Genomic DNA, 53,101 nt, shown 5'->3' with positions numbered 1-53,101 from the left:
CCGCCAAGGTCGCCATCGTCGCCACCGGCCGACGCCTCGTCGTCCTCGCCAACGCCCTGGTCAAGGACGACAAAACCTTCGCCGAAAGCGACCTCATGGCTTGACCGACAATACAGTCGCCGGTTGATCACGTCGTGATGCGGACATGGGCTTCGTTCAGGCGCCGCGCGGGCTCGACATGGGCTTCGCTCAAGCGCCGCGCGGGCTCGATGATACGGTTCCCACTCGATTCGAGCGGACACCGAATCAAAGATCCGCGATGGATCGAGGCGCGGGCCCAGCTTCGGCCATCGCCACGTCGTGGTTGGCAGAGGGTCGGCGAGACGCGGCCTTCGGGCATGTCTCCGATTCCTGGAGTCGAACCGGCGGGGCGGCAGCCCGCCCGCGGTCGGACCGGGCCGGTCGACCCGGCGTCGTCTTTCCCGCCTACGGCATGGTCTTTCCCGCCTACGGCATGCGCTGGAACAGGCGCACCGCCTCGACGTCCATGCGGGAGAACGCCCTGAGGGCGACGGGCTGGAACGCATCCCAGCGGGCCGCGGCCACCCGCTGCGGGACCAGGCGGGGCCGGCAGGCGTCGTCCCACAGGCAGGCGTTCTGGCGGGCGATCTCGCAGCCGGTGGTGCAGGCCAGGGCCGGTGCCGCCGAGACGGCTCCCAGCAGCACGAGGGACAAGGTCACGGCCGTCGATCTGAAGGACACCATCTGATTGCTTCCTGACTGCGGAACGGACCCGGATGTCGGGTGACACGACGGAGTCGTGGTCCGTCTCGGATTGGAGGGCATCGCCGTTACCGGCGGGTCACCGCCGCACGAAATCAATGCCCGGCTCGCAAAATGGTTCATATCGTCTTGCGAGAGCGCGGGCGGGACGGGCGATCATTCGATTCGCCGTGGCCGGCCCCTGCCGAGACCTTGCATCGACCGAGATGTCCTATCGACAAGGCGGCTATTCGGCGGCGCCCGTCCGGCACCACGCCGTCCAGAGTTCGTAGCCGCTCGCCATCGGGTCCGACGGCGCGCACCAGGCGGAGGCGTCGGTCCCGGTCTCGATCGAGCGGGTGGCGACCCTGGTCTGTTCGAGGCCGTTGAACACCGCCTGGCAGCCGGAGCTCAGGCTGGCCTTCTTCTGCCGCAGGCAGGTGGTGATGCGCTCGACGTTGGGGATGTCGCCGCTGCAGAACTTGAACACGTCCGGGGTACAGGCCGCGCGCTGCAGGGTGGTGCCCTGCGCCAACCCCGCCGACGTGCCGATGCCGAAGATCAATCCCGCACAGGCCATCACCACTGTCTTCATTCCGACCTCCCGACGTTTCGACACGCCATTCCCGCTCCCGACGGGGCGCGGACAAGATGACCGGACGACCGCGGGTCGGCCTGTTCATGGGACCGACGTTATCGTGCAAGAGTTGCCGGTCAACCGTGAATCGTCGATCCGGTCTCGCCAGTCGACGGCCCCGTGCGGGACAGCACGCAGGCGCGGATGTTCTGTCCTCGCGGGGTTTTTTACGCCGGACGCACGGGTGTCGGGCTCTTCAATCGGCCGCTCGTGCGGCCTCGACGCGGATCGGCCGGATCGCCGCGCCCTCGCGCAGGAAGGCGCCGGCGCGGGCGACCACGACGTCGTTCCGCTCGAGGCCGCCGCGCACCTCGACGTCCCCACCCGCCGACAGTCCGATCGTGACGAGGCGCGGCTCGATCCGGCCGTCCTCGACCCGGTAGACGAAGCGGCCCTCCTCGCCGATCATCACGGCCGAGGCCGGTATTGCCGTGCCGCAGCGTTCCTCCACCGTCACCACCGCGCGCGCGAAGGTGCCCTGGCGCGGCTCGCCGGCCTCCGCCATCTGGATGCGCACGCGCCCTGACTGCGAGGCGCCCTCGGCCGAGGCCGACACGGTCCGGACCCGGCCGCGGCTCTCGGGCAGGCCGAGCGGCGTGACGGTGGCGGGCTGGCCCGCCGCGATCCGGCCGAGGTCGGACAACGGCACCTCCGCGGCGAGTTCGAATTCGCCCTGCGCCACGATCTGGAACGGCGCCGGGCCGGCGGCGGTGACGGGCGCCCCCGGCGTCGCCGAAACCCGCCCGACCACCCCCGAGGCCGGCGCCCTCAAGGTCACCGGCGGCTGCTCCGGCCCGTGCAGGCGCCCGAGGGTGGCCAGCACCTGGCCGGCGGCGACCCTGGCCAGGGGCTCCACCGCTACGGTGAGGACGCGCAGGCCCTCGCCCTCGGGCCGGACCTCGATCTCGCGGCGCGGCACCACCACGCCCCCGAGCCGGACCTCGTCCTTGAAGCAGAGGTGTCGCGCCGCGATGACGCTCACGGGCAGCGCTTCGGTGACGACGGGATCGCCCGGCGGATCGGCGGGATCGTCCCGCCACGGGAGGGGACCGGCCCGGAGGGCGAGCGCCAGGGCCGCCGGCACGGCCAGCGCCGGGACCAGGAGCCAGCGGCGGGCCGGCGCGCTCCGCCGCAAGCGGTCGCGCACCGACCCCGCGGCGGCGGCCTCCTGCGGCCACACCACCCGGTAGGCATGGACGGGGCGCGGGATGTTCTTGAGGCGCTGCGGGCCGATATCGCGGAACTGCACCGGCACCTTGTTGCTCACCGCCTCGTGCACGGAGGCGGACAGGCAGATGCCGCCGGGCTCGGCGATGCCCTCGAGGCGCGCGGCGACGTTGACGCCGTCGCCGAGGAGGTCGCCCTCCACCGCCACCACGTCGCCGATGGTCAGCCCCATGCGGAATGCCAGCCGCCGCTCGGGGGGAAGCGCGTCGTTGCGGCGGCCGAGCTCCCGCTGGATCGCGATGGCGGCGCGCAGGGCCTCCACGGCGCTGGGGAACTCGGCGAGGATGGCGTCGCCCGCGGTGTTGAAGACCCGGCCGCCGAATTCGGACACCTGCCCCCGGTAGAGGGCGGTGTGGTCGGCCAGGCGCCGGAGGGTGTCCTCCTCGTCCTGCGCGATCAGCCGGGAATACCCCGCGACGTCGGCGGCCAGGATCGCCGCGATGGTGCGCTTCATCGCTCCGGCCCCGCGCCCCGCAGCCCCGCGCCCCGCAGCCCCACACCTCGCAGCCCCGCACCCCGCATGCTCCCGGCCTTTCGCTGCGCAACGGGGTCCGAGGCCGAGACCGGGATGGCCCATGCGTCTGGCGCCACGCACGCTTTCGGGCGGCCCGTGTCAAGGCCCCGGCTCAAGTGAAGAGCGAGGTTTGCGCAGGTTTGGGGCCGGTCCGGCGCCCGGTTTTGCCGCCGGGGATTCGCGAGGATTGCTCAGTTCGCCGGGACGGCGTGTGGACGGACTGCGACGCTATTGCGAAATCCCCGTTTCGATGCGTATCAGGACGGGCAGGCTTTTGAGCAGAGCACCGCATGTTTGGACGTCTACTCGTTGCGGCGACACGCGTTCTGGCGACCGGACTGATCGTGGTGCCGGGATTGGTGCCGGGATTCTTGGCATCGGTGTCGCTGACCTCGACTCCGGCCACGGCCGGCGGCGTGTCCCGCCAGCGCCAGGCCCTGCTCGTCGCCAACGCCGTCTATCCGGACAGCGACGCGGCCCTTGCGACGCCGCCGGGCGACCTGCGCCTCCTCGCCGAGGAGCTCAAGCGCAAGGGGTTCGCCGTCGAGACGGGCGAGAACCTCGACAAGGCCGCCCTCCAGGCCGCCATCGACCGGTTCGTGCGCAAGGTCGAGACCGGCGCGGTGGCCCTGGTCTACTTCGCCGGCTACGGCATCCAGGCGGGGCGCAGGAACTACCTCGTTCCCGTAGACGCGCGGATCTGGAGCGAGCCCGACGTGCAGCGCGACGGCATCGCCCTCGACACGGTCCTGGCCGACCTCGACAGGCGCGGGGCCGGCGCCCGGATCCTGATCCTCGACGCCGCCCGCCGCAACCCGTTCGAGCGGCGCTTCCGCAGCTTCTCGGCCGGGCTGGCCGAGCCGAAGCCGGGCCCGCGCACCCTCGAACTGCAGTCGGCGGCCCCCGGCAGCGTCCTCGTGGAGACGCGCGCGGCCACGAGCCCGTTCGCCACCGAACTGGTGCGCCAGATCGCCGTGCCGGAGGCGAGCGCCGAACAGGCGCTGGCGGCCACGGCCGAGGCGGTGGCCCGCGCGAGCCGCAACCAGCAGAAGCCCGCCCTGATCGCGGGAACGACCGAGCCGTTCGGGTTCGATCCGGCCTGGGTGAGGCCGGCCGCCCCCATGGCCAAGCTCGAGGACAGGCCCGCACCGGCGGCCCGTCCTCCCGAGGTGCAACCCAAGGAGGGAGCCGCCAAAGAGGGGTCGTCCAAGGAATCCCCGGCGAAGGACAAGGCCGCCAAGCCGACCGCGACCCTGCAGGACAAGGACATCGACGCCATGGTGGCGGCGGAGGAGGAGACCGCGCGCGAGTTCAATGCCGCCATGGCCAAGGGCACCAAGGGCGCGCTGGAAGGTTTCCTCAAGCGCCATCCCTCGGGGCCCCTCGCCAAGACCGCACGGGCGGAACTGGCCAGGGTCGAAGGCACCGCCCGCCCGCCGCGCGAGGCCGAGAAGCCGGTCGCCGTCGCGCCGCCCCCGCCACCTGCTCCTGCGCCCGCGGCCGAGCCCGCACCGTCGGTGCCATCACCGCCGGTACCCTGGCGCTCGCCCCCCAAGACCTATTCGATGGCCGAACTGCAGCGGAAGGCCTCCCTCGACGCGCGCATCACCCGCAACCCGCGCGATGCCACCGCCTTCTACGAGCGCGGCCAGTTCCACGCTCAGCGCGACGACTATCCCGCGGCCATCGCGGATTTCGACCAGGCCATCCGCCTGGAGCCCTCGAGTCCCGAGGCCCTCAACAACCGCTGCTGGGTGCGGGCCATCAACAACGACCTGCGCAAGGCCTTGTCCGACTGCAACGACGCCCTCAAGCTCAAGCCCGGCTTCGTCGACGCCCTCGACAGCCGCGGCTTCGTCAACCTCAAGGCCGATGCCCTCCAGGCGGCGATCCAGGACTACGACGCGGCCCTGCGGCTGGCGCCGACCCACAGTTCGTCCCTCTACGGACGCGGCATCGCCCGCTCCCGCCTCGGCCAGTCTGCCCAGGCCAACGACGACCTGACCCGGGCGCTGGCGCTCAACCCGATGATCGACAAGGACTTCGCGCAATACGGGCTGCGCTGAACGTCCCTCGCGAAACGCCCGCTGCGCCGTCGCGGCCGGCCCCGGCCGTCGCCGGTCGACCGCGATGGCCGTGCGGCCCAGCATGGTATCCTCACGAAATCTGCTTTGGCGATCGCGAAACCTGATTCGCGCGGTCGGCTCGTCCGGCGACCCGAATCACCAAGGCCCGATCCGCAGCAGATCGGCCGGCCGCCGGGGGCGGGAATGATGAGGACCGGCGATGCGCCGGCGCACATGACTCGCGATGACATGGCCTGCGGGGCGTCTCCTCTGTGCAAGCCTGCACATTTCCCTCGCCGAGGGCGCGGAAGGTCTGAGAAAACCGGGCGAATGCTGTTGATCGCTGCCTGGGGGCGTGGGAAGAACACGGTGTTGCACGTCCATCGACAGCGCGACTTCGGAGGCTGAGATGACCACTTTCTCGAAACTCTCCCATGGTGTGATCGGGTTGATGGCCGTCGCCTTCCTGGCCTCGGTGGCGCCCGTCCAGGCGCAGCAGGTCACGGAGGACGAGATCCTCAAGGCCCTGTCGCCGCCCAAGACCCGCAGCCTGTCCATCGGCGCCCCGACCCGGGTCGCGCCGAGCGGCGACGAGGTCTTCGTCGATACCCTGCGCAACAAGAGCAGCCGCGACCTGAGCGCGAGCGCGCGGGAGAAGCTCAAGACCGTGGCCGCCGACAAGCCGGCCATCGACCTCGTGATGGAGTTCGACTTCCGGTCCGACGCGCTGCGCGGCGAGGCCCTCCGGAACGCCGACGCCCTCGGCAAGGCACTCTCGAAGCCGGAACTCGCCAACCAGACCTTCGTGATCGCCGGCCACACCGACGCCAAGGGCTCTGACGCGGCCAACCAGATGCTCTCCGAGCGCCGGGCCGAGGCGGTCAAGCGCTACCTCGTGGCGACCTACAAGCTGCCGGCCGAGAACCTGATCGCGGTCGGCTACGGCAAGACCAAGCTCAAGAACCAGGCCGCGCCCTTCGCCATGGAGAACCGGCGCGTCCAGGCCGTGAACCTGCTCCAGGTGAAGACCGCGGCCCGCTAGGACACCCGCGTCCCGACCCCGCGGGCAGGCGCCCGCGGAGTCGGCGGGCGCCCTCACCCCAGTCGTCGCACAAGGCCGGACCCAACCGTGCAATCCTCCAGCGTCGCGTGTCGTCCCGGGCGGGGCGGGAGTGTCCCGGGCCCTGGCGGAGGGGTCGCGCGAATCGCGCTCGGGCTCTGCCTGTTCGCCCTGGCGACGTCGGCCGCCCGGGCCGAGAGCACGCCCGAGGGCACCACCGTCATCGGCATCCGTGCCGGCCAGGCCTGCATTCAGGAGCAGATCCGGATCACCGGGTTCGCGCTGGCCCGCGAGGAGAGCGGCACCAGCCTCGCGCTGGACGGCTACCGCATCACCCAGGTCCTCGTCGCCGAGGGCGACAGGGTGACGAGCGGTCAGGAGGTTCTGCGCGCCTCCCTCCTCGGCGCGGAGGAGGGCGGTGCGTCGCAGGGACGCCCGGCCGGCGTCAGCGCCCGCGCGCCCATCGCCGGCACCGTCACCCGCGTCACCGCCCGCGTCGGCATGGCCACGAGCGCGGCGATGCCCACCGGCCCCGGCGGCGTGCCCGAGCCGCAGGTGCGCATCACCGGCGAGGGCGGCATCGACCTGCTCGTGGACGTGCCGAGCCCCTATGCCACCAAGATCCGCACCGGCACGGTGGCCCGCATCGTCTACGGCCCCGGCCTGGAGGCCAAGGGCACCGTCCGCGTGCCGGTGAGCGAGGTCGACCCCGCCTCGCAGCTCGGCCGCGCCCGCCTCACGATCGAGCCGGCCTCGGCCCTGCGCCCGGGCCAGTTCGCCAGCGCCGTCCTCGAGACCGCGCGCGACTGCGGCCTGTCGGTGCCGCGCTCGGCGGTGGTCTACCAGAACGGCGTCACCAGCGTGCAGATCCTCAACGGCACCAAGGTCGAGCGCCGCCGGGTCCGCACCGGCCTGTCCGACGAGACCACCATCCAGATCCGCGACGGCCTCGCCGAGGGGGAGCTCGTGGTGGTCGATGCCGGCACCGCCGTGCGGCCGGGCGACCGCGTCACGCCGGTCGTGAGCCGGGACGACGGCAAGAACGCGGGCAGTCACACCGGCAAGAACGACGGCAAGAACGACGGTAGGAACCGCTGAATGTCGCTCAACGTCTCCTCGCTGGCGATCAAGCGGCCGCTGCCGTCCATCGTGTTCTCGATCATCCTGCTGGCGCTGGGCTGGGCGAGTTTCGTCCGGCTGCCGATCACGCGCCTGCCGAGCGCCGACATCCCGCTGATCTCGGTGGTGGTGACGCAGTTCGGCGCGGCCCCCGCCGAGATCGAGACGCAGGTCACCAAGGTGGTGGAGAACGGCGTCTCCGGCGTCGAGGGCGTGCGCCACATCGCCTCCTCGATCACCGACGGCCTCTCGGTCACCACCATCGCCTTCCGGCTCGAGACCAACACCGACCGGGCCCTCAACGACGTCAAGGACGCGATCACCCGCATCCGCTCCGACCTGCCCCAGAGCGTGCAGGAGCCTCTGATCCAGCGGGTCGACGTGGTCGGCCTGCCGATCGTCACCTATGCGGCGCGTGCGCCGGGCAAGAGCCCGGAGCAGATCTCCTGGTTCATGGAGAACACCGTCAAGTCCTCGCTCCAGGACGTGAAGGGGGTGGCGCAGGTCGAGATCATCGGCGGCGTCTCGCGCGAGGTGCTGGTCTCCCTCGATCCCGACCGGCTCCAGGCCTTCGGCCTCTCGGCGGTGGACGTGAGCCGGCGCCTGCGCGGCACCAACGTCACCGTCACCGGCGGCCGGGCCGAGATCGGCGGCCGCGACCAGGCGATCCGCACGCTGGCGGCGGCCAAGACCATCGACGAGCTCTCGGGCGTGATGATCGCCCTGCCCACCGGCGGCGAGGTCCGGCTCATCGATCTCGGCATCGTCACCGACACCATCGCCGACCGGCGCACCTTCGCCCGCCTCAACGGCGAGCCGGTGGTGGCGGTGGGCATCAAGCGGGCCAAGGGCGCCAGCGACGTGGTGGTGGCGAAAGCCGTGCAGACCCGCGTCGACACCCTGCGGGCCGAGAACCCGGAGTTCGACCTCACGCTCATCGATTCCTCGGTGGAGTTCACCCTCGGCAACTACGACGCGGCGATCCACACCCTGTTCGAAGGGGCGATCCTGGCCGTCATCATCGTGTTCCTGTTCCTGCGGGACCTGCGCGCCACGGTGATCGTCGCGGTCTCGCTGCCGCTGTCGATCTTCCCCGCCTTCTGGGCGATGGACATGCTCGGGTTCTCGCTCAACCTCGTGAGCTTCCTCGCCATCACTCTCTCCACCGGCATCCTCGTCGACGATTCCATCGTCGAGATCGAGAACATCGTGCGCCACATGCGCATGGGCAAACCCGCCCTGCAGGCGGCCTCCGAGGCCGCCGACGAGATCGGGCTCGCGGTCATCGCCATCAGCCTCACCATCATCGCGATCTTCGCGCCGGCGAGCTTCATGTCCGGCATCGCCGGGCAGTTCTTCAAGCAGTTCGGCATCACGGTGGCGGTGCAGGTGCTGTTCTCGCTGCTGGCGGCGCGATTCGTGACGCCGATGCTGGCGGCCTACCTCATGAAGCCGCACACCAAGCCCGAGAAGCCGCCGGGCCCGATCCTGCGCGCCTACACCCGCCTCGTCACCCTCTCGGTGCGCTGGTCGCTGGTGACGGTGCTCATCGGCTTTTGCTTCTTTGCCGCCTCCATCGCCAGCCTCGGCCTGCTCTCCCAGGGCTTCCTGCCGGCGCAGGACACCTCGCGCTCGGTGATGGCGCTCGAACTGCCGCCGGGCTCGCAGCTCACCGACACGGAGGCGACCACGGAGGAGATCGTCACCGCCATCCGCGCCCTGCCGCAGGTGCGCAGCGTGTTCGTGGACGGCGGCCGCGTGCCCAGGGAGCCCACCGAGTTCCGGCGCGCCTCGCTCATCGTCAACTACACGCCCAAGGCCGACCGCTCGATCACCCAGCGCGAGCTGGAGCAGGAGATCGGCAAGCGCCTGCGCCAGGTGCCCGACATCCGCTACTACTTCGTGGACGAGAACGGCCTGCGCGCCATCGCGCTGGTGGTGCGCGGGTTCGATCCGCGCATCGTCGCCAACGTCGCCAACGAGCTCGCCGGCCAGATGCGCCGCATCCCCGGCGTCGCCAACGTGATCTCGGGCACCACCCTCGACCGGCCCGAGCTGCAGATCAGGCCCCGCCTCGATCTGGCCGCCCGCCTCGGGGTGACCCCCGAGCTCCTGGCCGAGACCATCCGCGTGGCCACCATCGGCGACGTCGGGCCGGCGCTGGCCAAGTTCGACGCCGGCGACCGGCTCATCCCGATCCGGGTCCAGCTCGACGACCGCGCCCGGCTCAACCGCAACGTCCTCGAACAGCTGCGGGTGCCGATGGGGCGGGGCGGCAGCATCCCCCTCTCGGCGGTGGCCGACCTCGACTTCCAGCAGGGGCCCACCAACATCAGCCGCTACGACCGCCAGCGCCAGGCCAGCGTCGAGGCCGACCTCCTCGGCTCGGCGGCGCTGGGCGACACCCTCAAGAGCATCGACGCGCTACCGGTGATGAAGTCCCTGCCCAAGGGGGTGACCATCAGCCAGTCGGGCGACGCAGAGAGCCTCAACGAGCTCTCGGAAGGGTTCGCCCAGGCGATCAGCGGTGGCCTGATGATGGTCTACGCGGTGCTGGTGCTGCTGTTCGGGTCGTTCCTGCAGCCGCTGACCATCCTGTTCTCGCTGCCCCTGTCGCTGGGCGGGGCCGTCATCGCCCTGATGATCAGCGGCAAGCAGCTCACGACCCCGGTGTGGATCGGCATCCTGATGCTGATGGGCATCGTGACGAAGAACGCGATCATGCTCATCGACTTCGCCGTGGAATCGATCCGCCACGGCATGCCGCGGGACGAGGCGATCATCGATGCCGGCCGCAAGCGGGCGCGGCCGATCGTCATGACCACCATCGCCATGGTCGCTGGCATGCTGCCCTCGGCCCTGGCCTTCGGCATCGGCGGCGAGTTCCGCTCGCCCATGGCCATCGCCATCATCGGCGGCCTGATCTTCTCGACGCTGCTGTCGCTGATCTTCGTGCCGGCGATGTTCGTCGTGGTCGCCCGGGTCGGCGACCTCTTCACCCGCCTCGGCCGGAGGATCGCGGGGCTGGCCGACCGGCCGCACAAGACCGCCGCCGGGACCGAGGCGCATGCCCCGGCGCCCGGCGGGCCGGGGGCGGGCGGTGCCTGAGGCTCAGCGCGGCCCGGAACCGCCGGCCGGCTCGCGCCGCAGGATCGGGTTGACCCTGTCGCCGTCGCGCAGGAAGGCGCCGGCCCGCACCACCACCGTGTCCGATTCGGTGAGCCCCGTCAGGATCTCGACGTCGGTGCCCGACAGCAGGCCGGTGGTCACCTGGCGGGTCACCACCCGGTCGTCCTCGACGGTGTGGACGATGGTGCCGTCGGCTTCGTACTGGATCGCGGAATAGGGCACGCCGATGCCGCAGCGCTCGGCCAGCACGATCACCCCGCGGGCGAAGGTGCCGACCCGCAGGGCGGCGTCGGTGGCGGCCAGGGCGATGCGGGCCCGCCCGAGCTGGCTCGCCGGATCGATGCCGCGGTCGACCCGGCGGACCCGGCCGGCGACGTCGGCAAGGCCCAGGGGCGCGATCGTCACCGCCTGCCCGGCCGCGAGCTTGGGCAGGTCGGCCAGGGCCACGTCCGCCTGCAGGTCGACCTCGCCGCCGGCCATGATGCGGAACAGGGGCTCCTGGCGCGGCGACACCGGCGATCCGACGCGGGCCTCGCTGCGCAGGACGGTGCCGGCGACCCCCGAGCGCACCGTCGTCCCGGTGCCGGGCACCCCTTCCATCGGGCCGAGGTTGGCCAGGGACTGGCCGGCGGCGACCTTCTCGAGGGGCTCGACCAGCACCTGCGTCACCTTCAGGCCCTCGCGCTCGGGGCCGACGTCGACCTCCTGGCGCGCCACCAGCACGCCGGTGACCTCGACCCGGTCGGAAAAGCAGACGCCGCGGGCGGCGCGCACGCTCACCGACAGGCCCGAGGGCGCCTTGGTCTCTTGAGCGCCTGTCTCCTGCACAATGCCGGCGGGGAGGCCGAGCAGGAGGCCCGCGACGGCGGCGAGGCGGGTGCGACCCGGGGACCGGGGATGAGGCATCGTCATGATCCTGGAGATCTCGATCGTGAAGGTTTCAGCGTCGCCGCGGGACGGGGGCGTCCGGGCGCGACCTTGGGAGGATGGCGTCGAGGAAGCCGCCGAGTTCGCCGCCGATGGCGCCTTGGCCGCCGCCGGTGGCACTTTTGCCTCCGGTGGCACTTGGGCCGCCCAACAGCCCGGTTCCGAGGTCCTGCAGCGCCTCCATCGCGCCGGCCGGATCGTCGAGCAGCCCCGCCATGTCGGCGGAGACCGCGGGGTCCCGCCAGGGGCCCGCCACCCGCACCGGGACGGAGAGCGAACGGCCGGGCCGGCGTCCGCGCTGGGGCGTGACCCTGGGCTGGAAGGTGAGGTCCAGGGTCTGGCCCACGAGATCGAGGCTGCCGCTGCCGCCGGCTTCGATCAGCGGCGAGCGCAGGGACAGCCCCTCGGTGACGCCGGTTCCCTGCGCGATGCGCAGGCGCCCGCCGAGATAGCTGAAGCGGGTGGCCGCGCTCCCCCGCTCCTGCCCGAGGGAGGCGAGGACGGCGAGGAGCTCCGAGCCCTCCAGGGTGCCGTCGGTGACGCTCATGTCCGCCGAGCCGGTGGCCGCGCGCGGGACGTCCTCGGGGCGGGCGGCCACGGCCTCGATGTCGAGGCTCGCCGTGAGGCGCCCGTCGATGGCGGCGATCCCGAGGAGGTCGCCGAGCAGGGGGCGGACCTGCCCCTGCGTCAGCGCGAGGCCGAGGCGGTGACGGCCCGCGGTTCCGGCCGGTGCCAGGGCGTAGCGGACCTTCAGCGTCCCCTCGTAGGCCCGGGCCGCCGCGAGCCCGGCCTCGAGGACGCCCGCGCCCACCTTGGCGGTGACGGCGACGCCCTCGATCCGGGCCGGCCCGAGGACGAGGCGCCCGAGCGCGATGCGGCCCTCCCCCTCCACGGCCGCGAACCAGCGGGGATCGGGCAGGATGCCGACCGGGACGGGCACGGTGAGGCCGGCGGGCGCCCGGGTGGAGGATCCTTCCGGCGCCAGGGCGAGGGCGTCGAGGCGCAGGTCCGCCGCGATCCGCGGTTTGGCGGAGGCGCCCGCCGGCAGGTCGCAGAGCAGGTCGCCCGAGAGAGCCGCACCGTCGAGGGTCCCCGTGAGGCGGTCGAGGGCGACCCGGCGGCCCTCGAGGCGCAGGCTGCCCGCGATCGTGCCACGGCGGCCGGAGGGGCCGCCCGGTTCGAGGGTGAGGCGCAGCGGACGGCCCGATCCGGCGGGGGGATCGAGGGCCAGTGCCAGGCGATGGCCGCCGGCGTCGAGATCGAGCCGGTAGGTCGCCCCCGCCGGCACCGGGCCTGAATCGAGATCGAGGGTGAGGTCGGCGGCCGGTACCGTCACCGACAGGCTGCGCCCGTCCGCGGACAGGTCGAAGGCCTCGATCCTGGCGCCGCCGGCGAGGGCCGAGAGCCCCGGCTGCCCCTCGCCGCCCGCCCGGGGCGTGGCCGGCTCCCCGTCGAGGGGCAGCCGCAGGCGGGCTTCCTCGACGCGCACCCGCAGCGCCCCGGCCCCGCCCATGACGAGGGCGAACGGCCCGGAGAGATGCACCTTGCGGACGTCGAGCCCGAGGCCGGCGCCCGCCCGCCCGGCGCCGACGTCGGACAGCACGAGGCTCGGGCCCGCTCCGAGCGCGACGGACCCGATCCGCCAGTCCAGCCCCGTCTCACGGGCCAGCCGGTCCCGGACATGCCCCGCCAGGACGCCCGTCAGGAGCGGCCACGCCGCGGCCGCGGCTACGGCCACGGCGAGGCCGGAGGCGGCGATCCAGGCGGGGCGGATCGTCATCGGACTACGACCACGGGTCTTCGACCATGCGTCTTCCCCAACCTCGTCGATGCGGAGCGCATGCGAATCACGCGACAGATTCCACCACCGCCGCGCTTTCGCCAAGCCGATCTTATGATGTGTTGGGCGGCGCCGTTGCAACGATCGCCCCGATTTGGCGGCCGATCCTCCGTGGCAATTCAATGTTCGGGTACCTCGGTGCCGGCGCGGGCCGCGGAAATCTCTTGGCGGTGCGCCCGGTCACTTGATCGGCGTGCGACCCGGCGTGTACTGATGAGGCCCATGAAGAAGGTGCTGCCAGCGCTGTTCGTCCTCCTGCTCACGATGTGGGCATCGGCGGCGGTTGCGCAGACCCAGACCGGCAAGCGCGTCGCCCTGATCATCGGCAATGCCGCCTACGCCAGCTTCGGCAAGCTCGACAACCCGAGCAACGACGCCGAAGACATCGCCGCCGTCCTCCGGCAGATCGGCTTCACGGTCATCGAGGGCCGCGACCTCAGCAAGCGCGACATGGACCGGCGGCTGGCGCAGTTCTCCCGCGCGGCGAGCGACGCCGAGACGGCGGTGGTCTACTACGCCGGCCACGGCCTGCAGTACCAGAACCAGAACTTCCTGGTGCCGACGGACGCGCAGCTGAAGGACGGGTTCGACATCCCGTTCGAGACGATCTCCGTCGACAGCGTCATCGGCGCCCTCGACAACTCCCGCGGCGCGCGGATCATGATCCTCGACGCCTGCCGCAACCTGCCGCTCACCGAGGGCGTCAAGCGCGGCAGCGGCACCGGGCTCGCCCGGGTGGTGGGCCGCGACGGCCTGATCATCGCCTACGCCACGCAGTCCAACCAGGTCGCCTTCGACGGCCAGGGCCGCAACAGCCCCTACGCCGAGGCGCTGGCCAAGTCCCTGGCCGAATCCGGCCTCGAGGTCGGGCAGGTGTTCCAGCGGGTGGCGGTGGCGGTGAAGAAGGCGACGCAGGGCAAGCAACTGCCCGAGTTCTCGCGCTCCTACGCCGACGAGGTGTTCCTCAACCGGGCCGAGACCGACTCCCAGGCCTGGAGCCGCCTGCGCAACAGCAACGTGGTGGCCGACCTCTCCGCCTTCATCGAGAAGTTCCCGGCGAGCTTCCTCGCCGATGCGGCGCGCATCCGCATCCAGCTCCTGGAGAACCAGGCCCGCTACGCCGAGCAGGAGGCCGAGAACCGCCGCCAGGAGGAGCGGCGCGCCCAGGAGCGGCAGCTCTGGGCCCGCCGCGAGGAGGAGCAGAACCACCGCGAGCAGGCCCGCCTCAGCATGGAGAAGTCGCGCCGCGAGGAGGAGCAGAATCAGGCCGAGCTCGCCCGCCTGATGGCCCAGCGGCAGGACGAGGAGGCCCGCCGCGAGGCGATCCGGCGCGAGGAGCGCGCCCGGCAGGAGCAGGCCCGCCTGGACGCCGAGAAGGCCGCCCGCCTCGCCGCCGCCGAGATCCTGCGCCGGGAAGAGGCCGCGCGCCTCGCCCGCCAGGAACAGGCCAAAGCGGAGGCGGAGAAAGCGGCGCGTCTGGCCGCCGCCGAGCAGAAGCGCCGGGACGAAGCCGCGCGCGTCGAACAGGCCAGGATCGAGGCCGAGAAGGCCGCCCAATTCGCCGCCGCCGAGCAGGCGCGCCGCGACGAGGCTGCCCGCGTGGAGCTGGCGCGGCAGGAACAGGCCCGGATCGAGCAGGCCCGCGCGGATGCCGAGAAGGCCGCACGCCTGGCTGCCCTGGAGCAGAAGCGCCGCGACGAGGCCGCGCGCATCGAACAGGTCAAGATCGAACAGGCCCGTGTCGAGGCCGAGAAGGCCGCCCGCCTCGCCGCCCTCGAGCAGGCGCGTCGCGACGAGATCGCCCGGCAGGAGCAGGTCAAGGCCGAGAAGGCCGCACAGGTCGCCGCTGCACAGGTCGCGGCCGCCGAGCGCCAGCGCCGCGAGGACGCGGCCCGCCTGGATCAGGCGAAGGCCGAAGCCGCGCGCGTGGCCGCCGCCGAACAGCAGCGCCGCGACGAGGCCGCCCGGCAGGAACAGGCGAGAGCCGAGCAGGCCAGGATCGAGCAATCCAAGGCCGAACAGGCCAGAATCGAACAGGCCAGGGCGGACGCCGAGAGGGCCACCCGGCTGGCGGCGATCGAACAGACGCGTCGCGAGGAGGCCGCACGGGTCGCCGCCGCCGAGCAGTCGCGCCGGGAAGAGACCGCCCGCGCCGATCAACTGCGCATCGCCTCCGAGGCGGCGGCTCAGGTCGCCGCGGTTCGGCAAGAACAGGTCCGGCAAGAGCAGGCTCGTCTGGCGGCGGACGCCGAGGCGGTCCGCATGGCGGCCGTGGTGGATTCCAGGATCGCGGCGGTCGAGCCGGTCGCCGCCGCCGGGGGCTTTGCCCTGTCCATGGACGCGGCCAAGGCCGTGGTCGCCCCCTCCGACCGGGCGCCCGCCGACCGGGCGCCCGCCTCCCAGGCCGACACCGCCAAGTTGCCCCACACCGCCTATGCCAGCCTCGACCTCAAGGAGATCGGCGACGTCAAGGCGACGGTTCCGGGCAACCCGGGCGAGGTCCAGCGCGCGGTCCAGCGCCGCCTGACCGAACTCGGCTGCTACACCGAGCCGCCGGAGGCCTCGTGGGGCCGGCACTCGATGGCGGCCCTCGACCGGTTCTACGCCGCCGCCAAGCGCGCCGATCGGGCCAAGACGGATCAGGCCAAGACGGACCAAGCCAAGACGGATCAGGCCAAGGCCGAGCTGACCGGCAACGGCCCCAACCGCTCCATCCGCATCGCCTCGACCCTGCCCGACCAGCTCACCCTGGACGATCTCAACAGCTACAGCGGCCGGATCTGCCCGATGATCTGCCCCACCGGCAGCGAGCAGCAGGGCGAGGTCTGCGTGAAGGTGACCTGCCCGAACGGCACCGTGCTCAGCGACAGCGTCTGCCTGCCGCGCAAGGCGGCCCCGGTGGCGGTCGACCCGGCCCCGCGCATCCGCAAGGCGGCGCGCCCGGCGGAGATCGAAGAGGATGTCCGGCCGGCTCGCAAGGTCGTCGCGCCGCCGGTGGAGCGGGAGGTTCGCCGCCCCGCTCCGCGCGAGGTCGTGCGCCCGGCTCCGCGCGAGGCCGCCCGTCCGGCTCCCAGGCCCACCTACAAGATCGTGGCGCCGGTGCGCGCCGCCCCGAAGGTGCCGGCCCTGTCCACCTACACCCGCTCGGCCCCGGTGCGCGCCACCGCCTCCTCGGCCCCGAGCGTCACGCCCGCCGAGATCGGCGCGGTGCGCGCCATGAGCCGGATGCCCTGATACGGCCAGCGCTCGATGACCGCGGTGGCCGGATCGGCACGCCCGCGCGGCGCCCGGACGAAGCCCATTTCCGTATCACCGAGCCCGCGCAGCGCCTGAGCGAAGCCCATTTCCGCATCACGAAGTGATCACCCGGAAATGGTACGAGTGATCCATCGGAAATGGCACGACGCACCGGAGACGGTCGGCCGGCGTTCGCGCCGGAATTGCCCGCGTCCCCGAATCGCCGATTGCGAATCATGCCGCGGCCCTCAGGGTCTCGGCACCGCACGGCTGGCGTCGGCGTGGTGTTCGCCGGTCTTCGCGCGCAACCCTCCGCCGAAACGACTGCGTTGGAATTTCCGGGGCCGGCTCAAGTTCTGTCTTCGCCCGGCGGGACAGCGTTTGTGGCCCCATGGCAACATGCCTTCGAAATTCAAGGTGGTTTAGAATCGTTAAGGCGTTTCGTCACCCAAATCCGGATACCTGGCTGTACAGTCTTGGCGAGGTCAAAGGGCACCAGACGATGCATTCTCACGCCATTACCGCACCGGGCGGACGCGCCGACCGATCGGCCTCGCGTCGGAGCGCCTTGCGGGCCAGCCTTCTCGCAGGCGTATCCCTGGCGGTCCTGCCCTTGGCGATGGCGCTGGTGACGGCATCCGAGGCCACCGCGCAGGGCATCGCGCCGGGCTTCGACCAGACCCAGGTCCCGCGCGGGGACGACAATTCCAGCGGTCCGGTGACGCTGCCCTTCACGGCCAACTTCTTCGGCGGCAACTACACGCAGATCTACGTCAACAACAACGGCAACGTGACCTTCGGCCGGCCGCTCAGCGATTACACGCCCACCGGACTCGACGCCGATTATCGCGGCGCCCCCATCATCGCGCCGTTCTTCGCCGACATCGACACCACCAATGCCGCCAGCGGCGTCACCGCCTACGGCACCGGCACCTATGCCGGCCGCACCGCCTTCGGTGCGACCTGGCCGGCCGTGGGCTATTTCGCGTCGAAGGCCGACAAGCTCAACACCTTCCAGGTGGTGCTGACGGAGCGCTCCGACACGGGCGCCGGCAATTTCGACATCACCTACAACTACCGCAGCATCCAGTTCGAGACCGGCGACGCCTCGGGCGGCACCAACGGCCTGGGCGGCACCTCCGCGGCCGTGGGCTATTCGGCCGGCACCGGCGTCGACGGCACCTACTACCAGCTGCCGGGCGCGCTGGTGCCGGGCTACTACCTCGACGGCAGCCCCTTCGCCCTCGCCACCGCGTCGAACGGCGGCGCCCCGGGCCAGTTCCTGTTCCCCGTCCGCAACGGCGGCGTCCTGTTCGCCCGGCTCTGCTCGGCCGGCGACAACGCCTCGACCACGACGCTGGCCAACTGCGGTCCGCGCGGGGTCTACGGCGGCGGCATCTTCTACACGCCGACCGGGGCGCTCACCCTCAACGTCCTGCAGAACACCACCATCACCGCCGCGGCCGGGCAGGACGCGCTGCTGGTGATGGCGGCGACGGCCGGCGGTTCGCAGGGCGGCAACGTCGCCGTCACCGTCGATTCGAGCGCCCGCATCGTATCGGCGGCGGGCAGCGGCATCCGGGTCGAGACCCAGGGCGGCGCCGGCTCGGCCACCGTCGCCAACGCGGGCACCATCGAGGCCGGCACCGCCGCCATCGTGGCGCGGGCCGGGACCGGCTCGGTCGAGGTCGCCAACGCCGGCACCCTCACGGCGCCCATCGGCATCGCCGCCGGCTCCACCCGCGGCAACGCGGTGGCGACGAACGACGGGGTGATCCAGGGTGCGACGGTGGGCATCGCCGCCGGTTCCCGCGCGGGCGTCGGGGTGGCCAACTCCGGGCAGGTGACCTTCGGCAAGCTCGGTCTCGCCGCCGGCGGGCTGTTCGGCCCCGTCACGATCACGAACCGCGGCACCCTCACCCAGGACGCGACCCTGCCGACGCAGGTCAACACGGCGCAGTTGGCGACGCTGCCGAGCGACTTCGCGCGCTTCGTGCCCGCAGGCACGGCCGGCATCTACGCCCGCACCGTCGGCGGTGCCGTCACGGTCGTGAACGCGGGCACCGTCACCGCGTCGGTCGGCATCGACGCGGCCGTCCTCGACGCCACCGCCCAGGGGCTGGTCCCCCCGGCGGTCGGTGCCCTGACCGTCTACAACTCCGGCCTCGTCGACGCCGCCCTGGCGATCGACACCACGGCCAGCCGCGGCGCGACGCAGGTCGTCAACGCCGGCACGATCGCCGGCCGCGTCGCCCTCTCGGCCGGGTCGAGCTTCGGCAACGACACCTCGGGGATCTTCAACCCGCTCGGCACCAGCACCTTCGGCGGCGGCAGCCTCACCAACGCCGGCATCGTCAACCTCGGTCCGGACGTGACCCTGGCCGGCCTGTCGAGCTTCACCAACGCCTCGGGCGTGGTACGGGCGAGCGGCGCCTCCGCCGTTTCGGCGGCGACCTTCACCAACGCGGGCACGATCGACCTGCAGAACGGCCGGGCCGGCGACAGCCTCACCATCAACGGCAACTACGTCGGCCAGAACGGCCGGGTGAACCTCGACGTCTCGACCCAGACCAGTTCCTCGGACCGCCTGGTGATCACCGGAAGCGCCGGCGGCACCACCGGCCTCAACCTCCTCAACCTCACGCCGGGGCAGGCCTTCACCACCTCGCCGGTGCTCGTGCAGGTCAACGGGGCGGTGAGCCCCGGCGCCTTCGGCATCGCCAACGTCCAGAGCTTCGGCGCCCTCGACGTGGCGCTGCTCACCGGCGCCCTCGGCACAGAAGGCGGCAGCACCGTCTCCCTCGTCACGGTGCCCAGCGCGGTGGGCCAATCCGGCACCACGGCGGTCCTGGCCGCCCAGAGCATCGCCTTCCAGGGCGGCACCGCCATCCTCGACCGCGTCACCCAGATCCGCGGCGACGCCCAGCGCGCCGCCGCCGGCTCGGCCCCGGCCCTGCCGCAGATGACGCAATACGCGCCGCTCGGCCAATACGCGGCCCTGGTGAGCAAGGACCCGATCGCCCCCAGGATCGTGGCGCCGGCCCCGCCCAGCAACATCAAGCCCGCCGTCTGGGCGCGTGCCTTCGGCGACATGGAGCGCCGCACCGGCTTCAGCACCCTCACCTTCGGGGGCGCCAACTTCGGGCGCGACCTCGGCTACAGCCAGGCCACCGGCGGCCTGCTGGCGGGCGCCGACGTGGTCATCAGCGGCGTCACCGCGCCGGACGACGGCCTGATCCTCGGCGTCATGGGCGGCTACACCACCGCCAACGTCCGCCTCAACCAGCAGGCGGGCCGCCAGGATTACGACGGCGGCACGGTGGGCGCCTACGCCACCTACCTGAAGGGCGGCTTCTTCGCCGACACGCTGTTCAAGACCGACCTGCTCGGCCTCGACATCACCGCGCCGGGCGTGCGCCAGTCGACCGGCCTGCAGAACTACAACGTGCTGGGCAACATCGGCTACCGGTTCGACCTGCCCAACGCCCTCTACATCGAGCCGACGGCGGGCCTCGAATACGTGTCGACGGTGTTCGACCGCACGCCGGTGCTCGCCGCCAACGCGGTGCCGCTGCAGGACGGCGACGCCTTCCGCGGCCGCATCGGCGCCCGGCTCGGAACCGAGTTCGTGCAGGACAACATCCGGGTCGAGCCGAGCATCACCGGCCTCGTCTACAACGTCTTCACCGAGTCCGGCACCACCGCCACCTTCGGCGGCGGCACCCGCCTCACGGGCCTCACCAACGTCAACAAGGCGCGGGGCGAGATCCAGGCCTCGATCAATTTCCTCAACCTCACCACCGGCCTGTCCGGCTTCCTGAGGGCCGACTACCGCATCGGCGAGGACCTGCTCGGCGGCGGCGGCCGGGCCGGCATCCGCTACCAGTGGTAGGCCATGGCTGATCCCTCCCGGGGGATCGCGCGACCGGGGCGGCCGGATCGGTATCGGTCCTGCCGCCCTTCGTCCTCTCCCCGCCGGGCAGGATCGTCAGGGGGCGTCGACCTCGACGACGCGCGGGCCCCCCTCGTCGGGGCCGTCGAACAGGACCAGGAGCCGCAGCCGGCCGTCGGCCTCGCCGAGGGGCAGGAGCGCCTCCGGCTTCACCTTGGGGCCGAGGGAGGGAACGGCGCCGAGGCTCTTGGTACGTCCCGCCCCGTCCCACCACGTGACCGCGTAATCCCCGTCGGCGACGCTGCCGTCGGCCGGGTCCTGCACCGGGCCGGCGAGGACGAGGAAGCCGTCGCCGAAGGTGACGAGGTCGCGCACGCCGCGTGCGCCACCGAGGTCGACGGTCGTCACCTCGGCCTTGCCGATTTCGCCCTCGAACAGGACGCCGAGGGGCACGGACAGGATCGCCGCCCTGCCGCCGACGAGGGGGCCACGGAACCCGGCATAGAGCCGGCCGCCCTTCACCGCCGCGCCTTCGATGTTGAGGCCGTCCTTCTTGAGGGGCTGGTCGAACAGGAGCGCCCGCTCCGCGGCCAGGAGGCCGGGCAGGGCGGTGGAGGCCGTGACCGCCACCGGTCCCGTCAACCGTCCCCTGGCGTCGACCGCGGCCGGGTCGATCCGCAGGCGGAACAGCTTTCGCGACGCCGCCGCCCTGGCGTTGCTGCTCGGGTCGTCGGGGCCGCCGTCGGTGTGCCGCGGCCGGCCGTGCGAGCCGACGACGTAGAACAGGCCGTCGGCGTAGGCGACGGCCTCCGCATCGAGGTCGAGGGCCCTGTCGCCATGGGTCTCGTCGGTCAGGCGGATGAAGTCGCCGGCCAGGAGCCGGCCGTCCTCGAGGATGACGATCTGCACGCCCTGGGCCTGGTCGTCGGCGATCAGGCAGGTGCGCGGAAAGCCGGCCGTGGTGGCGCAGGCGAGGCCGCTCACGTCGGTGGACTTCTTGACGTCGTCCTTGTCGACCCGGCCCGGCTTGGCCCTGTCCTTCTTCGGCTCCCCGAACAGCTTGCCCTCGACCGCCCATGTCGCGCTGCCGGCCGCGGCCGGCAGCACCCAGGTCGCGCCGCCGGCCGCGGCCGGCAGCACCCGGGAGGGGATGGCGATGCAGGCGATCGCCGCCAGGGCGAGGGTCGCATCACGTCGCAGGATCATCGCCGGTCTCCGTCGTCGCCGCTCGCGAAGGCCCGGGCCGGGCCTCGACGCGCGCGGCGGGCCCCGACCCTATGGCCGCCTGCGCGAGGGCTGGAAAGCGGCACCGGCGGGCCAGGCCCTCACGTCACCGTGGCCTCCAGGCGCTCGGCGATGTCGCGGCCGAGCGCGTGGCCGGTGCGGTCGCGCTTGACCGTGAGGTAGGTGAGGTTCTGCGCGGTGACGCGGCCGAGGCTGCGCTGCGAGCCGACCACGTCGAGCCCGGCCGCGGCCAGGGCCGCGATCTTGGCGGGGTTGTTGCTCACCACCTGCACCCGGTTCACCCCGAGGCCGCGCAGCATCGCGGCGGCGAAATCGTAGCGGCGCTGGTCGACCCCGTAGCCGAGCGCCTCGTCGGCCTCGTAGGTGTCGAAGCCGCAGGCCTGGAGGTCGTAGGCGCGGATCTTGTTGGCGAGCCCGTTCCCGCGGCCCTCCTGGTCGAGATAGAGCAGGATGCCGCCGCCGGTCTCGGACATGCGGTGGATGGTGCCGCGCAGCTGGTCGCCGCAATCGCACTTGAGCGAGCCGAACAGGTCTCCGGTGAGGCAGGCCGAATGCAGCCGCACCGCCACCGGCGCGGACAGGTCGGGCCGCCCGACCACGATCGCCACCTGGTCGCGCAGGCCGTCGCCGCCGCGAAACACCACGAACTCGCTGTCGAGGGCGCCCTCCAGGGGCACCGGGGCGCGGCTGACGATGCGCACGCCGACACCGCGGTAGGCGGCGATCGCCGCCTCGTCGAGGGTGAGGAGATGGGCCGGCACGGCCGCCGCATCCGCGAGCGGCACCACCACCACGGCGGGCAGCATCAGGGCGGCGCGGGCGAGGTCGAGGGCGCTCTCGTCGAAGGGGGTGGCCGGGGCCACGGGGGCGTCGATGCGGGCATCCACCCGCAACGCCAGCCGGGCGATCCGCTCGGGCTCGACGGCGGTGAGGTGGACGATGCCGGCGCCGGCACGCTCGGGCAGCCCGAGCCGGCGCAGGCGCGGGGCCGGCAGCACCAGGTGCACCGGCGCATCCAGCCCGGAGAGGAAGGCGGCCAGGGCCGCGTCCACCGTTTCGGCGCAGGCGACGAGGGCGGGCCTCGCCCCGAGGACGGCGACCGGACGGCCGGCGCGCAATTCCGCGATCGCGCGCTCGACGGCCACCTGTTCGGAAGCGTCCCTGCGATCTACATCCTGGCACGTCGTGGGCATCGATGACCTCTGGTTCCACGGCCCGACGACGAACGACGACGGGACACGAGTGATGGCGAGCGTGACGAGTCCGGACGGTGTTTGCGATCCGTCCCGTCCGCCCTCGGCTGCGCCTGATGTATTGCGCGCCGACGCCGATGACATGGGTGCGGCGTCATGGACCCTCTTCGCGCCGTTCGCGGCGGGAACATCGCAGCGTCCTTTCGTCTTAGCGCAACTCGGCCAATCGCTGGACGGGCGCATCGCGACGCCCTCGGGCGATTCGAAGTACATCAACCTGTGCCCGGCCCTCGACCATCTCCACCGGGTCCGCGCACGGGTCGACGCGGTGGTGGTGGGCATCGGCACCGTCCTGGCCGACGATCCGCTCCTCACCGTGCGCCGCGTCGCGGGGGCGAGCCCGGCCCGGGTGGTGATCGACCCCTCCGGCCGGATGCCGTCCACGGCCCGCTGCCTGGCGGAGGACGGCGCGCGCCGGGTCGTCGTCTGCCGGCCGGGTGCGGCGGTTCCTCCGGGGGTCGAGGCCGTGCGGATGGAGGCAGAGGCGGCGTTCTGTCCACTGGCCATCGTCGCCCGCCTCGGGAGACTCGGGTTCGCGCGAATCCTCGTCGAGGGCGGTGCGCGCACCGTCTCGGCCTTCATCGACGCGGGCGCGATCGACCGGCTCCACCTGATGGTGGCGCCGATGCTGATGGGGTCGGGCCGCAACGGCCTCGACCTTCGGCCCATCGTCGCCCTGAACGAGGCGATGCGGCCGGCGACCACGAGCTATCGCCTGGGCGGGGGCGAGGTTCTGTTCGACTGCGACCTGCGCCGCCGCGCCGAAGGAGGACCCGCCCCATGACGGCACCCACGACCCGACCCGAGACGACCCGACCCGAGACGACCCGACCCGCGACCTATTCCACGAGCCAGAAGGCGCTGCACTGGGGCATCGCGCTGCTCATCCTCGTCCAGGTGCCGCTCGCGCTGGCGATGACCAACGTCGGCGAGGGGGCGCTGCAGAACCAGCTCTACGAGTGGCACAAGTCCTTCGGCCTCGTGGCCCTGGCCCTGGTGGCGGCCCGCGTCCTGGTTCGCTTGTCGCGGGGCGCACCCGGCGCCGAGGCGGGGCTGCCGACCTGGCAGAGGCGGGCGGCCGGCGTGTCGCACGCCGCCCTCTACGGGCTGATCGTGCTGGTGCCGCTGCTCGGCTGGGCCGGCACCTCGGCCTGCTGCGCCCCCGTGAACCTGTTCTGGTCGGTGCCGCTGACCCTGCCGATCTCAGGGGGCATGCCGGTGGGCGAGCGCATCCTCGGCGTCCACACCGTGGCGGCCTTCGCCCTCGTGGCCCTGGTCGCCCTCCACACGGCGGCCGCCCTGCATCACCACCTCGTGCGCCGCGACGGCACCCTGCGCCGGATGCTGGCGAGCCGGTAGGGACCGGCGCGGCGGCCCGACCCAGCCGGACGAGCCACCGCCCTACCGGGGCGGGATCGCCAACAGATCGGCGTGGCCGATGCGCGCCGTGGTCTCCGGGCGGCCGCGGGCGGCGGTCCAGTCGGCGAGGGCGTCCGCACCGACGCGGCCGGTCTGGGCCACCGCCGCGGCCTTGCCGTCCTTGAGCATGCGGACCAGGGCGCCGTGGCCGGGGCCGAGGTCCCAGGGGCTCGGCGCGGTGGCGACGCCGTAGCCGTGGCGGCCGAACTCCTGCGCCAGCGCCGCCGTGGCGCCCGGCCCCAGGGCCGCCCCGAAACCCTTGTCGATCCCCTGGTGTGCCAGGAAGGCGGCATGGACGGCGGCGTCGGCCGCGTGCGGCGGCGCCCAGGTCTCGGTGCCGTCGTAGCTGAGGGCGGTGTAGAAGACCGCCCCGGTCTGCGCGACGGCCTCGACGAACCCGGCGACCCACACCGCCGAGACGAGGTCGAACAGGGCCGCGGCCGTGACGAGATCCGGGGCGGGATCGAGGGCTGCGCCAAGACCGGATCCAAGACCTGATCCGAGACCTGCTCCGAGACCTGCTCCGAGATTTGACCCGAGCCCGGCGGCGAGGTCGAGGGCCGCGAAGGTCACCCGCAGGCGGGCGGCACCCTTCTCCAGGACGAGGGTCTCGCCGTCGGTCGCGGCCCGGTCGGCCCAGGCGAGGAGGGCGGTGCGGGCGGCCGCCAGCAGCGCCGGGTCGTGGTCGACGAGCCGCCACGACTGGCGCGGTCCCAGGTGAGGACTGAGCCCGCGCAGGTTCGAGCCGGTGCCGCAGCCCAGATCGACGATTCCGATCTCCCGGTCGGCTGGCAGCGCCCGCCCCAGGTCGGCCACGAGGCCGGCGTCGCGGGCGGCGTGGTCGGCGGGCTCGCGCAGGGCGAGCCATTCGCTGCTGAAGCCGGTCATGCGGGATCTCCCGGGGGTCGCACGATGGGTCCGGAAAACCGGATGTCGGTGTTGCGCATCAGGCTCGGGCCTCCCTCAGGGTCGCGGCGACGATGGCCGCCGTGTCGGGCCAGCGGGTCAGGTCCTCGCCGGCGGCCCAGGCGGCCTCCGCCGCCGCCCGGCGCCGGGCGGGATCGGCGATCATCGCCCGGAGGGCGTCGGCGAGGGCGGCGACGTCGCCCGGCGCCACCTTCAGCCCGGCGGCATCCGGCACTGTCTCGGCGGCGGCCCCGCCGGTGGACGCCACCACCGGCAGGCCGCGGGCGAGGGCCTCGGCCAGCGCCATGCCGAAGCCCTCGAACAGGGAGGGCGAGACCACGAGGTCGGCCTGCGCGTAGAGCGCGTCGAGGCGGGCCGCCGAGACCGTGCCGGCCAGCGTGATCCGCGCCTCCAGCCCGGCGGCGGCGATGGCCCGGCGAACGTCGGCGACATGCCCGGGCGCCCGGTCGCAGGCCCCGGCGATGGTGAGGTGCCAGTCGAGGCCGGCCAGGCCCGCCAGGGCGGCGACCAGATGCTCGAAGCCCTTGCGCGGGGTCACCGCGCCGATGGCGAGGAGCTGCACGGTTCGCGTCCCGCCGCCGGGCGCGCGGGGCGCCGGGTCGGTGCCGGGCTCGGCCACCGCGATGCGCGCGGCCGGCACCCCGAAATCGGAGACCAGCAGGGCGCGGGTGAAGCGGCTCGTCACCACCACGCGGGCGGCCAGCGCCAGGGCGGCGCGCTCGACAGCGACGAGGCGGGCGGCCGCCTCGGCGCTCAGCCCCGCCTCGAGGCCGAGGGGATGGTGGACGAGGGCCACGACCGGGCGCGTCCCCGCCAGGGCGAGGACGGCCGGCGGCAGGGCGCCGTAGGCGAGACCGTCGACGAGCAGCACGCTGCCGCGCGGCGTCGCCGCCAGGACCTGGGCGGTGAGGGCGATGTCGGCCTCGCTCGGGTGCGGGAACGACCCCGGCAGCGAGACGGCCATGACCTCCACCCCCTGCGCCGGCAGATGGGCGAGGAGCCGCCGGGCATAGGCGTAGCCGCCGGTGGGGGTGGCCAGATCCCCGGGGACGAGGAAGGAGACCGCGGTCACGGCGCCACCGGGCCCTCGAACCAGGCCCGGGCGATGTGGGATTCGTGCAGGGTCACGCGTAGGCGCTCGACGCCCTCGCCGCCGGGGCCGAGGTCGCCGGCCCGCGCCGCCGCCGCCATCGCCCCGTGGATGTGCCCGCACAGGAACTCCGTGGTGGTGTTGATGCCGGCGAACTGCGGCAGCGTATCGAGGTTCGTGTAGTTGATCGGTGCCAGGATGCGCTTGAGCGCCTCGCCGGCCCGGCCGATGTCCACCACCACCCCGTCCTCGGTGAGGCTGGTGCGGTAGAAGGCGACGTCCACGACGAAGGTGGCGCCGTGGAGCGCCTGGGCCGGCCCGAACAGGTCGCCGCGAAAGCTGTGGGCGATCATGACGTGCTCGCGGACTTCGATGGCGTACATGCAGGGTGTCCTCGGGGTTGGTGACGGTGCTCAGAGGGCGTAGCGCACCACGGTGCAGAGGCCCGGCGCGCCGGCGGCCAGCAGGCGCGGCAGGGATTCGGGCAGGTCGGCGAAGGCGACCTCGCCGGTGATGAGCGCGTCGAGGCGCGGATCGGCCAGGAGGCCCATGGCCTTGTGCATCCGGCGGGCGTAGCTCCAGCGCGGCCGGCGCGAGGCCGAGACCCGGCCGACCTGGCTCGAGACCAGGCTGAGGCGCCGCACGTGGAAATCGAGGCCCAGCGGTGCGGCGACGCTGCGCGCGCCGTACCAGCTCAGCTCCACCACCCGGGCCTCGTCGCCGGCGAGCGTCAGGGCCAGGGCGAGCCCGTCCTGGCTGGCGCTGGCGTGGAACACCACGTCGGCCTCGCCGGGCCGGGCGTCGGCGGGACGCGCGAAGGCGGCGCCGAGCCGTTCGGCGACGGCGGCCCGTTCGGGCAGCACGTCGATCACCGTGACCTCGCAGCCGACGATGCCGGCCGCGAGATAGGCCACGAGCAGGCCGACCACGCCGGCGCCGACGACGGCGATGCGGTCGCCGGGGCCGGCGCCCGAATCCCAGACCGCGTTGAGGGCGGTCTCCATGTTGGCGGCCAGCACCGCCCGGCGTGGCGGCACCCCGGCGGGGATCGGGCACAGGTCGGCGGCCTGCGCGAAGAACCGGTCCTGGTGCGGCTGCAGCGCGAAGACGAGGCCGGTGCCGGCCGCGTCAGGGGCCGCGATCCGCCCGACGGCGCAGTAGCCGTACTTGATGGGGAAGGGGAACTGCCCCTCCTGGGCCGGGGCACGCATGCGGTCGTATAGGGTCTCGGGCACGAGTCCCTCGAAGACGAGGCGTTCCGTACCGCGGCTGATGCCGCTCCACAGGGTCTCGACGGGAACCGCGCCGGGCTCAGGCGCAGCCGGAACCTCGTGTCGCAGCTCGGCTTGTCCGACGGCGGTATACCAGAGCGCCGTCAGCCCTTCCGCTTCCCGAACCGCTGCGCCGGATGTCTCCCGATGATTCACGTCGACTCCTTGCAGCCCCGGTGCACGGAGGCGGACGGTGGCGCTCCTCTCACGACGCCCGCGGGCCTACAACCCCGCAAAACCCTGCGCTGGCGCCGCATGCTGGTGCTCGCCCTCAACCTCGCGAGCAGCCTCGTCCTCCTCGGGCTGACGGCGGTCGTGCTCGGGGCGGGCGGCTGGAGCCTCGTCGATCTGGCGCTGCTGGCCTGCTGCGCCCTCTCCCTGCCCTGGACGGTGCTGGGGTTCTGGAACGCGGCGATCGGCCTCTGGCTGATGCGCCGGGGTGCGGAGGGCCTCGCGGCGGCCGCCCCCTTCGCGATCACCGGCCAGGAGCCGATCCGCATCGCCACCGCCGTGGTGATGACCCTGCGCAATGAGGACCCGGCCCGGGCGCTGGCGCGGTTCGAGCGGGTCAAGGCCAGCCTCGACGCCACCGGCTGGGGCCGGGCCTTCGCCTATCACGTGCTCAGCGACAGCGACGACCCGTCGGTGGCGGCGGCCGAGGAGCGGGCGGTGGCCGACTGGCGCGCCCGCAGCCCGCTCGCGGAGCGTCACCGTATCGCCTACCGGCGCCGGGCGCACAACACCGGCTTCAAGGCCGGCAACCTCCAGGATTTCTGCCGCGCCCACGGCGGGACCTGCGACCTGATGCTGCCGCTGGACGCCGACAGCCTGATGGACGGGGCCTGCATCCTGCGCCTCGTGCGGATCATGCAGGCGTACCCCGGCATCGGCATCCTCCAGAGCCTCGTGGTCGGGGCGCCCTCGGCCAGCCCCTTCGCCCGCATCTTCCAGTTCGGGATGCGCCAGGGCATGCGCCCCTACACGATGGGGTCGGCGTGGTGGACGGGCGATTGCGGCCCGTTCTGGGGGCACAACGCCCTGGTGCGCATCCGCCCGTTCGCCAGCCACTGCCGCATGCCGGTGCTGCCCGATGGGATCTTCGGCGGCCCGATCCTGTCCCACGACCAGATCGAAGCGGTGCTGATGCGCCGGGCCGGCTACGAGGTGCGGGTGCTGCCGGTGGAGGGCGGCAGCTTCGAGGACAACCCGCCGACGCTGTTCGACCACGTCGACCGCGAGGTTCGCTGGTGCTTCGGCAACCTGCAGTACCTGCGCCTGATGCGGATGCCGGGCCTGCACCCGGTCAGCCGGTTCCAGCTCGCCGCGGCGGTGATGATGTTCCTGACCGCGCCCGCACTGACCCTGGCCCTCGTCCTGGTGCCCTTCAAGCTGATTCAGGTGGAGGAGGGCTTTCCCGTGGCCCTGGCCGCGGGGCTCTACCTGGCGTGGCTGGCCGCCTCGATGGCGCCCAAGCTCGCCGGCTACCTCGACGTGCTCACGTCCCGCCGCGCGACCCGCGCCCACGGCGGGCTGGCGCGGGTGGCGGCCGGTGCCCTCCTGGAACTGGCGTTCTCCTTCGTGCTCCTGGCCGTGAGCAGCTTCCGGCTCACGCTGTTCATGGGCCAGCGCCTCGTCAGTCCCCGGCACGCCTGGGGCCGGCAGAACCGCGACGCGCAAGGGGTGCGGTGGACGACGGCCCTGCGCCGCCTGTGGCCCTGCCTCGCCTTCGGGCTCGGCCTCGGCCTCGCGCTCCTCGCGCTCGGCCCCGCCGCCTTCGTCTGGAGCCTGCCGCTGACGCTGGGCTACCTCCTCGGCATTCCCTTCGCGGTGGCCACCGCCTCGCCCGACGTCGGCCGGGCGATGGTCCGCCTCGGCCTCTGCGCCACCCCGGAAGAGATCGCGCGGGAGACCGATCTTCAGTCGTCGAAGTGGAGATAGAGCGGGTCGAATTCCGCCGCCTCGGTCAGGCCGTGCCAATCCTCGATCACCAGGGTGCGTCCGCCCAGGGCGATCAGCTTCTGGCTGCGAAGGTCCTGCAGCACGCGGTTGACGTGGACGTTGGAGAGGCCCAGCGCATCGGCGATGTCGACCTGGGTGATCGGCCATTCGCAGCGATAGCCCTCCGCCAGCCCGAGGGCGTTCAGCTTGACGTACATCTCGCAGAACAGGTGGGCGATGCGCCCGCTGGCCGAGCGGCGCCCGAGGCCGGTCATCCACTCGCGGAAGATCGAGGCGTCGACGAGGGTGTCGCGCCACAGGGCGCCCGTGATGCCCGGGAAGCGGCGGGTGATGTCGAGGACCGCCTCGTGCGGGATGAAGGCCACCGTGCAGGGCGTCACCGTGGCGAGGTTGTGGTCCATCACCCGCAGGTGCAGGCTCTGCAGGTCGGGGATGTCGCCGGGGATGTGGAACGACATGATCTGCCGCTTGCCCTCGGTGAGGATCTTGTAGCGGCAGGCCCACCCGTCGAGGATCAGGCAGCACTGGGTCGGCCGGTCCTTCTCGCGGACGATGTCGTGGCCGCTGTCGAGGCGCCGCTTGGTGAAGGGCAGGGTTTCGACGGCCCGCTTCTCCTCATCGGAGATGTGTTCGATGCTCGAGAGCTTGCGGACCAGGAGCTTGAGGTCTTCGGGCGATATCATGGTCACCGGCGGCGGTCCTGTCTCGGCCAGGCTACCCTGGGTAGAGACGATCGACAGAGGAGAAGGGACGGGACGACGTGGCGTGCGCGACGGATTGTCGGTCGAGCGCGAAGACGACAGATGTTCGCGGGTCCGCATTAGCATATGTTGCCCGGAGGTCGCGCGATAGCGGGTCGCGTGACCTGTCGGCCGGGGCCTGCGCCTGCGGCGGATCGGCTCGCGGCGCGGCGCTGCTCCGGGAAAGCGGCCGTGTCCCGTGACGGGGTGAGCCGCACCCCGCCCGATGTCAGGCCGGGTCGGCGTCGATTCGCATCCGCAGGATCGCGTAGGGCGTCACCCGCCGGTCCTGGCCGCGGTTGTACTCGGGGCGGCGGTTGACCTGGGCCGCGGTGATGTAGAGCCAGCGGTCGGCGGTGATCGCGAAGGTGTCGGCCCAGATCAGGCGCGGGTCGGTGGCCAGGATCGAGACCGTGCCGTCGGGGTCGCGCCGCCCTACGGCGTTGTGCTCCTGCAGGGCGAGGTAGACCCGGTCCCGCGCGTCGGTGGCGAGGCCGCCGGTCATGCCCTTCTCGCCGAGGTCCTCGACGCCGGCCGCCACCGCGGCGTCGGAGGCTTGGCGGTCGAGGAGGGAGGCGGTGTCCACCGCATACAGCCGCCGGCCCATCAGGGGCGCGTAGTACAGGCGCTTGCGGTCGGCGCTCAGCGCGATGCCGTTGGCGCCGCCCTGGACGGGGCGGGGCGGGCCCTCGCCCTTGCGCTGCATCACCGCCTCGCCCTCCACGAGCTTGAGGAGACCCTTCTGCGACCGGGTGCTGGCGTGGCCGGCCAGGCGCCGCACCACCCGGCCGTCGGTGAGGTCCACGGCGAGGATCGCCCCCTCGCCGTCCTGGCCCTGGTCGGTGACGTAGGCGAGCGCCCGGCCGGGGCCGATGTCGAGGCGCAGGTCGTTCAGGGAGGAGGTCGGCACGACGCCCGCATCGAGGGGGACCACCCGGCGGATCGCGGCCGCCGCGATGTCGATCCGCACGAGCTTGGGCCCCCCCGGCACCGGCGGCCCCGCGCCGTCCGGCAGGCCGGCATCGAGCACCCAGAGGTGGTCCTCGTCGTCGAACACGCCGTTGGGCACGTGGAACAGCCGGGCCTGCGGCTGTGCCGGATCGATGGCGTTGGTGGCGAGGTCCGGGAACGGCCGGACCTGCCCGTCGGGCATCACCTCGGCCAGGGTGAAGGGGACCGCGGCCTCGAAGCGGGGCATCATGACGAAGAACCGGCCGCCCCGCGAGATGGCGAGCCCGGTGGGGTTCGACGGGGCATGGGCGACCCGGGCGAGCTCCATCGGTCCTCGCGTGCGATCACGCGCCACGCCGTCCCCGGGAGCGGCCCCGTCCCGGCTCGCCGCCGGCGTGGTCAGGGCCAGCGCGGCGGCTCCGGTCGCGGTCATCAGGTGGCGGCGGTCGAGGGTCATGCGGGCTCCGGTCGAGAGGGCGAAAATCAGGCGAAGCGAGCGCCGCGGACCTCGAGGTCGATCGCGTGGACGGCCGGGCCGGCGCAGACGAACAGGCGGCGTCCGTCCGGCCCGCCGAAGGCGACGTTGGCCGCCGCCGTCGCGGTGGCGATGCGCCCGAGCGGGGCGCCGCTGGACCCGAACACCCGCACGCCGTCGACGCAGGCGGCATAGACCCGGCCCGCCTCGTCGACGTCGAGCCCGTCGGCCACGCCCGCCTCCAGGGTGGCGAACACCCGTGGCGCCGGCAAAGGACCGGCCGTCACGGCGAAGGCGTAGATCGCCCGGGCACCCTCGGGGTTCTTGAGGGCGGCGCCGGTGTCGCTCACGTAGAGGGTGCGGCCGTCGGGCGAGAAGGCGATGCCGTTGGGCTGGTCGAGGGCCTCGGTCATCGCCGCGATCCCGCCCGAGGGCGCGATGCGGTAGACCCGCCGCGCGGACTGGGCCGGCTCGGCCATGATGCCCTCGTCCGGCACGGTGATGCCGTAGATCGGGTCGGTGAACCAGATCGCCCCGTCCGGGCCGAGGGCCGCGTCGTTGGGCGAGTTCAGCGGTTTGCCGGCGTAGGAATCGGCCAGCACCGTCAGGCCGCCGTCCGCCTCGCGCCGCACCACCCGGCGCCCGCGGTGCTCGCAGGTGACGAGGCGCCCCTGCGCGTCGAGGGTGTTGCCGTTGGCGTTGTTCGACGGATCACGGAACGTTCGCGCCTCGCCGTCCTCGCCCAGCACGAGCATCCGGTTGGAGCGTACGTCGCTGAACACGAGGCCGCCCAACGCCGGGGCGAAGCACGGCCCCTCGCACCAGCGCCCACCGGAATAGAGTGTCCGCAGCTGCGCGCCGGAATCGACCACCGCCGAGAAGCCGGCGTCGTCGGCGCGCAGGATCGGGCCGGCGGCGACCGGAGCGGTCGTCAGCCCCGCGGCGGCGGCCGCCAGGACGTCGCGTCGTGACATCATCGTTCCGTCTCGCGTCCGGGCGGTTCAGCGGGCGGGCGGCACGGCCGACCCGGTGGCCTCGGCCGCGTTCGGCTTGAAGCTCCACAGGTCGGTGGGGAGGGCGGCCGGAGCGTCGGGCTTGTAGAAAGCCGAATCCTGGATGCGCGAGGTGGTGACGTAGAGCGTCCCGTCCGGACCCTCGCCGAAGGTGTCGGGCCAGCGCAGGCGTTTGTCCTGGATCAGGGTCGCGAGGGGCGAATCCTTGGCCGACAGGTCGCGGACCTTGATGGCGTCGTCCTGCGGCGAGGTCACGTAGAGGCGTCCGTCGCGCCGCGAGACGATGAGCCCGTCGGCCGGCCCGTTGTCGCCGACCCGCTCGATCTTGGAGGCCGGATCGCCGGCGAGCGCCGTCGGCAGCAGCGCCGTGGCGAGGCCGCCGGCCAGGGCCTCGGTGGGAATGGAATACAGCGTCCGGCCCTTGATCGCCTGCCAGTACAGCGTCTTGCCGTCGGCCGACAGTGCGATCCCGTCGGCGGCGAATTCGACCCCGCGGCCGTCGGGGCGGCGCAGGGGCCTACCGTCGTAGGTCACCGTCACGGCCGGATCGGCCTGCGTGCTCGGATGGCCGTCGAGCACGCGTCGGGCCTTGCCGCTCTCGACGTCGAGGACGATCAGGGCGCCCCTGGCCCCGGAATCGGTCAGATAGGCGGTCCTGCCGTCGGGCGAGAAGCGGACGTCGTTGAGGTAGGACCCCTGCGGTGCCACGGTCTCGTCGAAGGCGATGGTGCGGGTGGGCGTGTTGGTCTTCAGGTCGATCGCCACGAGCTTAGGGCCGCCCTTGACGATGGCGCCCATGGCGGGGGCGGCCGGATCGAGCACCCAGAGGTTGCCCTGGCGGTCGGCGACGACGCTCTGGACGCAGACCCAGTGGTCGCCGGCCGAGACCTCGTCCCTGCGCGCGTTGCGCCAGCCGTTCCAGCCCTCGTCGGGGAAGGGGACGAGCCTGCCGTCCTTCACCTCCGCGACCGAGACCGCGCTGTCCTCGGTCCAGCGCGGGAAATTCACGAAGATGCGCCCCTCCGGCGAGACGGTGACGCCGGTGACCTGATGTTCGAAGCTCGCGACCTTGGTCAGCACCGGCCCGGTTCCGGACGGCGCCTGGGCCATGGCGGGAAGGGCGGCCAGCATCGTCGTGGCGACGAGAAGTGCGAGAGGGCGCACGCGGCGGATCGGGTTCATCATAAGCGCTTGTTCCATCGGGTCTCGTCTCATGGCGACGTGGTCCGTCGGTGTCGGGAATGGCCCACCGGCGACCGACGCGGGTCTCGGGCGACCGCGGCAGATCGACGAGGGGTCAGGGGGGTCGAGGAGGTCCATCCGGCCACGATCGCCCCGCTACCCCCTGATCCCCGACAGGTCGCGCGGGTCGTGGATGGGGCAGCCGTTGCGGGTCGCGCGGAAGTCGGCCGAGCGCGGATAGGCGGCGCGGCGCGCCCGCATGATCGAGCCGAGCGGCCGGTGTGCAGCGAGCCCGTTCCAGGGACTGAAGGCGAAGCCGTCGTCGATCGCCTTGATCCGCCCCTCGTCCCAGGAGGACTGGCGCGGCACCGTGATCGTGGCCACCGCGACATAGGGGCTCTCGTGCTCGGGCCACGGCACCGAGGCGTCCTCGATCGGCATGGTCCGCGCGTTCGTGCGCAGCTGCACCCGTAGCTCCCACACCGCCTCGTGAGCCGAGAAGTAGGCGAGGACCGCCTCGCGCAGGCCGTTGGGCTTGCCGTTGACGTTGAGGGCCGCGCCGGTGAGCGCGGTCAGCTCCAGCGACACCGGCGCCACCGCCACCTTGGCGACGTAGTCGCCCCATCGCAGCGGCACCTGGCTGTAGAAGGTCTCGCCGAGGAGATGGGTCTCGGGGTGGCCGCCCAGGGCGATCAGGGTCGGACTCTTCCCCCCGAGGCTCTCGATCACGCCCTCGATCCCGCGCAGCGTCGCGGAGAACGCCTTCTTGAAGATCTGCGGCGTGTCCGTGGTGGCAGCCAGGAGCTTGAGGCTCCGGAGGAAGGCCTTGGCGTCCGGCGCCACGAACGCGGGGGCGTTCGCCAGCACGAAATCCTGGCTCGTGCCGGGAGAGTCGGGCAGCCGTGCGCCCTCCACGCCCACGACCTTGACGGCGAGGCCGCGCGGCGTCGAGACGCTGTCGTCGAGGATGTCGCCTGGGTTGGTGGAGAGCCGCAGCGCCACCTCGTAGGAGCCGGGGGTCGCGACCAGCCCCTGCGCCAGGGCCGGGGCCAGCCCCTCGCGGACCTCGAGGCGGCCCTTCAGGAGCCCATGGCTCTTGGCATGGACCCCGCGCACCGCGTGGCCGTAGTGGCCGGACGTCGTCTCCTGGATCGTCGCGAAGGTGGCGATCATCTCCTCATGGACTGCCGCCTCGCCCGGATCGGGGCTCTCGGCATCGTCGTCGTAGGGGATGGGATCGTGCAGCGGCATCGGCCTCTCCGGTGCGACGGCCGCCCGCGCGGCAGCGACCTTATCGAGGGGTCAACCGCCCTGTCCGGGCGGACGTTCCGAGCCCGTCGGCGGCCCTCATCGGCCGAGGAACCGCTCGGCGCTGCGCAGGCTGAGGGCCATGATGGTCAGGGCCGGGTTGGCGGCGAGCGAACTCGGGAAGGTCGAGCCGTCGCAGATCCACAGGTTGGGGACCTCGAAGCTGCGCCCGAAGGGATCGACAACGGCGGTCTTCCCGTCGTGGCCCATCCGGCAGGTGCCGAGGGTATGGGCGACCCGCTTGAGCGCCCAGATGTCCTGCGCCCCCGCCTCCTGCCACAGGCGGGTCATGAACCGGGTGGCATGGGCGTCGAGGCGCTCCTCGTTCCCGCCGTAGCCGAAGTCGATGCGCGCCTTGCGCATCCCGAGGTCGTCGGTCTCGTCGCCGAGGGTGAGGCGGTTCTGCTCGGAAGGCAGGGTTTCGCCGTTGATGCCGAGCCCGGCGACGTGGTTGTAGCGGGCGAGGTAGTCGACGAGGTCGCGTCCCCACAGGCCGCGCCCGCGCGCCACCGAATTGGCGAAGGTCAGCGGCACCACGCCGAGGCTCTGGACGAGGTAGCCGCCGACGAAGTCGGCGTCGTCCGGACGCACCATGTCCTCGGTGATGAGGGAGGAGGGGTAGCCCTTGTTGGGCCGGGTCTCGGCCGCGAACGTCCCCCACACCTGGGTGGCCACATGGCCCATGTAGTTGCGCCCGACCTGCCCGCTGCCGTTGGCGAGGTCGAGATGCAGGAGGAGGCGGGGCGTCTCCACCGCGCCGGCGCAGAGGAACAGGGCGGCGCAGGCCTGGCGCACGTCCCGTCCCTCGTGCCGGTAGACCACCGCCACGACCCGGCCGTCCCGGTCGCGCTCGATCCCGTGGACCGTGCAATCGGGCCGGATCTCGGCGCCGTGGGCCACCGCCAGGGGCAGGTAGGTGACGTCCATGCTGGTCTTGGCGCCGGTGCGGCAGCCCTGGTGGCAGTAGCCGCAGCCGATGCAGCCCGGCCGCTCGTCGGCGCCGGCGGCCGCGAAGGCCCGCGAGACCACCGCCGCGGGCGCGTCGGTGGCGCGCACGCCGAGTCGCGCGCAGGCCGCGGCCATGATCTCGGCCGAGGCGTTGCGCGCCACCGGCGGCAGCGGGTAGCGCCGGCTCGCGTCCCACGGATAGGCCTGCGCCCCCGAGACGCCGATGAAGGCCTCCACCCGTTCGTAGAACGGCAGCAGGTCGTCGTAGTCGAGGGGCCAGTCGGCACCCTGTCCGCTCTCGGACCGGAGCTTGAGGTCGCGCCGGTCGGCCCGCGGCACGAAGGCACCCCAGTGCAGGGTGGAGCCGCCGACACCGGTGCCGCTGTTGTTGGCCCCGAACGCCTCGGGCGTGGCGCCGCCGCTCAGACGTTCCTTCGTCCAGTAGATCTCGTCGGCCAGCGTCTCGTCGAAGGCGAAGGTCTTGGGGTCGAAGTTCGGCCCCGCCTCCAGGGCGACGACCTTGAGACCCGCCGCCGCGAGCCTGGCCAGCAGCGGCGCGCCGCCGGCTCCGGTGCCGACGACGACGGCATCGACCACGTCCGAGGGCGCATGGCGCCGCATGCCATCGAGGTTCATCGCGTCTCCTCCCCGGCCGCTGCCGGTTCCCAGGGCTCGCGCCCGTCGACGCCCACGCGCGCAAACCCGGCCGGTGCGGTATCGCCCCCGGCCCCGATGCCGCCGAACCCGATCCGCGCCAGGGCGGCGGGATGGGCGAGGTAGGTCCGCACCACATCCGATCGCAGTTCCTCGAACCACAGCGTCATCTGCGCCGCGTCGAGGCCGGTGCCGTCGAGCCCGCCCTCGGCCGCCGTCGTGAGGATCGCGTCCTGGGCCGTCCCGTCGAGGGCGAGGAAGCGCAGGTGGGCCCGCCCGCAGGCCTCGCCGTCGAGGCTGCGGATCGCGGCGCGATAGGCCTGGCTGTCGGGCGGCAGGTCGGCGAAGCGCCAGCCGTCGCCTTCGCCGCGCCCGAGCCGGGCGTCGATGCGCGCGGCGATATCGATGCGCGCGCTGCCCTTCTGCGGCAGCACCCGGTCGACCACGGCGCGCAGGATCGCCAGTTCCACCGGGTCGAGGACGGCGGGCCGGTAGGCGGGGTCGTCGGGTGCCGCGCGGTCGTCGAGCGCCGCGCGCAGCCGGCCGTTCACCCGCGGCGAGGCGATCAACGCGCGGTAATCCGCCGGGATCGCGGGCGCGACCGGGGCGGGCGGCGGGGCGAAGGGCTCCCCCTCGATCAGGGCGGCCAGCACCTCGGGCCGCTCCATCGGCAGGAGGTGGCCGGCCCCCTCCAGCACCACGAGGCGATGGTGCGCCAGATGCGGTGCCATGAGGCAGGCCTGGGCGGTGGCGCCGAGGTCGGCGTCCTGCCCGCCCGCCACCACGAGGGCGGGGGTCGCCAGCACGCCGATGCGGGCGCACCAGTCCTCCCGCGCCCCGCCCTCGAGCCAGGCGGTCCAGGCGGCGGGGGAGGCCTCCAGCACGTCCTCCACCGCCTGCCCGGCCAGGGCCTCCGGCAGCGGTGCCCCGACGTTGGCGGCGATGAAGCCCTGCGCCTCCCTGCGCCGCGTCTCGGCATCGGCGCCGATCCAGGCGATCATCGCGGCGCGGCGCTCCTCCTGCATCGGTTCGGGACTCGGGGGCGAACCCGCCAGCAGGACGAGCCCGCACAGGCCGGCAAGGCCGTCCTCGCCGTCCTCCGCGCGCCGGGCCACCGCCAACGCCACCTTGGCGCCCATGCTGTGGCCCGCGAGCATCCAGCGGCGCGGCGCCTGCGCCCGGATGCGGGCGATCACGTGGTCCGCCATCTCGGCGACGGCAAAGCCGGGCACGTCCTGGGCCGACCCGAAGCCGGGCAGGTCGAGGGGCAGGCAGGCCACGGTGCCATCGAGGCGGGCGGCGATCGGCGCCCATTCCCGCGCGCTGCCGCCGAGGAAATGCAGGCAGACGAGGGTCGGCGGGGGCGTTGCTGGATCGGGCATCGGCTCCATCTCGCGCCCGGAGCGCGGCAATCAAGCGCGACCGGTTGCGGCGTCTGGCAGCATTCCGGGGCGGGAACGATCGTCCCGGTGCCCGAAGCGGTCGTTGCACCGCACCCGCAAGGCCGCCATAGCAGCCCGGACCTGGTGGCGAGGGCCGCCGCGCCGAGGATTCCCGCCGTGAACGCCACGCAGATCACCCACAACGATCTCGACGGCTATGCCGCCTCCACCGTGGTCGGCGCCTTCCTGCCGGTGTCGCGGATCGTCCACGTGGCGCGCTATTCCGACATCGGCCCGGTGGTGGACGTCGAGCTCAAGCGCCTCACCGCGGCGCGCACGCCCGAACTCCTGATCGTCACCGACCTCGGGCTGGAGGCCCCGGCGGTAAACTTCCTCAAGGCCTTCGCGGCGATGAACGCCAAGCGTGCGCCCGAGCAGGCCCACCGCCTCGTCGTCCTCGACCACCACGCCTCGTCCCTCGACCAGCTGCGCGAGCAGGGCATCGTCCCCCTGCCCCCGCAGGCCGAGGGGGAGACCCTCAGGCGGTTCGATCTCGGCGACCCCGCCATCGTCCTGCTCATCGACGAGGGGTGCTGCGCCACCCGCATGGCCTTCGCGCACCGCGCCCTCTACGCGACGCAGGAGCCCGACGAGGCCCAGGGCCTCGACCTCGCCACCCTGGTGGAGGCGGTGGACGCCCTCGACCTGTGGAAGAAGGAGCGGCCGACCTTCCTGGGCGGGCACGTCCTCGACGAGGTGTTCTGGGACAACGTCTCCAACCTCGTGCCGCTGGGCCATCCCTGGCACGACCGCTTCGTCGGCGAGCTTTTCCGCGGGGTGGCCGGCTTCCTGCGCCAGGGCCTGCCGCCGGCGCGGATCGAGACCGAGGTCGGGGCCCTGCGCGCCCGCGTCCTCGATCGCCTCCTCGAGGGCGAGCCCGACGACGACCGCTCGCTCACCACCCGCATGCGCATCGCCCGCATCCTCGCCCGCTCCGAGACGCTGTTCCGGCCGCTTTCCGACGGGACGCTGCTCTCGTTCGGGCTCGATTCGGGCATGTTCCAGCGGGTGTCGGACCGGATCATGGAGAGCGGCCGGGCCCGGCGCGTGGTCAACGTCCAGCGCACCGGCTCGCTCTCGTTCCGCTCCAACGACGAGACCGCCCTCGACGGCGCCCGCAGGTTCCGCGGCGGCGGCCACAAGGACGCGGCCGGCGGCCGCCTGCCCAACAACGGCTCGGCCTTCTCGATCGCCGACGCCCTGTCTCAGGTGGAGCCGGTCCTCAACCCGCCCGCCCCCGATCCCTCGGCCAGCCCCTTCGGCGCCCTGAAGAACTGGAAGGGATAGGGCGAGGGGGACCGAACATCGCTTCGCGCGGGCGGTTGAACTCTCGTCGAGCGGGGTCGTCCGTCGCCGGAGGGTCGCCCGAGGAGGGATCGCCCGCCGGCCTCGGGCGTCTTCCCCAGGGACGATCGGTCGGCCACGGCGCCCGATCCGCACGGAGAGCGGCACATGGATGGCAAGGCCAGGATCAGCTTCGACGACATTCGCGAACGCGCCTACGAATTGTGGGAGCGTCACCACCGGCCGGAAGGCTTCGAGATCGAGTTCTGGCTCCTGGCCGAGCGGGAGTTGCGCAACGAGCGCGCCCGGCGCTCCCGGGCGGACGAACGCGTCGCGTTGGGGGCGGACCAGGACTGACCTTTAGCAACCGGACTTCGGGGAAAGCGTGACTGGAACGTGCGGTTTCCTCTGGAATACCGGCGCGTTGCCGAAAAGAATCCCACAGTTGCCGGATTGCACGGACACGGCGAAAGCTTGGCCTGATTCAAGCTTTCACGCTGCCCCCTAGACGGGTCACGGTTTCGAGGTCTACCTTGAGGACGAGTCGGGTGCCAAACCCGCGACGCCACGTTCGGGGGAATCGACATGCCGGCTCAGGACACCGCGTTCTCGACGCCTCCGCCGCAGCACACCGCGATGGACGCGCACTTCGTCGCCCCCGACATCATCCGTCGTTCCGACGTGTTCGCGCGGCGCGCCAAGCTCCTGCGGATCGTCTCCGCGGACGTCATTCCCCGCCTGACCCTGCACCACCGCGCCGAGGCCCAGGCGGCCACCGCGACGCTCGCGCGCGACAACGAGATCCAGAGCCTGGCGCACCTGGTGCTCGGCACCGACCTGCAGGCGGCGATCGACTTCGTGACCGGACTGCGCGACCGCGGCGTCTCGATGGATACGCTGTTCGTCGACGTGCTGGAGCCGGCCGCCCGTTACCTCGGGCACCTGTGGGACGAGGACATCTGCGATTTCATCGACGTGACCCTGGCGGTGGGTCGGCTCCAGCATCTCCTGGCGGTCTTCAACGACACCGACGGTCTGCCGGCGATCAACAAGAAGCGCCTCGTCCTCATGACGACGATGCCCGACGAGCAGCATGTGTTCGGCGCGGCGATGGTGGAGAAGTTCCTCAGCGCCGGCGGCTGGAACGTCCAGTCGGAACCGGCGGCTCCTCGGGAGACCATCGCCTCGCTGGTGGAGCGGCGGTGGTTCGCGGTGGTCGGGCTGACCAAGAGTTGCGACCGCGGCCTCGACGAGCTCGCGGCCTTCATCGCGACGATCCGGGCGAGGTCGTGCAACCGGGCCGTCGGCATCATGGTGGGCGGTCCGGTCTTCACGGCCGACCCCGGTCTCGCCGTCCGCCTCGGCGCGGATGCCACCGCCCTCAACGCGCCCGCCGCCGTAGTGCTGGCGCAGAAGCTGTTCGACAAGGGTGCCAAGACCGGCTGGCAGGAAGGCGCCTGACACGGCTTCCGCTTGATTCAGGCGGGAACCGTATCACCGAGCCCGCGCGTCGCCCGAGCGAAGCCCGTTTCTCGCTGGCCCTGGAACCGAATACTCCCCGCAGCCGGAGTCGGCATGCGGGGACGAAGGCTGGACGGAGGCGTGCCGGTCCGAATGGACCGGTCCGTACCTTCACTCGGCCGCAGCGACCTTGCGCGGACGGCCGACGCGCCGGGGCTTCTCGGCCTCGGCCTGCTCGGTGGCCGGCTCGGAGGACTCGCTCGCCTTGGCGTCGCCCGGGGCACGGCGCTGCTGGCCGAGACCGAGGCTCTTGGCCAGGGCCGACCGCTGCTCGGAGTACGAGGGCGCCGTCATCGGGTAATCGCTGGGCAGGCCGTAGCGCTGACGATACGAGGCCGGATCGAGGCCCGCGCCGGTCAGGTGGCGCTTGAGCGTCTTGTAGGTCTTGCCGTCCACGAAGCTCACGAGGCCATCGTGGGTGATGGACTTGCGGATCTGTGCCGGCGTCGGCTTTTCGACCGGCTCTTCCTTGGGAGCGGCGGCGGAGCCGCCGGCGATGCCGCTGAGCGCCGCGTGGACGCTGCTGAGCAGATTGCCTAATTCTCCCACCGGAACCGAATTGTTCGAGACGTAGGCGGAAACGATATCGGCAGCGAGTTCGACATAGTCAGCCTGGATGGTCTGATCTGTGTCTTCCATGTCTATGACCCTTCTCTCTCTTTTGCATTTTTATCCACCGCGCCGCCCCTTCGGCGGCAGCGGTCGTCGTCGTGTCGAAACCGTCCCGGGACGTCGCGTCCCGGACCACGGTCGCCGATACCTCGCCCTGAGATTCTGTAGGGAAACCTTCTCTCGTGGCCCTCATGTACTAAAGCCACAAAGCGACATGCCTCCATGCCGCTATCGAACGATCCAACCGCAACGTTTCACACGTCGAAGGATGTGGAAACACGCAATACCGAGCAAAGTTTCATCTGGCACCCATAGAGCGGTCATTTTCCACCGCCAATTGGTATGTGGTTCCCAATAGCGCGTCACCGATCACTTCGCTGCCACGTATCACCATCCATCGTCCACCGTTGAGTCACGATGTGATGATCAAAGCGACCGTCGCTGCTTCGAACGGGCGGCCCGAGCATCGACTCCGTGGCGGATTCGATGGCGACGGTGCCGGATTCGCGCGGACGTTTCTTGTCGTTGTTCTCATGGGGCCCGCGACGGAGTCGAAACGCCGACAGGGACGGCGACCGTCCCGTGCCGCGCCTCGGCCCGCATGCGATGTGCCGAGCCGGAATGCATCGTGATGCAGACTAGTCGGGCCACCGGACGATGTTGACCTCGTCCTGTCGGCGACATGGGTGGCGCCATTGCCAAGAACAAGTCTCCCCCGACAGGAAAAATCGCCTTTCGTGACGCATCGGATGCCGATTCGTTTTTCCAACCCTGCAGATTGGACTGTCTCTTGGGTGAGGCGGCGTCTCCGGAACCTGCCGTCGGCGTGGGAGCGCTACTCCGATGCTGGCGAAGTCGCAAGCCGGTGCCTGCCCTAGCCTTCCGGTACGGCGCATTTTCGACGTTCGACGCCGGCGTCGGCGGTCTTCGTCGCACGGACCGTCGCGGAATCTGCCGGGCGGTCCCGGCACCGGCGCGGGCACTCCGAACGCGCAACGACAACACCGATGGCGGGAGGTATTCGTCAAGACATTTCGCTTAATCCCGACGGCGAAGCGGGAGAATGCAGGGAACGGGATGTCCTCTCCGGTGATCGAAGCCGAGCGTCTGGCCGCTCTGCATGCTCTCGACCTGATCGGAACCGCGGCCGAGCGTCATTTCGATGCCGTATGCCGGACCGCCCGCGACCTGTTCAGCGTCCCCATCGCGCTGGTCACCCTCGTCGACTCGGATCGCGTCTGGACCAAGGCCCGCTGCGGGATCGAGGACGCGTTCGTGTCCCGCGACATCGCCTTCTGCGCCCAGACGATCGAGTCGGACGCACCCCTCGTCATCGAGGACGCCGCCGCCGACCCGGCCTATCGGGACAATCCCCTCGTCCAGGGCGACCTTCGCATCCGGTTCTATGCCGGCATCCCCCTGGTCCTGCGCAACGGCATCCGCCTCGGCACCCTGTGCGTCATGGACACGCGGCCGCGCCGTCTGTCGCCGTCCGAGATCGGGCAGCTGCACGACCTGTCCGAAATCGTCCTGGCGCACCTGCGCCTGCACGACACCCTGCGGGCCAAGACCCGCGCCGACCTCGCCCTGAGCGACAGCGAGGCCCGATACCACTCCCTCACCGAGTCCCTGCCGCAGATGGTCTGGGTGCTGGCCGGCGAGGAGCGTCGCACCACCTACCGCAACGCCTGCTTCCGGAGCTACTACGGCGAGGATGGCGCCCCGCGCGACATCCGCCACAGCCGCAACCACCCCGACGACGTCGCCCGCATGAGCCGAGTCTGGATGGAGGCGGTGGCCGCCGGCCGCACCTTCGAGGTGGAGGGCCGCCTGCGGCGCCACGACGGCGTCTATCGGTGGCACAAGCTCGTGATGATCCCGGTCCACCGGGACGGGCGTGTGGCCGAATGGATCGGCACCGCCCTCGACATCGACGACATCATCGTCGCCCGCGACCGGCTCTCGCAGACGTCGGACCTGCTCCAGCTCGCCCAGCAGGCCGCCGGTGCGGCGGTGTGGGAATGGGACCTGGCGCACGGCGTCCTGCGCCATTCGCCCGAGAGCGCGCGCATGATCGGGCTCGACGTCCCGCCCGGGGCGACGACGGTGACGGTCGACGCGAACCACCGCACCGCACCGATCCATCCCGACGACCGCGCCGCGGTGGAGGCGGCGGACCACGACGCCATCCGGACCGGGGCTGCGAATTTCGGGGTCGAGTTCCGGGTGCTGCCGCGCGCCGGCGCCGGCGCCGGCTCAGGTTCCTGCCGCTGGCTGATGAGCTTCGGCCGGATCATCCGCGACGAGGCCACCGGCGTGCCCTCGCGCATCGTCGGGCTCAACCTCGACGTCACCGAACTGCGCATGACGCGCGAGGCCCTCGTGGAGAGCGAGGGGCGGCTGCGCGTCAGCGAGGAGCGCCTGGCGCTGGCCCTCGACAGCGGCAGCGACGGGCTGTGGGACCTCGATGTCGCCAGCGGGGCGTACTGGCTGTCCGACCGCTGCTACACGATGCTCGGCTACGCGGTCGGGGCGTTCCCCGGCACCGTCCGCACCTGGGCCGAGATGGTGCATCCCGACGACCGGGCGCAGGCCCTTCGGACGTTCGAGGACCATCTCGCCGGCACCAGCGCGGCCTACGAATGCGAGCACCGGGTCGAGACGGCGGAGGGACGCTACGCCTGGATCCTGTCGCGCGGGCGTGTCGTGACGCGCGACGGCGAGGGGCGACCGCTGCGGATGGTGGGCACCCATATCGACGTGACCGCCCGCAAGGAGGCCGAGCGCCGGGTCAACCACATGGCCCATCACGACGCGCTCACCGACCTGCCCAACCGCATCCTGTTCCACGAGCACCTCGACCGGCACCTCGCCGAGGTGAAGGCGGGCCGCGGGCGCCTCGCCCTGCTCTTCCTGGACCTCGACCGCTTCAAGACCGTCAACGACACCCTCGGCCACCTTGCCGGCGACGCTCTGCTCGCCACCATCGCGGGGCGCCTGCGGGCCGCGGTGGGCGAGGCCGGCACGGTGGCGCGCCTGGGCGGCGACGAGTTCGCCGTCATCGCCCCCGCCGCTTCCGGGACGCAGGAGACGGCCGCCCTGGCCCAGCGCATCATCGATGCGGTCGGCGAGCCGGTGGACCTCAGCGGCCGCATGGTGACGATCGGCGCCAGCGTCGGCATCACCCTGGCGCCGGACGACGGCCTGACCGCCGGCGTCCTCCTCAAGAACGCCGACATCTCCCTCTACCGGTCGAAGGCGGCCGGGCGGAACACCTACCATTTCCACGAGACCGGGATGGACGCGGCCATCGCCGACCGCAACCGCCTCGAGTTCGACCTGCGCGAGGCGGTGATCGGCGGCGCGCTCGGCCTCGCCTACCAGCCGGTCATGACCATCGCCGACGGCACGGTGTGCGGCTTCGAGGCGCTGATGCGCTGGCGCCACCCCAGCCGCGGCATGGTCTCGCCGGAGCAGTTCATCCCGCTGGCGGAGGAAACGGGGCTGATCGTGCCCCTCGGCATCTGGGCGCTGCGCGAGGCCTGCCGCGAGGCCGCCTCCTGGCCCGGCGACCTGCGGATCGCCGTCAACGTCTCGACCCTGCAGTTCCAGCAGCCGGGCCTGGAGGAAAGCGTGGTCGCCGCCCTGGCCGCCTCGGGGCTGGCGCCGCAGCGGCTCGAACTCGAGATCACCGAGAGCGTGCTGATGCACGAGGCCGATTCGGTGATCGCCTGCCTCACCCGCCTGCGGGCGCTGGGGGTGCGCATCGCGCTCGACGACTTCGGCACCGGCTACTCCTCGCTGAGCTACCTGCGCCGCTTCCCCTTCGACAAGATCAAGATCGACCGCTCCTTCATCTGGGACATCGCCGATCCGGATGCGGCCGCCGTGGTCCGCGCCGTGGTGGGGCTCGGCATGCGCCGGGGCACCACCATCACCGCCGAGGGGGTCGAGACGCAGGAGCAGTTCGAGAGCGTGCGCCGGGAAGGCTGCACCGAGGTGCAGGGCTATCTCTTCAGCCGGCCGCTTCCGGCCGAGGAGGCGCGGGCCTTCGTCCGCGAGCGCCCCCGCAGGGCCGCGGCCTGACCCCTGACCCCTCACCCCTGACCCCTCACCCCCGCGCCAGCGCCAGGGCGGCCTGGGCCAGGGCGCCGTCCGGCGCGATCATCGCGTCGAGGATCGAGAAGTGGTCGTGGGCCGCCAGCGGCAGCAGGCCGCCGGGCTCGCCGGAGGCCTGCCGCAGGGCGGCGTAGTCGCGCGACTGCCGCTGCAGTTCGGGCAGCTCGCACAGGCCGTAGGCGACCGTCACCGGCACGCCCCGCCGGCCGCCCAGGCGCATCGGCGAGAGGGTGGCGACCTCGTCCTCGGTGAGGCGCAGGGCCTCGTTGAGACCCGTGCGCCGGATCGGCGCGAGGTCGTAGATCCCGCTGATGCACAGGGCCGCGTCGACCTCCGGCCACTGGCAGGACAGGGCCGCCAGGTGCCCGCCCGCCGACCAGCCCGACGCCACCAGCCGCCGCCGGGGCCGGCCGGCGGCCTCGTCCCGCGCCCGCAGGAGCCGCAGGGCGGCGCCGATCTCGTCCGCGATCTCGCTCAAGGTCGCCTCGGGCGCCAGGGTGTAGCCGATCAGCGCCACGTCGAGCCCGAGCGCCAGAGGTCCCAGCGCCATGCAGCCGAAATCCTCGCGCGCGTTGCGCTGCCAGTAGCCGCCGTGGACGAAGGCCAGGAGCGGGGCGTTCCCGCCGTCCCCCTCGAACAGGTCGATGCGGTTGCGCGGGCGAGGGCCGTAGGGGATGTCCAGGGTGCCGGGGCGCTCGGCTCGCAGGACCGCGCTGCGGGCGCGCCAGCCGGCGAGGCGCGCCGCGCTGTCGGCCACCGCGCCCCGGTTGTCGTAGGCCCGGTCGAGGGCGTCGGCGTCGAGGGTCCGCCAGTCGGCATCAGGCATCGTCGCCGCTCTCCAGATACCAGTCGACGAGGTCGCCGCCCTGCAGGAACACCACGTCCGGCCGGGCCAGGAGCGCGTCGAGCAGGCGCTCCAGCAGGCCGATCCGGTGCGGTACGCCGGTGATGTAGGGGTGGATCGCCAACCCCATCGCCTTGGCGCCCCCGAGCGGTCCCCCGCCGGCGGCCTCCGCGGCGAGGCGGTCGGCCTGGACGAGGGCGCGCTCCACGAACTCGTCGGCGCGGTGATGCTGGATCGCCAGGAGCGGGATGTCGTTGAGCTCCACCGAATAGGGCAGGGTCACCAGCGACCCGTGCGCGGTGGACAGCCGGCAGGGCCGGTCGTCGGCCACCCAGTCGCCGACGTACTCGATCCCCGCCGCCCTGAGGTGGTCCGGCGTGTCGAGGGTCTCGGTGAGTCCCGGCCCGAGCCAGCCGCGGGGCGCCGCGCCGGTGACGGTGCGGATCGCCCGGATGGTGCGGGCGATGGCCGCCGGCTCGTCGCCGACCCGGTGGGTCGGCACCTGGTGGAAGCCGTGGCCCATGAACTCCCAGCCGGCGGCGTGTGCGGCCCGGGCGATCCGTGGATAGGCCTCGCAGACCGAGCCGTTGATCGACAGGGTCGGGCGGATGCCGCGGGTTTCGAACGCCTCGAGCAGGCGCCAGAACCCCACCCGCATCCCGTACTCGTGCCAAGCCCAGTTGGGGATGTCGGGCAGGAGCGCGGCACCGGTCGGCGCCACCAGGATCTGGCGCGGCATCGGATGGTCGATGAGCCAGTGCTCGACGTTGACCACCGGCCAGACCGCGAGGTGTTTGCCTCCGGGCAGGGCGATCCTGGGACGGTCGACGGCCGCGCGGTAGGCGAGGCGGTGCTCGGGGCGGCGGCGATCGGCCGTCATGCCGCCGTGCGGGCGTGGTGGCTGTGGAGCTGGGCCGAGAGCATGCGACGCACGTCGTTGAAGGCGGGGCTCGACACGTCGCGGCGCCGGGCGAGGTCGATGGTGTGGATCGCGTCGATGCGGCCCGGGCTCGGCGACATCACCACCACCCGGTCGGCGAGGAAGATCGCCTCCTCGATGGCGTGGGTGACGAACAGGACCGTCAGCCCGGTGCGGCTCCACAGGTCCAGCAGTTCGTCCTGCAGGCGCTCGCGGGTCATGGCGTCGAGCGCCCCGAACGGCTCGTCCATCAGGACGACCTCGGCCTCGTTGGCGAGCACCCGCGCGATGGCGACCCGCTGCTTCATGCCCCCCGAGAGCTGGTGCGGATAGGCGTCGGCGAAGCGCTGCAGCCCGACCACGTCGATGTAGCGGGCGACCGTGTCGCGGATCTCGGCCGCCGGCCGGCCGCGGGATTTCGGCCCGAAGCCGATGTTGTCGCGCACCGAGAGCCAGGGGAACAGGCCGTAGTCCTGGAACACCATGCCCCGGCTCGGGGCGGGGCCGTCGATGGGACGGTCCCACATCAGCGGCTCGCCGGCGGTGGCCGTCTCGAAGCCGGCCACGATCCGCAGCAGGGTGGACTTGCCGCAGCCCGAGGCGCCGAGCAGGCAGATGAACTCGCCCCGGTTCACGGTGAGGTTGGCGCCTTTCAGCGCCTCGACGGTGCGGCCGTTCACGCTGAAGGACTTCGAGACGTTGCGCACGTCGAGGATTGGGACGGTGGCATCAGCCATTGGCTTGGTCACCCCTGTCTCGGTCATCCATGCCTCGGTCATCCATGGGAGGGGCTCCACGCGAGCAGGCGGCGGCCGATCAGCATGACGATGCGGTCGGAGAGGAAGCCGGCGATGCCGATCACGATCATGCCGCAGATCACGATCTCTGTGCGCGAGAGCTGGCGCGCCTCCATGATGATCGCCCCGAGCCCCGTCTGCACCCCGGTCATCTCGCCGACCACGATGACGACCCAGGCGAAGCCGAGGCCGAGGCGCAGGCCCGTGAAGATCGACGGCAGGGCCGCCGGCAGCACCACCCGGGCGAACTGGGCCGAGCCCCGGCAGCCGAGCATCGCGGCCGCCTCGAACAGGCGCGGCTCCACCGAGCGCACGCCGAAGATGGTGTTGACGAGGATCGGGTAGAACGCGCCCAGGAAGACGAGGAAGTAGGCCGAGCGCGGCCCGAGCCCGAACAGGATCATGGCCAGGGGCAGCCAGGCGGTGACCGGCACCGGCCGCAGGATCTGGAACATCGGGTCGAGGAGCTGGCGCATCAGGGGCACGCGGCCGATGAGGAGCCCGATCGGCAGGGCGGTGAGTACGGCCAGCGCGAAGCCCCCGAACACCCGCGACAGCGAGGCCCCCAGGTGCGTGAGCAGGGTCGCGCTGAAGGCGTCGTCGTTGATGCCGCCCACCGCCAGGTCGACCAGCGCCGTCCAGACCTCGGCGGGCGGCGGGATCAGGCTGTAGGGCCGCCCCGTCGTCGTCAGGTGCCACACCAGGGCCAGCACCGCCGGGATCGCCAGGGCGAGGAGCCCTTCGCGCAGGCGCCCGAGCCGCCAGGGCGCGCGCGCCGCCGCCGCCGGCGGCGCCGTCACGGCGGCCGGGCCGGCCAGCGGGGCGGCACTCATGCGTCCCTCATCGCGTCGACGAAGCGGGTGTCGATGAAGGTCGAGAAGTCGGGCAGGCGCTTGATCTGCTTCAGGGCGAGCATGCGGTCGGCATAGATCCTGGCCTGGCCGATCTCGGTGGAGCCGAGCTTCCACTTGAGCTCGACGTTGGGGGCGGAGATCTCCAGCGCCTCGCGCTTCTGGCCGAGCTTCTGCACCGCCATGGCGATCATCGCCTCGCGGTTGTTGGCGGCGAAGTCGGTGCCCTTGCGGTGGATGTCGAGCATGGTGCGCACCACGTCGGGCCGCTCGGCGATGGTGTCGCGGTGGGCGCCGAACACCATGTTGAGGGCGCCCATCTCGGTGCCGTAGGGGTATTCGACGAGGCTGCCGACCCCGGTCGAGAGGCTGACGCCGGGGGCGGGCTCGGCGCCGACGTAGGCGTCGATGTCGCCGCGCGCCAGCGCGATGTGCATCTCGCTGAACGAGATCCGCACCGGCGTGATGTCCTTCACGCTCATCCCCTCCATGCGCATCCGCTCGAGGGCGAACACCTCCTGGGTCGAGCCGGGCCAGAGCGCCACGCGCTTGCCCTTGAGATCCTGGATGGTGGCGATGCCGGCATCCTTCTTGGCGATGATCGCCATGCCGCGGTTGCAGGTGGAGGCGACGATTACCAGCGGCTCGCCGGCGGCCGCCCCCAGGGTGCCGGCGGCGATGCCGAAGGTGCCGAAATCCACCGACTTCGTCACGACGGCGTTCTTGCACTCGGTCGGGCTCTCGAAGGGGATCACCTCGACGGTGACGCCGGCCGGCGTGAACTGCGCGTAGAAATGCGGGGCGATCGAATGGATCAGCTTGAGCGAGCCCATCCGGATCACGCTCGAGCCCTGCGCCCGCACCACGGCGGGGGCGGCGACGAGTCCGGCGCCGAGGCCGGCCAGGAAGGTGCGACGGCGAATCATGGCGGTATCCGGTTCCAGCGACAGTGTCCGGCCCAGGCTATGAGCAGGCCTTGTTGCATGCGAGTGCTGTTTGCTGACCGATGCGTTGCCGAGAACGCAACGCTTCCTCGCCGTGCACCGGAGTCCCGTCGATGAAGCACCTGCGCGTCCTCACCTATGTCTCGGAGATCGCGCGGCACGGGTCGATCCGGCGGGCGGCCGAGCGGCTCAACCTCACGCCCTCGGCCCTGACCCGGCAGATCCAGGACCTCGAATACGAGCTCGGCACCCCGATCTTCGAGCGGTTCGCCAAGGGCATGCGCCTCAACGCCGCCGGCGAGCTGCTGGTGCGCCACATCCGCGACCAGGTCTCGGACCTGGAGCGCGTGCGCTCGCAGATCGCCGACCTCTCCGGGGTGCGCCGGGGCCACGTCAAGCTCGCCTGCAGCCAGGCCTTCGTGAACCATGTCGTCCCCGACGAGGTCGAGGCCTACCGGGCGCCGTTCCCGCTGGTGACCTTCACGGTGCTGGTGCGCGACCACCTCCAGGCGATCGCCTCCCTCGCCCAGTTCGAATCCGACCTCGCCCTCGTGTTGCAGCCGCCGCCCTCGGCCGACCTGCAGGTGCTGTTCTCCTGCAGCCAGCCCCTCTACGCCCTGATGCGGGCCGGCCATCCGCTCTCCCGGGACGAGGGGCCGGTGCGCCTGCGCGAGTGCCTGATGCACCCGATGGCGCTGCCGGACCGGTCGCTGGCCATCCGCCACCACCTCGACGACGCGCTGGCCCGCAAGGGGGCGCCGCTGCGCCCGGCGATCGAATCGAGCTCCCTGGAATTCCTGCGCAACCTCGTCCTGCGCGAGGACGCCGTGAGCCTCCAGGTGCCCAGCGGCATCCCCGACGACCCGCGCCTGTGCCGCCGGCCCATCGACGCGCGCGACCTCGAGCCGATGTCGCTGATCCTCGGACAATTGCGCGGGCGCACCCTGCCGGTGGCCACCGCTAAGTTCGCCGACCGCTTCGCCAACAGCCTCAACCACCGCTACGGCCCGCCCGCCGGAGCCTGATGCGCAGGCGCCACAGGTGCCGGGACGGGACAGGGACGATCCGGCAGCGGAAGAATTTCGTTAACGCCACTTAATCGAAAATTAACCATTCCCCGACGAGAACGGTGTCAACACGAAATCTTGAGTTGACCCAGTCGAAGAGATCGGAAGCGAAGCAACGGCAAGTCGTTTTGCCGATGCCACGCCGATATCGACTCGATCTTCGCTCGAGACGACTGCCGTGGCGGCGATCTTATCGTCCCACTCCCGGTTTCAGTGGGGCAATGCGCGACAATGTACATCGTGGTCGATGAGCGGTCTTCCGTAGCCACCGAGTACCTCGCCGGTTTCGACGCGCAGGGCGTGCGCGCCCTCGGCCTTCGGGCCGAGGAGTTCCAGGCCTGGCTCGGCACCACCGGATCGGACGACCTGCAGGCGGTGGAAGGCTTCGTGCTCGGCGAGAACCAGGAGCGGACCCGCTTCACGGCCGCCATCCGCAGCCTGACCCACGCTCCGATCATCGCGCTCAACGAGACCCGTTCCCTCGAGCAGACCCTCGACCTCTTCACCGCCGGCATCGACGACGTCGTGCGCCGCCCGGTCCATGTCCGCGAGATCCTGGCCCGGGCCGCCGCCATCCGCCGCCGGGCCAACCGCAGCGAGGGCGTGGCCGCCCCGGCCCAGGACAAGGCCGGCCGCCTCACGGTCCATGCCGACGGCCGCGACCCGGAGATCGACGGGCAGAGCCTGATGCTGCCGCGGCGCGAGCGTCACATCCTGGAGTATTTCGCGCGCAACCGCGGCCGCCAGCTCAGCCGGCTGCAGATCTTCAACGCGGTCTATGCCGAGCACGACACCGACGTCGAGGAGAGCGTGGTCGAGGGCCACATCAGCAAGCTGCGCAAGAAGCTGCGCATGCGGCTGGGCTACGACCCGATCGAGGCCAAGCGCCTGGCCGGGTACACCTTCGTCGGCTGACGACGCGGGAGCGACCGACGACGAAGGCCACGCTTCCGGCAGGAAGCGTGGCCTTTTTCCGTTTCGGTTCCGCCCCCGGCGCGGCCGGGGGCGAAGGCAGGAGATCTTACCGGAACAGCGACAGGATGCTCTGGCTCGACGAGTTGGCGATGCTGAGCGACTGCACGGCGAGCTGCTGCTGCGTCTGCAGGGCCTTCAGCTTGGTCGACTCCTCCTCGATGTCGGCGTCCACCAGGATGCCGATGGTGCGGTCGTTGGCCTTCATCAGGGTGTCGACGAAGGTCTTCTGGCCGTCGATCTGGGTCTTGTTGGCGCCGAGCTTGGTGCCGGCGTTGGTGACGGCCGAGATCGCCTTGTCGACCTGGGTGATGATCGCCTTCAGGCTGGCATCGCCGGCGGTGCCGGTGAGGGCGCTGATGTCGATGCTGTCGACCGAGAAGGCGCCCGACACGGTGTCGAGGATGCCGCGGGCGGTGGTGGTGCCGGCGGCGGTGCCGGCACCCGAGCGGGTGTCGGTGCCCGCCGTACCGGTGCCGAAGCCGACGTCGACCAGCGTGTTGCCGACCGTGACGGTGCCGTTGGCGACGGAGACGGTCTCGGTGGCGCCGGCGCCGGTGGTGGTGAACGACAGGCGGCCCGAGGTGTCGAGGGCGGCGGTGACGGTGCCGGCGATGTTGGAGGAGGCGGCGATCTGGTTGTTGATCGCCGAGATGAACTCCTCGGTGGTGACGGCGGCCAGGTTCACGGCGGCGGAGGCGAGGGTGGAGGCGTTGAGGGTGATGTCGTTGGCGCCGGCCGAGGTGGTCAGCGTGATCTTGACCTCGTTGGTGCCGCTGAAGTTGGCGGTGCCGGTACCCGAGCCGAAGCCGGCGGTGCCGGTGAGCGAGGTGGTGCCGGTGACCTGGGCGGCGGTGGCGGCGGTCTGAACGCTGGCCGAGTTGGTGTCGTAGAGCTTGATCGCGTTCACATCGACGGTGATCTCGGAGAAGTTGATGGTGCCG

The 53,101-nt window shown here is 72.1% G+C and carries 40 protein-coding genes; 15 read left to right on the top strand and 25 right to left on the bottom strand.

The annotated features are described in order from the left end of the window. Positions 1 to 447: 447 nt before the first annotated feature. From ASG59_RS08280 to ASG59_RS21240, 3 genes are all read right to left on the bottom strand, one after another. On the bottom strand, positions 448 to 681 hold the full coding sequence (locus ASG59_RS08280; protein ID WP_210168506.1) for a hypothetical protein: 234 nt from the start codon (positions 679 to 681) through the stop codon (positions 448 to 450). Positions 682 to 949: 268 nt separating this feature from the next. Then, positions 950 to 1,297: a hypothetical protein gene (locus tag ASG59_RS20885; protein WP_200938158.1), complete on the bottom strand. Its 348-nt coding sequence runs from the start codon at positions 1,295 to 1,297 to the stop codon at positions 950 to 952. A gap of 238 nt (positions 1,298 to 1,535) precedes the next feature. Beyond that, positions 1,536 to 3,020, bottom strand: coding sequence for an HlyD family efflux transporter periplasmic adaptor subunit (locus ASG59_RS21240; protein WP_056408182.1), 1,485 nt, complete (start codon positions 3,018 to 3,020; stop codon positions 1,536 to 1,538). A 350-nt stretch (positions 3,021 to 3,370) separates the two neighbouring features. On the opposite strand from ASG59_RS21240, the gene ASG59_RS08265 reads away from it, so the two are divergent. The 4 genes from ASG59_RS08265 to ASG59_RS08250 all read left to right on the top strand — a co-directional run bounded on the left by ASG59_RS08265 (position 3,371) and on the right by ASG59_RS08250 (position 10,433). Continuing rightward, the gene (locus ASG59_RS08265) at positions 3,371 to 5,146 is read left to right on the top strand and encodes a caspase family protein (RefSeq protein ID WP_082528684.1); all 1,776 of its coding nucleotides are present in this window, start codon (positions 3,371 to 3,373) and stop codon (positions 5,144 to 5,146) included. 409 nt (positions 5,147 to 5,555) lie between these two features. Continuing rightward, positions 5,556 to 6,188, top strand: a complete 633-nt coding sequence (locus ASG59_RS08260; RefSeq protein WP_056408177.1) for an OmpA family protein — start codon at positions 5,556 to 5,558, stop codon at positions 6,186 to 6,188. A gap of 87 nt (positions 6,189 to 6,275) precedes the next feature. Then, the gene (locus ASG59_RS08255; protein ID WP_055880245.1) at positions 6,276 to 7,304 is read left to right on the top strand and encodes a hypothetical protein; all 1,029 of its coding nucleotides are present in this window, start codon (positions 6,276 to 6,278) and stop codon (positions 7,302 to 7,304) included. Continuing rightward, positions 7,305 to 10,433: an efflux RND transporter permease subunit gene (locus tag ASG59_RS08250; protein WP_056408176.1), complete on the top strand. Its 3,129-nt coding sequence runs from the start codon at positions 7,305 to 7,307 to the stop codon at positions 10,431 to 10,433. Between the two features lie 3 nt (positions 10,434 to 10,436). On the opposite strand, the gene ASG59_RS08245 is transcribed toward ASG59_RS08250, so the two are convergent. Then, on the bottom strand, positions 10,437 to 11,360 hold the full coding sequence (locus tag ASG59_RS08245) for an efflux RND transporter periplasmic adaptor subunit (RefSeq protein WP_082528687.1): 924 nt from the start codon (positions 11,358 to 11,360) through the stop codon (positions 10,437 to 10,439). 34 nt (positions 11,361 to 11,394) lie between these two features. After that, on the bottom strand, positions 11,395 to 13,161 hold the full coding sequence (locus ASG59_RS08240) for an AsmA-like C-terminal region-containing protein (protein WP_056408171.1): 1,767 nt from the start codon (positions 13,159 to 13,161) through the stop codon (positions 11,395 to 11,397). Positions 13,162 to 13,443: 282 nt separating this feature from the next. Between ASG59_RS08240 and ASG59_RS20880 the strand changes: the two genes are divergently transcribed. Both ASG59_RS20880 and ASG59_RS21415 read left to right on the top strand, forming a co-directional pair. Further along, a complete protein-coding gene (locus ASG59_RS20880; protein WP_056408167.1) occupies positions 13,444 to 16,455 on the top strand; it encodes a caspase family protein in 3,012 nt (1,003 codons plus the stop codon). 571 nt (positions 16,456 to 17,026) lie between these two features. Further along, positions 17,027 to 20,350 (top strand): autotransporter outer membrane beta-barrel domain-containing protein, encoded by a 3,324-nt coding sequence (locus ASG59_RS21415; RefSeq protein ID WP_056408163.1) that lies wholly within the window; start codon positions 17,027 to 17,029, stop codon positions 20,348 to 20,350. A 96-nt stretch (positions 20,351 to 20,446) separates the two neighbouring features. Here ASG59_RS21415 and ASG59_RS08225 read toward each other — a convergent pair whose 3' ends face one another. Together ASG59_RS08225 and ribA are read right to left on the bottom strand one after the other, a co-directional pair. Then, a complete protein-coding gene (locus tag ASG59_RS08225; protein ID WP_056408160.1) occupies positions 20,447 to 21,556 on the bottom strand; it encodes a DUF3616 domain-containing protein in 1,110 nt (369 codons plus the stop codon). A gap of 119 nt (positions 21,557 to 21,675) precedes the next feature. Next, the gene (gene ribA / locus ASG59_RS08220) at positions 21,676 to 22,788 is read right to left on the bottom strand and encodes a GTP cyclohydrolase II RibA (RefSeq protein ID WP_055880227.1); all 1,113 of its coding nucleotides are present in this window, start codon (positions 22,786 to 22,788) and stop codon (positions 21,676 to 21,678) included. 142 nt (positions 22,789 to 22,930) lie between these two features. Here ribA and ASG59_RS08215 point away from each other — a divergent pair, with 142 nt between their 5' ends. Both ASG59_RS08215 and ASG59_RS08210 read left to right on the top strand, forming a co-directional pair. Beyond that, positions 22,931 to 23,632: a RibD family protein gene (locus ASG59_RS08215; protein WP_056281553.1), complete on the top strand. Its 702-nt coding sequence runs from the start codon at positions 22,931 to 22,933 to the stop codon at positions 23,630 to 23,632. Beyond that, on the top strand, positions 23,629 to 24,207 hold the full coding sequence (locus ASG59_RS08210) for a cytochrome b (RefSeq protein ID WP_056408159.1): 579 nt from the start codon (positions 23,629 to 23,631) through the stop codon (positions 24,205 to 24,207). Before ASG59_RS08215 ends, ASG59_RS08210 begins: the two co-directional genes overlap by 4 nt. A gap of 42 nt (positions 24,208 to 24,249) precedes the next feature. Here the strand turns inward: ASG59_RS08210 and ASG59_RS08205 are convergent, their stop codons facing one another. The 4 genes from ASG59_RS08205 to ASG59_RS08190 are packed head-to-tail and all read right to left on the bottom strand — an operon-like array spanning position 24,250 to position 27,624. Further along, complete coding sequence (locus ASG59_RS08205; RefSeq protein WP_056408156.1) at positions 24,250 to 25,155, bottom strand: hypothetical protein; 906 nt, start codon at positions 25,153 to 25,155, stop codon at positions 24,250 to 24,252. Between the two features lie 58 nt (positions 25,156 to 25,213). After that, entirely contained in the window at positions 25,214 to 26,266 is a 1,053-nt protein-coding gene (locus ASG59_RS08200; RefSeq protein WP_056408152.1) for a glycosyltransferase family 4 protein, read from the bottom strand. Next, complete coding sequence (locus tag ASG59_RS08195; RefSeq protein ID WP_056281543.1) at positions 26,263 to 26,667, bottom strand: 6-carboxytetrahydropterin synthase; 405 nt, start codon at positions 26,665 to 26,667, stop codon at positions 26,263 to 26,265. Before ASG59_RS08195 ends, ASG59_RS08200 begins: the two co-directional genes overlap by 4 nt. A gap of 30 nt (positions 26,668 to 26,697) precedes the next feature. Then, positions 26,698 to 27,624: a zinc-binding alcohol dehydrogenase gene (locus tag ASG59_RS08190; RefSeq protein ID WP_244475673.1), complete on the bottom strand. Its 927-nt coding sequence runs from the start codon at positions 27,622 to 27,624 to the stop codon at positions 26,698 to 26,700. Positions 27,625 to 27,810: 186 nt separating this feature from the next. Here ASG59_RS08190 and mdoH point away from each other — a divergent pair, with 186 nt between their 5' ends. Continuing rightward, the gene (mdoH, locus tag ASG59_RS08185) at positions 27,811 to 29,493 is read left to right on the top strand and encodes a glucans biosynthesis glucosyltransferase MdoH (RefSeq protein ID WP_244475672.1); all 1,683 of its coding nucleotides are present in this window, start codon (positions 27,811 to 27,813) and stop codon (positions 29,491 to 29,493) included. Here the strand turns inward: mdoH and ASG59_RS08180 are convergent. The 7 genes from ASG59_RS08180 to ASG59_RS08150 form a co-directional block, all read right to left on the bottom strand. Next, positions 29,472 to 30,197: a Crp/Fnr family transcriptional regulator gene (locus ASG59_RS08180; RefSeq protein WP_055881213.1), complete on the bottom strand. Its 726-nt coding sequence runs from the start codon at positions 30,195 to 30,197 to the stop codon at positions 29,472 to 29,474. The genes mdoH and ASG59_RS08180 overlap by 22 nt on opposite strands. A gap of 286 nt (positions 30,198 to 30,483) precedes the next feature. After that, complete coding sequence (locus tag ASG59_RS08175; RefSeq protein ID WP_056408147.1) at positions 30,484 to 31,662, bottom strand: L-dopachrome tautomerase-related protein; 1,179 nt, start codon at positions 31,660 to 31,662, stop codon at positions 30,484 to 30,486. A 26-nt stretch (positions 31,663 to 31,688) separates the two neighbouring features. Next, positions 31,689 to 32,657 (bottom strand): SMP-30/gluconolactonase/LRE family protein, encoded by a 969-nt coding sequence (locus ASG59_RS08170; RefSeq protein WP_244475671.1) that lies wholly within the window; start codon positions 32,655 to 32,657, stop codon positions 31,689 to 31,691. A 24-nt stretch (positions 32,658 to 32,681) separates the two neighbouring features. Beyond that, positions 32,682 to 33,893 carry a major royal jelly family protein gene (locus ASG59_RS08165; RefSeq protein WP_244472274.1) on the bottom strand — a complete coding sequence of 404 codons (1,212 nt, stop codon included), beginning with the start codon at positions 33,891 to 33,893 and terminating at the stop codon, positions 32,682 to 32,684. Positions 33,894 to 34,031: 138 nt separating this feature from the next. Continuing rightward, a complete protein-coding gene (locus tag ASG59_RS08160) occupies positions 34,032 to 35,126 on the bottom strand; it encodes a catalase family protein (RefSeq protein WP_056408140.1) in 1,095 nt (364 codons plus the stop codon). A 96-nt stretch (positions 35,127 to 35,222) separates the two neighbouring features. Next, on the bottom strand, positions 35,223 to 36,767 hold the full coding sequence (locus tag ASG59_RS08155) for a GMC family oxidoreductase (protein WP_056408136.1): 1,545 nt from the start codon (positions 36,765 to 36,767) through the stop codon (positions 35,223 to 35,225). Then, a complete protein-coding gene (locus ASG59_RS08150) occupies positions 36,764 to 38,167 on the bottom strand; it encodes an alpha/beta fold hydrolase (RefSeq protein WP_056408188.1) in 1,404 nt (467 codons plus the stop codon). Before ASG59_RS08150 ends, ASG59_RS08155 begins: the two co-directional genes overlap by 4 nt. A 177-nt stretch (positions 38,168 to 38,344) precedes the next feature. Between ASG59_RS08150 and ASG59_RS08145 the strand changes: the two genes are divergently transcribed. The 3 genes from ASG59_RS08145 (at position 38,345) to ASG59_RS08135 (ending at position 40,972) form a co-directional block, all read left to right on the top strand. After that, a complete protein-coding gene (locus tag ASG59_RS08145; RefSeq protein WP_056281527.1) occupies positions 38,345 to 39,514 on the top strand; it encodes a dimethylmenaquinone methyltransferase in 1,170 nt (389 codons plus the stop codon). A gap of 165 nt (positions 39,515 to 39,679) precedes the next feature. Beyond that, a complete protein-coding gene (locus ASG59_RS08140; RefSeq protein ID WP_055880189.1) occupies positions 39,680 to 39,868 on the top strand; it encodes a DUF2934 domain-containing protein in 189 nt (62 codons plus the stop codon). A gap of 228 nt (positions 39,869 to 40,096) precedes the next feature. Next, positions 40,097 to 40,972 (top strand): cobalamin B12-binding domain-containing protein, encoded by an 876-nt coding sequence (locus ASG59_RS08135; RefSeq protein WP_055880187.1) that lies wholly within the window; start codon positions 40,097 to 40,099, stop codon positions 40,970 to 40,972. A gap of 171 nt (positions 40,973 to 41,143) precedes the next feature. Here ASG59_RS08135 and ASG59_RS08130 read toward each other — a convergent pair whose 3' ends face one another. Continuing rightward, a complete protein-coding gene (locus ASG59_RS08130) occupies positions 41,144 to 41,671 on the bottom strand; it encodes a MucR family transcriptional regulator (RefSeq protein WP_055880185.1) in 528 nt (175 codons plus the stop codon). Positions 41,672 to 42,721: 1,050 nt separating this feature from the next. Between ASG59_RS08130 and ASG59_RS08125 the strand changes: the two genes are divergently transcribed. Next, a complete protein-coding gene (locus ASG59_RS08125) occupies positions 42,722 to 45,730 on the top strand; it encodes an EAL domain-containing protein (protein ID WP_056408131.1) in 3,009 nt (1,002 codons plus the stop codon). A 25-nt stretch (positions 45,731 to 45,755) separates the two neighbouring features. On the opposite strand, the gene ASG59_RS08120 is transcribed toward ASG59_RS08125, so the two are convergent. Genes ASG59_RS08120 through ASG59_RS08100 form a run of 5 tightly spaced genes read right to left on the bottom strand, consistent with a single transcriptional unit; the run spans position 45,756 to position 50,100 of the window. Then, positions 45,756 to 46,589 (bottom strand): alpha/beta hydrolase, encoded by an 834-nt coding sequence (locus ASG59_RS08120; RefSeq protein WP_056408128.1) that lies wholly within the window; start codon positions 46,587 to 46,589, stop codon positions 45,756 to 45,758. Then, the gene (locus ASG59_RS08115; protein WP_056408125.1) at positions 46,582 to 47,487 is read right to left on the bottom strand and encodes a polysaccharide deacetylase family protein; all 906 of its coding nucleotides are present in this window, start codon (positions 47,485 to 47,487) and stop codon (positions 46,582 to 46,584) included. The genes ASG59_RS08120 and ASG59_RS08115 overlap by 8 nt, the downstream gene beginning before the upstream one ends. Then, a complete protein-coding gene (locus ASG59_RS08110; protein ID WP_056281517.1) occupies positions 47,484 to 48,263 on the bottom strand; it encodes an ABC transporter ATP-binding protein in 780 nt (259 codons plus the stop codon). Before ASG59_RS08110 ends, ASG59_RS08115 begins: the two co-directional genes overlap by 4 nt. Positions 48,264 to 48,301: 38 nt before the next feature. Then, entirely contained in the window at positions 48,302 to 49,156 is an 855-nt protein-coding gene (locus ASG59_RS08105; protein ID WP_056408124.1) for an ABC transporter permease, read from the bottom strand. Continuing rightward, positions 49,153 to 50,100: an NrtA/SsuA/CpmA family ABC transporter substrate-binding protein gene (locus ASG59_RS08100; protein ID WP_056408121.1), complete on the bottom strand. Its 948-nt coding sequence runs from the start codon at positions 50,098 to 50,100 to the stop codon at positions 49,153 to 49,155. The genes ASG59_RS08105 and ASG59_RS08100 overlap by 4 nt, the downstream gene beginning before the upstream one ends. Positions 50,101 to 50,231: 131 nt before the next feature. On the opposite strand from ASG59_RS08100, the gene ASG59_RS08095 reads away from it, so the two are divergent. Together ASG59_RS08095 and ASG59_RS08090 are read left to right on the top strand one after the other, a co-directional pair. Continuing rightward, positions 50,232 to 51,143, top strand: coding sequence for a LysR family transcriptional regulator (locus ASG59_RS08095; RefSeq protein WP_055880166.1), 912 nt, complete (start codon positions 50,232 to 50,234; stop codon positions 51,141 to 51,143). A gap of 273 nt (positions 51,144 to 51,416) precedes the next feature. Next, a complete protein-coding gene (locus ASG59_RS08090; protein WP_055880159.1) occupies positions 51,417 to 52,100 on the top strand; it encodes a winged helix-turn-helix domain-containing protein in 684 nt (227 codons plus the stop codon). Positions 52,101 to 52,206: 106 nt separating this feature from the next. Here the strand turns inward: ASG59_RS08090 and ASG59_RS08085 are convergent. Continuing rightward, a partial coding sequence (locus tag ASG59_RS08085; RefSeq protein WP_277996107.1) for a flagellin occupies positions 52,207 to 53,101 on the bottom strand: 895 nt, incomplete at its 5' end.

The sequence above is a fragment of the Methylobacterium sp. Leaf466 genome, assembly GCF_001425565.1.
Taxonomy (GTDB): domain Bacteria; phylum Pseudomonadota; class Alphaproteobacteria; order Rhizobiales; family Beijerinckiaceae; genus Methylobacterium.
This window is presented reverse-complemented; position numbering and strand designations above follow the sequence as displayed.

Coding starts and splice junctions, on each gene's coding strand:
- ASG59_RS08130 (WP_055880185.1), bottom strand. CDS start 41,671: ATGGAAGACACAGATCAGACCATCCAGGCTGACTATGTCGAACTCGCT.
- ASG59_RS20885 (WP_200938158.1), bottom strand. CDS start 1,297: ATGAAGACAGTGGTGATGGCCTGTGCGGGATTGATCTTCGGCATCGGC.
- ASG59_RS08205 (WP_056408156.1), bottom strand. CDS start 25,155: ATGACCGGCTTCAGCAGCGAATGGCTCGCCCTGCGCGAGCCCGCCGAC.
- ASG59_RS08210 (WP_056408159.1), top strand. CDS start 23,629: ATGACGGCACCCACGACCCGACCCGAGACGACCCGACCCGAGACGACC.
- ASG59_RS08160 (WP_056408140.1), bottom strand. CDS start 35,126: ATGCCGCTGCACGATCCCATCCCCTACGACGACGATGCCGAGAGCCCC.
- ASG59_RS08225 (WP_056408160.1), bottom strand. CDS start 21,556: ATGATCCTGCGACGTGATGCGACCCTCGCCCTGGCGGCGATCGCCTGC.
- ASG59_RS21240 (WP_056408182.1), bottom strand. CDS start 3,020: ATGAAGCGCACCATCGCGGCGATCCTGGCCGCCGACGTCGCGGGGTAT.
- ASG59_RS08175 (WP_056408147.1), bottom strand. CDS start 31,662: ATGACCCTCGACCGCCGCCACCTGATGACCGCGACCGGAGCCGCCGCG.
- ASG59_RS08090 (WP_055880159.1), top strand. CDS start 51,417: ATGTACATCGTGGTCGATGAGCGGTCTTCCGTAGCCACCGAGTACCTC.
- ASG59_RS08240 (WP_056408171.1), bottom strand. CDS start 13,161: ATGACGATCCGCCCCGCCTGGATCGCCGCCTCCGGCCTCGCCGTGGCC.
- ASG59_RS08140 (WP_055880189.1), top strand. CDS start 39,680: ATGGATGGCAAGGCCAGGATCAGCTTCGACGACATTCGCGAACGCGCC.
- ASG59_RS08165 (WP_244472274.1), bottom strand. CDS start 33,893: ATGGAACAAGCGCTTATGATGAACCCGATCCGCCGCGTGCGCCCTCTC.
- ASG59_RS08125 (WP_056408131.1), top strand. CDS start 42,722: ATGTCCTCTCCGGTGATCGAAGCCGAGCGTCTGGCCGCTCTGCATGCT.
- ASG59_RS08215 (WP_056281553.1), top strand. CDS start 22,931: ATGGGTGCGGCGTCATGGACCCTCTTCGCGCCGTTCGCGGCGGGAACA.
- ASG59_RS08260 (WP_056408177.1), top strand. CDS start 5,556: ATGACCACTTTCTCGAAACTCTCCCATGGTGTGATCGGGTTGATGGCC.
- ASG59_RS08110 (WP_056281517.1), bottom strand. CDS start 48,263: ATGGCTGATGCCACCGTCCCAATCCTCGACGTGCGCAACGTCTCGAAG.
- ASG59_RS08170 (WP_244475671.1), bottom strand. CDS start 32,657: ATGATGTCACGACGCGACGTCCTGGCGGCCGCCGCCGCGGGGCTGACG.
- ASG59_RS08155 (WP_056408136.1), bottom strand. CDS start 36,767: ATGAACCTCGATGGCATGCGGCGCCATGCGCCCTCGGACGTGGTCGAT.
- ASG59_RS08095 (WP_055880166.1), top strand. CDS start 50,232: ATGAAGCACCTGCGCGTCCTCACCTATGTCTCGGAGATCGCGCGGCAC.
- ASG59_RS08100 (WP_056408121.1), bottom strand. CDS start 50,100: ATGATTCGCCGTCGCACCTTCCTGGCCGGCCTCGGCGCCGGACTCGTC.
- ASG59_RS08245 (WP_082528687.1), bottom strand. CDS start 11,360: ATGCCTCATCCCCGGTCCCCGGGTCGCACCCGCCTCGCCGCCGTCGCG.
- ASG59_RS08135 (WP_055880187.1), top strand. CDS start 40,097: ATGCCGGCTCAGGACACCGCGTTCTCGACGCCTCCGCCGCAGCACACC.
- ASG59_RS08150 (WP_056408188.1), bottom strand. CDS start 38,167: ATGCCCGATCCAGCAACGCCCCCGCCGACCCTCGTCTGCCTGCATTTC.
- ASG59_RS08265 (WP_082528684.1), top strand. CDS start 3,371: ATGTTTGGACGTCTACTCGTTGCGGCGACACGCGTTCTGGCGACCGGA.
- ASG59_RS08120 (WP_056408128.1), bottom strand. CDS start 46,589: ATGCCTGATGCCGACTGGCGGACCCTCGACGCCGACGCCCTCGACCGG.
- ribA (WP_055880227.1), bottom strand. CDS start 22,788: ATGCCCACGACGTGCCAGGATGTAGATCGCAGGGACGCTTCCGAACAG.
- ASG59_RS20880 (WP_056408167.1), top strand. CDS start 13,444: ATGAAGAAGGTGCTGCCAGCGCTGTTCGTCCTCCTGCTCACGATGTGG.
- ASG59_RS08105 (WP_056408124.1), bottom strand. CDS start 49,156: ATGAGTGCCGCCCCGCTGGCCGGCCCGGCCGCCGTGACGGCGCCGCCG.
- mdoH (WP_244475672.1), top strand. CDS start 27,811: ATGCTGGTGCTCGCCCTCAACCTCGCGAGCAGCCTCGTCCTCCTCGGG.
- ASG59_RS08250 (WP_056408176.1), top strand. CDS start 7,305: ATGTCGCTCAACGTCTCCTCGCTGGCGATCAAGCGGCCGCTGCCGTCC.
- ASG59_RS08180 (WP_055881213.1), bottom strand. CDS start 30,197: ATGATATCGCCCGAAGACCTCAAGCTCCTGGTCCGCAAGCTCTCGAGC.
- ASG59_RS08115 (WP_056408125.1), bottom strand. CDS start 47,487: ATGACGGCCGATCGCCGCCGCCCCGAGCACCGCCTCGCCTACCGCGCG.
- ASG59_RS08195 (WP_056281543.1), bottom strand. CDS start 26,667: ATGTACGCCATCGAAGTCCGCGAGCACGTCATGATCGCCCACAGCTTT.